The organism is Novipirellula aureliae (assembly GCF_007860185.1).
GTDB classification, from domain to species: Bacteria; Planctomycetota; Planctomycetia; order Pirellulales; family Pirellulaceae; genus Novipirellula_A; species Novipirellula_A aureliae.
In genome coordinates, this window is the sequence record NZ_SJPY01000006.1 from 230,085 (window position 1) to 287,755 (window position 57,671).

The 57,671-nt window shown below is 52.0% G+C and carries 37 protein-coding genes (2 of these 37 cut by a window edge); 21 read left to right on the forward strand and 16 right to left on the reverse strand.

The genetic code is table 11. The annotated features are described in order from the left end of the window. Positions 1 to 208 carry the 3' portion of a BlaI/MecI/CopY family transcriptional regulator gene (locus tag Q31b_RS18635; RefSeq protein WP_146601162.1) on the forward strand. 206 nt of this gene lie to the left of the window's left edge, so 208 of the gene's 414 nt are visible here — the last part of the coding sequence; its start codon lies off the left edge, out of view; its stop codon occupies positions 206 to 208. 443 nt (positions 209 to 651) lie between these two features. Here the strand turns inward: Q31b_RS18635 and Q31b_RS18640 are convergent, their stop codons facing one another. From Q31b_RS18640 to Q31b_RS29505, 13 genes are all read right to left on the reverse strand, one after another. Then, positions 652 to 2,046: a glycoside hydrolase family 28 protein gene (locus Q31b_RS18640; RefSeq protein WP_146601163.1), complete on the reverse strand. Its 1,395-nt coding sequence runs from the start codon at positions 2,044 to 2,046 to the stop codon at positions 652 to 654. A gap of 576 nt (positions 2,047 to 2,622) precedes the next feature. After that, positions 2,623 to 3,990: a sulfatase family protein gene (locus Q31b_RS18645; RefSeq protein WP_146601164.1), complete on the reverse strand. Its 1,368-nt coding sequence runs from the start codon at positions 3,988 to 3,990 to the stop codon at positions 2,623 to 2,625. 45 nt (positions 3,991 to 4,035) lie between these two features. Next, a complete protein-coding gene (locus tag Q31b_RS18650) occupies positions 4,036 to 5,520 on the reverse strand; it encodes an alpha-L-fucosidase (RefSeq protein WP_197171798.1) in 1,485 nt (494 codons plus the stop codon). A gap of 277 nt (positions 5,521 to 5,797) precedes the next feature. Next, complete coding sequence (locus tag Q31b_RS18655) at positions 5,798 to 8,182, reverse strand: right-handed parallel beta-helix repeat-containing protein (protein ID WP_197171800.1); 2,385 nt, start codon at positions 8,180 to 8,182, stop codon at positions 5,798 to 5,800. 96 nt (positions 8,183 to 8,278) lie between these two features. Beyond that, a complete protein-coding gene (locus tag Q31b_RS18660; protein WP_146601167.1) occupies positions 8,279 to 9,703 on the reverse strand; it encodes an alpha-L-fucosidase in 1,425 nt (474 codons plus the stop codon). 29 nt (positions 9,704 to 9,732) lie between these two features. Next, positions 9,733 to 10,947, reverse strand: coding sequence for a putative glycoside hydrolase (locus tag Q31b_RS18665; RefSeq protein ID WP_146601168.1), 1,215 nt, complete (start codon positions 10,945 to 10,947; stop codon positions 9,733 to 9,735). A 4-nt stretch (positions 10,948 to 10,951) separates the two neighbouring features. Beyond that, positions 10,952 to 13,336: a hypothetical protein gene (locus Q31b_RS18670; RefSeq protein WP_146601169.1), complete on the reverse strand. Its 2,385-nt coding sequence runs from the start codon at positions 13,334 to 13,336 to the stop codon at positions 10,952 to 10,954. A gap of 255 nt (positions 13,337 to 13,591) precedes the next feature. Beyond that, positions 13,592 to 17,533 (reverse strand): glycosyl hydrolase family 95 catalytic domain-containing protein, encoded by a 3,942-nt coding sequence (locus Q31b_RS29110; RefSeq protein WP_231617687.1) that lies wholly within the window; start codon positions 17,531 to 17,533, stop codon positions 13,592 to 13,594. A 709-nt stretch (positions 17,534 to 18,242) separates the two neighbouring features. Next, complete coding sequence (locus Q31b_RS18685; RefSeq protein WP_146601170.1) at positions 18,243 to 19,079, reverse strand: hypothetical protein; 837 nt, start codon at positions 19,077 to 19,079, stop codon at positions 18,243 to 18,245. A 289-nt stretch (positions 19,080 to 19,368) separates the two neighbouring features. Further along, positions 19,369 to 19,512: a hypothetical protein gene (locus Q31b_RS28435; protein ID WP_197171803.1), complete on the reverse strand. Its 144-nt coding sequence runs from the start codon at positions 19,510 to 19,512 to the stop codon at positions 19,369 to 19,371. A 50-nt stretch (positions 19,513 to 19,562) separates the two neighbouring features. Continuing rightward, complete coding sequence (locus Q31b_RS28440) at positions 19,563 to 19,736, reverse strand: hypothetical protein (protein ID WP_197171805.1); 174 nt, start codon at positions 19,734 to 19,736, stop codon at positions 19,563 to 19,565. A gap of 142 nt (positions 19,737 to 19,878) precedes the next feature. After that, entirely contained in the window at positions 19,879 to 21,039 is a 1,161-nt protein-coding gene (locus Q31b_RS18690) for a DUF1559 domain-containing protein (RefSeq protein ID WP_315860398.1), read from the reverse strand. Positions 21,040 to 21,057: 18 nt separating this feature from the next. Next, positions 21,058 to 21,132 carry a prepilin-type N-terminal cleavage/methylation domain-containing protein gene (locus Q31b_RS29505; protein ID WP_315860399.1) on the reverse strand — a complete coding sequence of 25 codons (75 nt, stop codon included), beginning with the start codon at positions 21,130 to 21,132 and terminating at the stop codon, positions 21,058 to 21,060. Between the two features lie 783 nt (positions 21,133 to 21,915). On the opposite strand from Q31b_RS29505, the gene Q31b_RS18695 reads away from it, so the two are divergent. Then, positions 21,916 to 23,214 carry a DUF1559 domain-containing protein gene (locus Q31b_RS18695; protein WP_146601171.1) on the forward strand — a complete coding sequence of 433 codons (1,299 nt, stop codon included), beginning with the start codon at positions 21,916 to 21,918 and terminating at the stop codon, positions 23,212 to 23,214. Positions 23,215 to 23,319: 105 nt separating this feature from the next. On the opposite strand, the gene Q31b_RS28445 is transcribed toward Q31b_RS18695, so the two are convergent. Continuing rightward, positions 23,320 to 23,496: a hypothetical protein gene (locus Q31b_RS28445; RefSeq protein ID WP_197171807.1), complete on the reverse strand. Its 177-nt coding sequence runs from the start codon at positions 23,494 to 23,496 to the stop codon at positions 23,320 to 23,322. A 243-nt stretch (positions 23,497 to 23,739) separates the two neighbouring features. Between Q31b_RS28445 and Q31b_RS18700 the strand changes: the two genes are divergently transcribed. Further along, complete coding sequence (locus Q31b_RS18700) at positions 23,740 to 24,948, forward strand: family 43 glycosylhydrolase (protein WP_146601172.1); 1,209 nt, start codon at positions 23,740 to 23,742, stop codon at positions 24,946 to 24,948. Positions 24,949 to 25,193: 245 nt separating this feature from the next. Here Q31b_RS18700 and Q31b_RS28450 read toward each other — a convergent pair whose 3' ends face one another. Both Q31b_RS28450 and Q31b_RS18705 read right to left on the reverse strand, forming a co-directional pair. Next, positions 25,194 to 25,370, reverse strand: coding sequence for a hypothetical protein (locus Q31b_RS28450; RefSeq protein WP_197171811.1), 177 nt, complete (start codon positions 25,368 to 25,370; stop codon positions 25,194 to 25,196). Positions 25,371 to 25,526: 156 nt separating this feature from the next. Further along, a complete protein-coding gene (locus Q31b_RS18705) occupies positions 25,527 to 26,738 on the reverse strand; it encodes a DUF1559 domain-containing protein (protein WP_146601173.1) in 1,212 nt (403 codons plus the stop codon). 202 nt (positions 26,739 to 26,940) lie between these two features. Between Q31b_RS18705 and Q31b_RS18710 the strand changes: the two genes are divergently transcribed. From Q31b_RS18710 to Q31b_RS18795, 18 genes are all read left to right on the forward strand, one after another. Continuing rightward, a complete protein-coding gene (locus tag Q31b_RS18710) occupies positions 26,941 to 28,938 on the forward strand; it encodes a histidine kinase (protein WP_146601174.1) in 1,998 nt (665 codons plus the stop codon). Positions 28,939 to 29,393: 455 nt separating this feature from the next. Further along, on the forward strand, positions 29,394 to 30,743 hold the full coding sequence (locus Q31b_RS18715; RefSeq protein ID WP_231617688.1) for an alpha-L-fucosidase: 1,350 nt from the start codon (positions 29,394 to 29,396) through the stop codon (positions 30,741 to 30,743). Between the two features lie 109 nt (positions 30,744 to 30,852). Beyond that, positions 30,853 to 32,208 carry an alpha-L-fucosidase gene (locus Q31b_RS18720; RefSeq protein WP_231617689.1) on the forward strand — a complete coding sequence of 452 codons (1,356 nt, stop codon included), beginning with the start codon at positions 30,853 to 30,855 and terminating at the stop codon, positions 32,206 to 32,208. A gap of 68 nt (positions 32,209 to 32,276) precedes the next feature. Then, a complete protein-coding gene (locus Q31b_RS18725) occupies positions 32,277 to 33,416 on the forward strand; it encodes a putative glycoside hydrolase (RefSeq protein WP_146601175.1) in 1,140 nt (379 codons plus the stop codon). 260 nt (positions 33,417 to 33,676) lie between these two features. Beyond that, complete coding sequence (locus tag Q31b_RS18730; protein WP_197171814.1) at positions 33,677 to 36,001, forward strand: hypothetical protein; 2,325 nt, start codon at positions 33,677 to 33,679, stop codon at positions 35,999 to 36,001. Then, the gene (locus tag Q31b_RS18735) at positions 35,998 to 39,186 is read left to right on the forward strand and encodes a glycosyl hydrolase family 28 protein (protein WP_146601177.1); all 3,189 of its coding nucleotides are present in this window, start codon (positions 35,998 to 36,000) and stop codon (positions 39,184 to 39,186) included. The genes Q31b_RS18730 and Q31b_RS18735 overlap by 4 nt, the downstream gene beginning before the upstream one ends. Before the next feature lie 8 nt (positions 39,187 to 39,194). After that, positions 39,195 to 41,027: a glycosyl hydrolase family 28 protein gene (locus Q31b_RS18740; protein WP_146601178.1), complete on the forward strand. Its 1,833-nt coding sequence runs from the start codon at positions 39,195 to 39,197 to the stop codon at positions 41,025 to 41,027. Positions 41,028 to 41,326: 299 nt separating this feature from the next. Then, positions 41,327 to 42,784 (forward strand): glycoside hydrolase family 28 protein, encoded by a 1,458-nt coding sequence (locus Q31b_RS18745; RefSeq protein WP_146601179.1) that lies wholly within the window; start codon positions 41,327 to 41,329, stop codon positions 42,782 to 42,784. Between the two features lie 76 nt (positions 42,785 to 42,860). Next, a complete protein-coding gene (locus Q31b_RS18750) occupies positions 42,861 to 43,205 on the forward strand; it encodes a hypothetical protein (protein ID WP_146601180.1) in 345 nt (114 codons plus the stop codon). Positions 43,206 to 43,323: 118 nt separating this feature from the next. Further along, positions 43,324 to 44,712, forward strand: a complete 1,389-nt coding sequence (locus Q31b_RS18755; RefSeq protein ID WP_197171816.1) for a sulfatase family protein — start codon at positions 43,324 to 43,326, stop codon at positions 44,710 to 44,712. A gap of 320 nt (positions 44,713 to 45,032) precedes the next feature. After that, complete coding sequence (locus Q31b_RS18760) at positions 45,033 to 46,448, forward strand: glycoside hydrolase family 28 protein (RefSeq protein ID WP_146601182.1); 1,416 nt, start codon at positions 45,033 to 45,035, stop codon at positions 46,446 to 46,448. A gap of 221 nt (positions 46,449 to 46,669) precedes the next feature. Next, a complete protein-coding gene (locus Q31b_RS18765) occupies positions 46,670 to 46,993 on the forward strand; it encodes a cupin domain-containing protein (protein WP_146601183.1) in 324 nt (107 codons plus the stop codon). Between the two features lie 72 nt (positions 46,994 to 47,065). Further along, entirely contained in the window at positions 47,066 to 48,274 is a 1,209-nt protein-coding gene (locus Q31b_RS18770) for an alpha/beta hydrolase family protein (RefSeq protein WP_146601184.1), read from the forward strand. Between the two features lie 492 nt (positions 48,275 to 48,766). Continuing rightward, entirely contained in the window at positions 48,767 to 50,854 is a 2,088-nt protein-coding gene (locus Q31b_RS18775; protein WP_146601185.1) for a heparinase II/III domain-containing protein, read from the forward strand. A gap of 115 nt (positions 50,855 to 50,969) precedes the next feature. Beyond that, a complete protein-coding gene (locus Q31b_RS18780) occupies positions 50,970 to 51,419 on the forward strand; it encodes a hypothetical protein (protein ID WP_146601186.1) in 450 nt (149 codons plus the stop codon). A 2-nt stretch (positions 51,420 to 51,421) separates the two neighbouring features. Next, a complete protein-coding gene (locus tag Q31b_RS18785) occupies positions 51,422 to 53,743 on the forward strand; it encodes a glycosyl hydrolase family 95 catalytic domain-containing protein (RefSeq protein ID WP_146601187.1) in 2,322 nt (773 codons plus the stop codon). Between the two features lie 262 nt (positions 53,744 to 54,005). After that, positions 54,006 to 57,317: a glycosyl hydrolase family 28 protein gene (locus Q31b_RS18790; protein ID WP_146601188.1), complete on the forward strand. Its 3,312-nt coding sequence runs from the start codon at positions 54,006 to 54,008 to the stop codon at positions 57,315 to 57,317. 35 nt (positions 57,318 to 57,352) lie between these two features. Then, positions 57,353 to 57,671 carry the start of a putative glycoside hydrolase gene (locus tag Q31b_RS18795; protein ID WP_197171818.1) on the forward strand. The gene runs 803 nt beyond the window's last position, so 319 of the gene's 1,122 nt are visible here — the first part of the coding sequence; the start codon lies at positions 57,353 to 57,355; the stop codon falls past the right edge of the window.

Here is a 57,671-nt window from a genome sequence, read left to right on the forward strand (position 1 = left end):
GTATTCCGCAAACCGCCCGCGTGCCGCTTCGCTCGGAGCCAAAGTCGCTCAAAGGGTCGATCGTTTGTTTGCCGGATCGCCCGAAGAAATGGTGACGGCGCTGATGGAGTATCGCGGCTTAACACCGGAGGAGGCGGAGCGAATTCGCGAGATGATTGATACTGCGGATTCAATAACGTCGCGGAGAAGTAAAGGAGCCAAATCATAAATATCGTTACTGCTCTTTGGATACCTTACCAAGCGTCGCTATGGACGCTGAATATTATAAATCCATGCAACACTGTTAGCGTCAGCGTCACTGGGGATCGCGATGGTGTTTCGTCACATTGCAACCATCCCCCGTCCACAACCGAGTCAGCGTCGCATGGAGTGGGCTTAAGGAAAACGGAGTGAGTTTCACAGCGGGTGTTTTTCCTGCTTCCGTCCGGCCTGTCCGGGCGGAGCAACAAGTGGCAGCTACCACGAACGCAAAATCCCACGCTCGCCCCACCCCCACGAATCGCCCCGGGAGATTCTTGGGGGTGGGGCGAATTCCTTTCGGGCGTGCGGTTTGTAGCCACTGCTTGTTTCCTCCGCCGAGAGAAGCTCGACGGAAGGAGGTTACACGTCCCAAAATCCCATTATAAATGTATTAGGTGTTTTCAGATATTTCTAATGCTGTACGAAGTCTTCGACATCGACCAGCACGATGTCTTCACGCGCATCAGGAGAACGCACATCCATACTCACATTTTTGAATTTGATGTTTCTAGCGTGACGCACATAGGCGCCCCAAGCGGGAAGCGTGCCGAAAAAGAACGCTTCCGGATAACGAGCTTCATGCTCGGGCACGACGCGGTTCGCCTGGTCCTCCGTTCCTCCTCCCGGGTAGGAGATCTGAATATTCTCAAGCGTCACCCCTTCAACGAAATGGCCTGGAACTCCTGAGATCATGATCCCACAGCGTTCTGGCTTATCGCTCACGATGGTAGCTCGAATATCACTTATGTGGATATCACGAACCACACCGACTGGCGCCCCTTCCGATTTCACATCCGTCGCATAGACTTGCTCGGTGGGTGCAGTGTATTGGCGACCCCGGCTTCCGAGCCGAATGAATAGAGGACCTTCCACATTATTCATCAAGATATTTGAAATACGGATGCCTTCGAGAACGCCACCATCAACAATCATTAACTTAATGGCCCCCATACGTGTGTCCGAAAAATCGCAGTCGGTAATGGAGATATTTCTAAATCCACCGGCCGAAGACGTACCGCACTTGAATGCGGAAGTGTGACTTGTGATACGACAATTTCGCACCACCATATTTTCGAAAATTCTGCCGGTGGTGCTTTTTGGGCAGATGCCGTCGTCTCCCGAATGGATCTTGCAATCTTCGAACAAAACGTTCTTACACCCATCAAGATCGAATCCGTCATTGTTTGTGTTCACCCGGGAATCGAGGGTTACGTTTTTGAAGATCAGGTTGTCGCAATTCACCATATGAGTACACCACGAGGCCGCATCCCGGAGCGTAATTCCTGTGAAGGTCACATTGCTGCAATCGACGAAACGGATCAGCATCGGACGATCGGCGAGTTTGCCATCAATGTTGACCGGAAAGCTCTCTCGAGTTCCACGACCGTTGATGACACCTTCACCGGTGATCTTCAGATTATTTGCGTCCTTTGCATAAATCAGGCACTCGTCGAAGGCCGGAGCTTCGACCGCTCCCACGATGTCTCTCGCGTAATCAGCAATCGACGCGCTCCCTAGCAATTCGGCTCCCGCCATCAGCCGTAATTCGAAATCGCTTTTCAGCTTTAGGGTTCCAACGATGTATTGTCCGCTGTCAATCTGTAAGACTCCTCCCGCCGGAGTCGCATCGATTGCCGCTTGAAACTCTTTGGTGTTCAGGGTTCGGCCGTCCGCCTGCGCTCCAAAGTTCGAGGCATTTACGATTCGAGTGGATATTTCTTCCGCGGAAGCGGAGCACAACAAATTTGGAACCACGATACTTGCGGACAATAAAACGGCGGAAAACCGTACAGTAAGATCAGTCATGGTGCTGCAGGGTAAAAAGGGGAAGGGTTTAAGTAGGATTCGGTACTTTCGATTTGAACGATGGTGGATTAAACCATCCGTCGAGTTCTCGAGAAATTCATCAGCCGAACAGGCATGCACTCATTCACCCCCTATTGAGACTTTCATTGGCCCCGAGCGTATACCTTGGACCTTTTGTGATAAACTGTACATCCAGATCCAGCGTCGGATTCGCCGGTCCCACGCAGGCCTTGGTCCCTTTATTGATGGTACGGTTACCTCTACCACTGCAAGTAAGACGAGACCAAAGGGCCATTTCAATAAACTCATTATGCTGCGACCTTTCTTATTTGTTGGTGTAAGATTTATGTTGACTCGTCGCATCCGTCTAGACGACACCTAAGCCATTCATTTTGACCGTCACTTCGTGCTTTTGGGTCTCACTTTTGGGTCTCAATAACCCGAGGGGAAATTGTGTCGTTTTTTTGTCCCGTGACTGTGACGGGCAGGTCATTACCCTTGGCCTGACGATAGGTGGCTTTCCCGGAGTGGTGGTTTTCGCTGCGATGCTTACGGTGGGACTCAATCCAATTGGAGTTATTGGGGTAATTGGCTCTTCCACGCATCCCACATCGCCAGTAGGGCTTTCACCTTTTCAGGATTCTTGTCGGCTAAATCGTTGCTTTCAAAACGGTCTTGCGTAATGTTATAGAGTTCCACGCGGTCGCGATTCCTATTGGCCAGTAATTTCCAGTCGCCATCGCGAACGGCGGCACTGACCCAACCGTTTGGCTTGCGGTCGTTCGCAAAACGCCATTCCCAGAACAAGGGCTTGGTGCGTTTAAGAGGTGTGTTGCTAAAGATCGAGGCAATACTCTCACCGTCGGGCTGATAATCTTTCGGCAATTCCTGGCCTGCCAATTCGCAGAAGGTCGGCAGCAGATCGACGGTCGACATCACACTTTGGCTATCGGTCTTGCCAGCGGTGACCTTACCGGGCCAGCGTACGATAAAGGGCACGTTCACGCCGCCTTGAAAGATGTCGACCTTGCGCCCCTTTAGACCGGCCGTCGAACCAGCCGTCTTGGATGGGCCGTAGCCCGCGGGCCCATTATCGCTACTGAAGATCACCAGGGTGTTCTCATCCAAGCCCATCTCCTTGATGGCATCCATCAGACGGCCGATGTGATCGTCCGAATCCGTTAAGACAGCGTAGTAGGTTTCCTTATCCGGATCCATGCCTTTGTAGGGGTCACGCTGTTGCTCATTTGGCCAAAGGGGTGTATGGGGATCCTTGAGCCAGAGATTGACAAACATGGGGGCACTGTCTTTATGCCGTTTCAAGAAATCAATGGTGGCATCAACGGCAATTCGGCTGGAACTCTCACACCAAAGTTTGTCACTGTCCATATAGCGGGTGGTAGGCCAGAGCTGGTCGCCATTCCAGGTCGGACCATTGCCGTTCCAAACCCGAGCCTCATCATAGCCGTAGGCTGTAGGCTCGGGGGCCGAGAGATCGCCGTTGGGCAGTCCGCCACCGCCGAGATGCCACTTCCCGAAGTGGCCTGTTTTGTAGCCAGCTTTCTGCATCATACGCGGTAAATAAACGTCCAGGTTTTCGTCCAACCAGTTGGGCATGCCTCTTCTGGCATTCACACTATTGCCGGCAAAATGCCCGTGCACCCGATGGCGAGCTGGAAAATGTCCGGTGATCACCGATGTCCGGCTGGGTGAGCAGACACCACTGGTAACATGAAACTGTGTATAGAGTGTGCCCTCGGCGGCGAGCTTATTGATGTTTGGCGTCGCCACCTCGGTATTGCCATAGCAACCCAAATCGCCGTAGCCCCAGTCGTCGCCAAAAACGAAGATAATATTGGGTTGCGCTGCGGAAGCCGTCTGATGATAGACAGAGTGACAGCTAAAGAATGAACATAACAACAATACAAAGGTCAGATGACGCATGATTTCGCTTCGTTAAATTTCTAGTGAATTCAAATGATTGAGTGGTTACTTTCCTCGGATCGCTTCTTTGAGAGCGCGAAGCTGCTTGGTGGCTGCTGGAGAAATGGTTCCATCCTGATAAATACTTACATTCATTGAAACCACAATATCCTTTTCGTCGCATGTCTTGACGTACTCGATCAGTTCCTCGTCTGTAAACTTTAGCGGTCCAATATCGGTGTTCGGCTTGTCGTGAACCCATGTGTCATCGATAATGATCCAGACATGTGGCTGATAGTTCTCATCCAGGGTTTCGAAAGGGTAAACCGGGATGTCAACAACCTCGCCAGACCAATACTCTTGGAAATCGGTAGGCTTGCGTTGGATCCATCCATTCCAAGTAATGATACGCTCCGGGTTTCCAGCTTTGGCAGCCTTGAACAGAGTTTCAAAGTGGTGGGAGACATTGTAGGGAACCATGTCGAACCAGTAACCGGCAATTTTATCGCCATAGCGCAGACCAATTTCCGTGAAGATATCGGCAAAGATTTTATAGTTTTCAGTCTTGTCATCGTTGTTCCAACCCGGGACCGCCGCAAAGGGTCTCGTCCTGCAACCGGTGTAGTACATGATGAACTTGATACCGCGTTCATTTAGCGCATCTGCCAAGTCGCCAATGAGGTCACGTTCGGTCGTGTTTCCTGGCAGCACCTTCTCAATCGCTTGGATGGGCGCGGGGAAAAAGTGAGGGTCGTGACTGGAGGTGAAGATGACGTAGCCGGCTCCGGCGTCCTCTACCATCTCGGCGAACGCGTTAACATCGAAATCCTTTACCGCGTCGGGGTAGGACTTTGCGGGCCCGCTCTTTGGCTGGGTTTTTGCCGTCCAATGGAACGTTAAACCATACTTGGCATCAACAAACCAGTCGGTGCTGGCACGCATTTCATCCGCCCTCTTCTTGGCGTCCGCAATAATTTTCTCTGCAGCAGGAGGAGTCAGTTCCAACGTATACAAACACATCACCTCGCCCGACTCCGGCTTCTTGGTGGCACGAAGCTCAATGGTGCTAAGTCCCTTGGGTAAGTGCAGCGTCCCTTCGAGCTCAACTTCGACAAAACTGGAAATGACTGCATTCCTCGCTGGATAGTGCCAGCTTTTTGTCTGGACCACGGTACCGGTGATCTTGCTATCGCCCGCAACAATCTCGTACTGCGAACCATCCTTACCGATGCAAGAGTAATGAATGGCCACCTTGTAATCAGCTTCTTCTAGAACGTTTACCTCCCATGCGAAGGAATCATCGAGGCTGTTCCAATTCTGAACCCAGTAATAGGGTTTTTCTCCCTGAGTTTGCCCATTGTTTGAAAACTTGAGATTTCCGTGCAGTTCAGCTTCACGCGCCCAGAGGACGGTAACATCCATCGGTTTGACCTCAAAAGGGCCCCGTTGAACTTCCGTATTTCTCCGCTGAGCTTCCGCGTTCCCAACGACAAACGATGCCGACAATAGCAACACGATACACACGACAAGTCTACTTTGTTTGTTTTTCATGAGTCCTACTTTGAGCTTGTTCATTTCTATTTCGAAAACACAGGTCCACGAAAAAAACCCTTCGTCACGTGGTCAATCATTCGAGACCGTTTGGAAACGGCTTAGCCCGGATGATTCACCGGAATTAAAGCATCCGTCCTAACTTGTTTCGTAACCATCCGTTCGGACAAACCTGCTGAAAACACACCGTACGACAGCCTAGAAAGGACATCGTACTTTTTCGATGAATCAACCGGGCTAGGGCACGATCCAGCGGCCACCACTGTGATAAACCCGGTCAAGGCTTTACAGGTATGGGAGGGCATTTTGGGAACACAACTTTGCCGCGTCGGGTCTGAATCGTTAACGGCTGATCGGCTGGCGTCTCTTGGATAAGCTTGATTAAATCAACAACGTTTTTTACCCTTTGGCCATTGCATCCATTAATCAAATCACCTTCCCGCAAACCTTCATCACCGAGGAGTCCCTCCCATCCGGGTGTATAGAGCACCATCACGCCACCGATTTCAGAAGAGATTCCCCAGGCGGAATACTCAGCCCCTTCGATGTTGCGAATTTTTCCTCCGTGCCAATCGTAAACAATCGAAGCAGGATCACTCGAAACATTTCGCAGTGCCGGGATCATTGGGGTCCGGGCGATACCTCGTAGCTTCGCATCACGGACCCCAAAATGATCCATCGGGAAATTCCGGAAGCCAATCGCCAGTGCAGGTGAACCTTCCGCAACCTGGAAATTACCGGCAGCAGGATCGATAAATTGCGCATCACCCACCACGGAGTGCCCATCAATCCCATGCTGTTGGAAAGCGTCGCGATCGGCCTCATTGGAGGTGAATAAATTATAGTCCAACTCGCGGCCCCATTTCCCTTCTGGCATCCTCGCCGGGCGATAAGGAGTCATCACGATATTGCGAATGAAGCAGTCACCGCTGTTCGGATACCAAACGTGCGGATGCAGGGCATTGTTGATGATGACATTATTCCAACCGTAGCGACGGAAGCCTTGACGGAATTTCAAACCACCATTCAACATCAGATTGTTGTAGATGTGATAATTACTGGATCCATCATCAAGATCAATGTCCCAGCCGTGGTCACAACGCCAGCGGTTGTTGCGAATAATCGTAGGTTCCATATTATCGAGCAGGGCTATTTCTGCGAGATCACTTTCGGCAGATCCCCCACCCCGACTCATCAGCCGATCGCGGCCCCAGGAATTGAAGCTACCGTGGTCGCCCGTTTCTAGAACGGTATTGAACACATCACAACCTTCGATCAGATGACCGCCCCAGCGGCCGTTGCCAACGTCAATACCCGCACGCGGCACATCATAAATCGAGCAGTCTCGGACGGTGATCCGACGCGCCATGGAAATCTCCACACCGGCCACCTGTTTTTCAACGAGTCCCAGTTCCTTGATCAAGCAGTTTTCAACCGTACATTCCGACGGATACTCCTCCGTCAGCGGGCCTGGCAACAAGTCCATTCTAGCATTGCCACCTGCTCCGCGATTACCGTCTTGCCGCCTGCCGCGGTCTGGTTCACGAACCGCGGCGGTACTTCCGACAAAACAAACGGCGCTGGCCCCGCAGTCTTCAATCCGGCAGGTTTGGACCCTGATACGCCGATTATAGTTGTTCACGAAAACCGCGTTCCCACCTAACTGTTCAAGGATGCAGTGATCCAGCATGCAATCCTCGGCGCCCTCGAAATAGACCGCCCCGCCCCGGTAGATACGCCAATCGCTGCCTAACATCCGCTCTCGAGTGTCCATGAACGTGCGTTTGGCGTGCCGGAAAGTGAACCCACTCAAACGAATAAAACACACGGGCGTTTCCTGGGTCCCCCGTAGTTCAACTAAACTCCTAAGATTAGCGATTTCAACGGTCGCTTGATTCAAGTCCACTCCGGCTGGTGGATAGAAGAAAATTTTGCCTGCCTTACTGTCATGATACCATTCGCCGGGGACATCCAATTCCTCTCGGATGTTTTCCACGAAGCGATACTTCGGATGCATCGCACTCCCACCGGTTTGCCAACCGCCTTCGTATGTCAGTGAACCGTCTGTCTTCTTTCCCATAATGAGGTAATGGTAGCTACCCCAGCGATTCCCATGGATCGCATGCATGATACCTCCAACGGGATCGGCCCAATTGGCGGCACGCTCTGGGCTGAACGCATCCGCCGCGTAGCCATTAAAGACCGCGATCTCTGGATCGTGATTGGGATAGCGAGCCATGTGCTGGAGGCTACCATCAAGAAACAGTTGATCGATCTCAAGGCCCGCTGGCGTCGCAGCCTGAAAAATGCCATCGCGATAAGGCTGCCATTGAAGGTCGAGCTTCGAACCACCACTCAGCACCGCACCGCCTTCATTCTCGGCGCGATACACAACCGGGTATCTTACAGTCCCAGAATCGATAGGGGAAAATTGCCAAGTCTCCGTCAGGTAATAAACCCCATCGGCCACACGAACCAAAACCGATTCTTCACCCGCAAATTCCCTCGCCTTCTCTTGCGCCGCAGTGAGCGAAGCGACTGGCTGCGATTTTGTTCCCGGATTGGTATCGCTACCGATCGGGCTGACATATATTTCCGCTGCCTGCAAAACTCCCAGCGCCGAAAATAGAATCGCTACGAAACGAGTGGCCCATTGATTCATTGCATTGATCCTAACGCATTTCCAAAGTGATCGTGTTATCTTGGTGTAAACGTGCACCCGCGTGATGCGAGTGGTCATTGCACGTGCTCCGAAACCTTATTCGGTCTCCAGCACGACAATCGAATCGATCTCATCTCGTTGCTCTACCGGGACATCGATTTCAATCCCCGCATTGGTTTTCTTGACGGTTACTTGATCTACATTCAATCCCTTACTATTGGCAATTCTTAGGTCCGGTGCAGATAAAACCAACGGAGAACCATCTGCGGGCCAATTCAGGATGTGGACGTAGATTTTGTTATCCAATTGGGTTGTTCCACCCCACTTTCCGTTGGGGACAGGCCCGCCACGGGTGCCATAAAGACTCTCACCATTTTGATGGAGCCACTGTCCCATACTTTCCAGAATCGCCACTTGGTCGGCGGGGAACTCACCGGAGGGAAGTGGCCCTACATTCAGCAACAAGTTGCCATCACCGGTTACGGACTGAACCAGCGTATGAATGACCTCCTCAAAAGAGATGGTCCTCCCGCTGGGTCGATAGGACCAACCGCCGCCATCTCGGCATTTTGTCATCGTCATGCACGACTCCCATGCACGATCCGTCTGGAACTTGCCGACCTTTTGTTCCGGCGTATCATAATCACCCGATACCATTTCTTTGAGCTCAAGATCATCGGGCTCATACTTCTCCCCCCTTTGCCTTTTAATAAACTTAGCACCCCGATCGTTGACCAATAGATCGGGGCCTTGCAGGGAGTACATCATGCTAAACATCTCGGGGATCGTATAATCACCCCAGTTACCGGCTACATGATCGAACCACATGATGTCGACTTTCCCGTAGTCGGTCAGCAACTCGCGGACCTGACCTTCATAGAAGGCGTTATACTTTTTGTTGTCTCCCACCAAATAATCAGGGTGCGACCAATCTCTTGTCGAGTAATACCAACCAAGTCGTATACCGTATTTATGTGCAGCCTCGGATAGCTCTTTGCAGATGTCGCGTTGAAAGGACGTATTGGCAATGTTGTAGTCCCGAAGTTTCGTATGCCAATTGGAAAATCCATCATGATGTTTGGCGGTAAAGACCACATATTTAAATCCGGCTTGCTTTGCTAGTTTCATCCACTGATCCGCATCAAACTTAACGGGATTAAACTTTGTATGGAGATTGTCATACTCCTCGGTAGGCATGTTTTGATGCCCGGGGTGATCGAAGGGATGATCCATTCTGGCCCAGCTAATTTCTACACCCGCGACGCTCGCTGGTCCCCAGTGGATAAACAATCCCAGCTTGGCATCACGCCACCACTGTAGCCGTTCTTCTCTTGACGCATTCAGCTGCGCGGGGGAAATCTCAGGAGGGCTGGCGATACCGCTTTCCGACGGCTCCGATTGCGTCACTGAAAGGGCGGACGGCTTATTCGCATCTTCTTGTGCATTCGCTTGTGGAAAACTCATCAGAGTTAGCCCAAGCAGGACGGCGCAGGTCCAAATGTTCGTCAAACAATTATTCATTTTCGGTTCTCTTTATCGGGTCACTGTTGTTATTTCCAGGTGATCTTAGCTTGTCCACTTTCAGTATTCACCCATACGCTTGCGTGCTCAAACTCACGAGTGAACTCCCAACCATCGGGCGTTGTTCGCTGATAGGCACCCTGAGGTGAGCCGAGCGGTTTATGTAGTTCAGGGAAGTCATGTAAAGATCCCGATGACAAGGTCCATCCCCAGCCATATTGGAAGTAGGAATAGGGCTGAGCACCAATCAAGAAACAGGCGAGATAGTATTCTGCTCGTTCTTTGGCCAGTTCGGAATAATCGCGTCGTGATCCTTGAGGACCTTGGTTTTGGTTCCGACTGCGGTCGGATTCGACACCGATCCGAAAAATCGACATCTTCCCAGCCTGGGCGATACGCAACATATCGTCCCAATCTTGAAGCAGCGCCTCTTTGCTCAGGAGTTTTTCACTATAGTGCTCAAACATACTGGCATCGATCACCGGAAAAACATGCTTGGCAATCTCCTGGTTAGCGTTGTTGCCGAGTAGGATTTTGCCTGGTCCCATTTTCTGTTTCAGCAAGGCCATCATCTCACCCATCGCTTTCTGTACGTCATCCTTCTGGTCTTCTCGAAGCCAGGCAAAACCGTGCATTTGATCAATGAAAGCCCCGTCGCAGCCAGATTCGGCAACACCCTTTGCAACGGTGTTGGCCCACCACTGACGCAGTTCAGGGTTGAGCACATCAAAAAAGAAGACATTGTTTCGATGTGCCAGCTCGCCTGTTTTGGGATCGACGATCAGAAACCTCTTGAGCTCAGGATGCTTGTCGATCTCTCTCCGGGTAAAGGCTTGATTGTAAGAAGTGAAGGGCCAGGCATAGGCAGAGTTAAAGTAGAACAACACCTTCATCTCGGGCTTGACCTTCTTAAAGGCCGCGGCCTCATGCTTGGCCCCTAGTTCGGCGGCGCCGAGTTCTTGGCGCCCGTGCGATTTTTCGATGCAGATAAAATCCGTTCTCGCAGCGATGAACTCAACTTCGTTAGCACGAAGGACGCGCTGCCCATCCCCAAACATGTAATACATTGGCGCGGTGTCCCAACTGAACTTTGGATAAAAGTCCTTGGCCGCGAATTGACTGCCATCACTATTACGGTAGATGTCCGCAGCAAGACCTACGTCTCGTTGGGAAACGGCAACGCAAATCAGCAGCAAACAGAATTTAGCCCATCCTGATCGCGTGGTCCTCTGTTGAGTATTCATTGTCCTATGATTCCTGTACTAAAACCCATTGTGACTCTTCCAATTCATCCAACGGCAAATTGAAAGTTACTTTGTAGCTATCTGTGGCAGCATTGTAGTCCGTCTGCCAAAAGTCATGGCCATGAATCGATTGATCGAATCTGATTCGTTTGCCATCGACCACTTGATACAATTGGTTTCCCAACTGGGACTTCAAGCCTTCAAATCGAACCGGAACGGCACCGACGCCTCCTTCGATACCTACCGTAACCTCCGGTTGTTGGGCCTGAATAACCACCGGATAGTTGCCCAGCAATGTCCCGCCGGAAACCGTCACGGTCAGTTCGTTACTTTTGGCCTCTCGGTAAGTGGTTTTCCAGGAATTTTGGTTGTCGGTAAGGTGTTTGCGGAATGATTCATTGGGACCGTAATAGTCATCGGCCACGCGTGGCAGGGTGATCAGCTCCAAGTCTAATTCAATACGATCCCCTTTGCTGAATTTGCGAATGCCGTCGGGCGGCAGCAACTCAATATCCAAATTGGCTGGATTAACAGACTGGACCGGGGCGCGAAGAGACGGCTGAGTATAGGTCTTTCCACCAATCACAGCCTGGTATTGACGAATAATCAAAGCGCGATAACCGTTGGGTTTGCTCTGACCGCTGGCCGCCTCTGAGGCCCCAACGAAGGCAACCCAATGAGGTGCTGGGCCTGACAACTCGATCGGCTCCAAGAATAGCTCGCCCCGCCTAACGGGGTCGGGCACATCGAGTTCGGTGAGCAGCCCGTCACCGTTGCCGTAGGCAAGACGCGGTGTTTGATACGCTCGCGTGCGTCCCAACTTATAGAGCGACACATCTTTGGCTGCGACATCGCGAGTAAAGGTGTAACTCAGTTTTTGGAATGTTCGGGCATAGTCATCGGTACGAAGGGTTTGAACCTGAGCCGAAAAATCTATCTCTCGGTTCGCGCCGTAGTAGCCATCATATTTGACATCCGTTAGACAGGGACCGTGCGCCAGGTAAGCGGTCTTGAGGTCCGTCCAAAGATATTTCTTCTGATGGGCGTCTTCGATGTTGAGCCAATCTCCACCCCAACCGGCATTGGTCCAACCCCATTTCCTCCCCCTCAGTCCGCTGCGGGTCATCAACATGCGAATATCGGTAATCGCTACATCGACCAGACTCATGTCCATGTCGAAACAGATGGTCTCGCCCCAGCAACCAATGGCCAATTGATCCCAGCGACCATTGCCAGTCTTTCGATTCGCATAGCCCAGCAGGCTTAGCTGGGCGTGGCTTGCGGATGGCAGCGTTCCATAAAATCCATAGGCGATACGTAGTCGATAGGTGCGAGACTCGTCCGTCGGCAACAAAGTATAAGGCATGAAGTAAGCCCCCATCGCCGCGTTGTGCCAGTTCTTACTCAACTGCACGGGAATCCCCGTTGGCCGGCCCTGTTCGTCGCAGAGCATCGGACAGAGTCCGGTCACGTTCGCAGGCGGGCGCATATCCAGCAAAAATGGCAACTTGGAGTCAGGGCTAGATCCGTTGACGGTGATCTTAAACTCATCGTAGTCTCGGATATCGGTATAACCGTTTTGCCAACTGCGTCTCAAATTCTTTACCGACGCGACATAGCAGTTTTTCTTGGGATCAAACGCGACTGGAAATTTTTTGCCATCGGGCGTCTCTACGGTAACTTCTTGGGCCGGGTCAACCCTGCCGTTGGGAGCAAGCGGGCAGGTCATCGTGAGGCTCTTTTGCTGGCCTTGGCTCCAGCCATCTTCAAGCACGAGACTCTCCTGCCAATCCCCCGCCTCGCTCTTGAGCCCCAACCGCAGGGAGGCGCTTTCATACGACTGGTTCAACGACACGGTTGCGGTCAACGTCAGGCTTCCCGGCCAAGCCACCAGATCCAAAACGGCATCACATACCAGTGTTTCATTCTTGGTATTCTTAAAAACGAGCCCTTCAAAATCGTAGTGCTGGACATAGCGTCCCGATTCCCACAAGCGAGCCGCATAAAGATGCGTAGGCCCTTTGCCCAGTCCCGCTTGACAGGCCTTGGCTTGGTAACGTTGCCCATCGAGCTCGAGTTCGATTACCAAGTCTGCCTTGGGCAACGTCTTTAGCTTTTCGGCCTTGTGGTCGAGCGCCTGTTCATAGTCTGCCGGACTATCTAGCAATCCCAGTTTGACCTCATTAAAATCGGCGACGTCGAGCGTAAAGCCATAAACGTTGGTCTCAATGCCGAAGACGTCTGCACTCGGATCCGTCGTATTTTTCCGCCAGCCATTGGGCCAGCAACTATAGGTGTAATCGCCACCGGCCGCTTGAAGTTCCGCCGCCTGCAATGCACCCAGGGTACACAACAAAATCGCTACGTAATGGGTTGTCTGCTTCATCATTGAATTTGTAATCGATAGTCTTGATGTGAATATAAAACGAAGGCATCCACGTGTTGTGAGCACCTTACAGGTTCATTGGTTTGAGTTTTCATAGCTAGTGCGCTATCCACATTGAAACGTGGGATAGGCATCCTGCCTGCCAATCTGTAATTGTCGCAAATCGCAGTAATTGTCGCAAATCGCAGGCTGGAAGCCCACGCCACGAATAGAACGAACCCAAATCAAATGCGTTTGAAGCATGAGTGGACCGGACCACTACGGTCCAAAATGCAGTTGGACTCGATCGAGGATCGGCTTGGACGCATTTGCGGTCGTATCGGTTAGACGCAATTCAAATTGGAAACCGTATCCTGCGGGAAGGGTGGTCAAATCCATTGCTGCCGGGGTCTTGGCCACCTGCTTGGCGAAGCCTGCGATGTAGTCATAGCTCTCCTTGACCGGTTTCCAGTCCGCCCACTGGTCGATTGCCCCATCATTGTTCGTATCCACGCCAACACGCAGCTCGACGCGTTCTACCCACGGGCCGGGACTTACAAAATCGTTTTCTGGTTGGGTCGCTAACCAGAAACGTCCCTCGGCAAAGCAGACGTCGGGATCGGGATGCCCCTGCCCGAGGCTCCCGCAAAACTTGAACTGCTGATCGAGGCTGGATGAAGTAAAACGAGCCACACTCATGTTGCTTCCGTTGCTGCCATGGGATCCGGCTGGATCATAGTCGCCAAACAGATAGTACTGTCCACCGATACAGATTGCTGCCCAGTCGCCAAAAGCATCTTGTTCCGGTTCATGAACCTCGTACTCGCCGATGCCCGACTTGAACCGTTCCGGATTTTCCTTTGTCCAGTGCGGGTGATTGTAAGTTTTGATCACGCCGGTCGGACGGGTGCGCTGGTCGACTGCCGGAGCCAGTATTTTGAAATCACCCTTCCCATCCTTGCTAACGGCATGACCGGCGAGCGGCGAATCGAACGAATGACTGTTAGCATGAATGGGACTCCAGTCCTCGTAGATCACGTGAAAGTTTCCATCGAGATCGCGTATGAAGCCGCAATCCGAGCCGTGCGTCGGATCCTCAAATGCCATTCCCATCTTTTCACCGACCTCGCCATCGATCAGATTATCATCGATGATCAGGTGGGGATCCTGGTCGTTGGGAAAGTCATAGTAGAAGTAGGCCTTGCCACCGGCGTACTCCGCAGTGGTCATCCACCCTGACTCATTGTCGGTGATCGGGCCGTGATGTACCCAATTGACCATGTCCCGACTCTCCCAAGCATGGTAGCCACCCAGGCTTCGTTTCTTTCCACCGGGCGCACGGAACTGGTTTGGCATTGCCGTGGTCTCCAGCGGCATGTCGAAGCCGTCCAATTGAACGAACTCCGGCGTGAACACCCCTTTGGAAGTATCCCAAGCCTCTTTTTCAACGGCGGTGTTATGCCGGGCAAACATCCAATAGTTTTTGGGACCAAGACTGAGAAACACAGGAGAATCGAAGGTGCAGCCCGGTCCGATGTCCCCAGCCGGTTCCCAGTTTTCCCAAACGGGTGATTGTTGGACGACAATCGACTTCACATTCTGCTTGGTATCGAAACGCTTTAGAATACTTTGGAACGTCGCGGTTTCCTTCGTCGGCGATACCATGCCTCCCTCGATTTCCAGGTTGGTTTGAGCACCGCTGTTCTGATCCCACTCGGCTTGAGTGTCAATCGACCATACAGCTTCCGGCAATTCGCTTGGGGTTGTGCTTGATTTTGAAACCGAAACGGGTGTTCGGGGCTCAGGATAATAGTGTTGGTGCCCAGGTAGGCGAGTGGTCTTTGCGTTCAATCCGAACAAATTGCGATCCGCCTCCGCGACGGGGATCGGCTGGATTGCAAAATCAACCTGCCCCAAAGCATCCGGAACAAACGTCACCGTCTGCCCCTCTTTAAGCGGAACTTGATAGCTGCCGTCTTCACCGATGGTTAGTTCTACGGCAGCACCGTCGATGGTGATTTTGGGGTTCGCGATATCCGTCCATACCGCACAGGGGGAACCGACCAAGCTTTTCACCGTCACAAACTGAGTCACCCCCGCCTGCTTCTTGGCACTGACCAGAAAGGCCCCTTGCCCACGCAAATCCTTGAAGGCGACATTGCCCCACAACTTCGGTGCTGCAGGAAAGACACGCAGTCCCCCACCCCAACTTTGCAGCAACATATCGTGAACACAGGTGGCGAAAGAGAGCGGACTTTCTATCACTGGATTCCCCTCGGCATACATCGTCGTCGGCGATACACGGTCATGCTTGATCAAGAAATCGAGATAATGATACGCCTGATCCGAGTCGCCCAACCATGCATACATCGATGCCGCCCCAGTCGCGGTATAGCCTGTCACAGCCATGGCGGACGACTCGTTTTGTCGCTTAAAGGTCACATCCAACCAGTGATCCAAACTGGTCCGCAAGAGTTCTTTGCCTTCCTCGCTGTCTGGAGTCAAAACCGCCAAAGGATAAAACGGCAGGAGATGTGAATAGTGACGATGCGGCTTGTTAAAAGGAATCTCCTTGCCAACCCGCAGCCCGTCGTCATCGATCTGGAAGTCGACCAGATTGTCAACAATGCTCTGCCACTGATCAGCCTGCGGATCGTCTAGATCGTGCTCTTGGTTGATGTCGAGCAGGGTTTGGAAGCACCACTTCATCAACCCGATAGTGAAGTTGATATCCTGGCCGCGACCACCTGGGTATTCCGGTGACCAACTGTTCTTGATATGTATCTTTCCGTCGTCGGATGATACCGGATGGTCCTTCAAGTAATTCAGGTAACTGTTTCCGACGCCACGCAACTTAGAGAACAAGCCATCGCGCATCCGGTCGCGGTCACCTGCGAATTCACAGTGCAACCAGTAGTCGTGAAGAATCCAGCAGAGCATGTCAGGAACGGTCGCGCCCTGGCTAGCCACCAGATCTTGCGGGAACAACGTAGCCAACCCGGCACTGTCCTTCCAACGCTCGGGCACATTTTTGAAGAGCTGCGACTCATGCTTGTCGAACCAATTGCACAGAGAGGAGCCAACCTCCAACCGGTTGGCTGTCAGGTGTGTCCAATACTGCAACTCCACGTTCAGGTCACCCCAAACCATCGGCCAGAAAGTACTGTGATACCACGGCCCCATCAAATCCATTACCGGACCGTTTCCACGGGTGGCCGACGCGAACTTATACATCTGGATCCAATAGAACGCTTCCTTTTCAGGATCATCGATGGTCAGAAAACTCAGCGGATAATACTCATTCCACCATTTACGGTGCGTGGAGAAGAAGGTGTCGTCGTCAAGCAACTCATTGGCTGTTTGCAAATTGCTCGCTACCTGCTCCATACTGTTGTGCTTCGGAAAACTGTGATGGACGCTGGCCAGCAGAACCTGTTTTCCGGAAGCCTTTCCACTGACCTCCCATCCGGTCGTTGTTTCACCCCGGTTGTCAAACAGAGGCTGAAAACAAAAATGCATGCCGTCTTTTTCGCTAAAAGTCGGCTCCGGCGGCAATTCATACGGAGCCGCACGCATCTTGCTCCAACTTCCGCCCTTCGGTCCGCCGCCACGTTCTAAAGTCGCCCGGACCGGGGCCTTCGGAACGTCCGGATGCCAGGACACCTGAATGAACTCGTGATCGGCATCCGTTTCGAAATAGATCACGTCATGCAGACTGTGAGAAAAGCCACGAATGGCATAGGCCCCCTTGGTCGTCTTGACCGTGCCGGTCAACTCAGCGTTCCACAGATCAAGCTGTAGATCGACCGCCGTAACGTCCCCTTCGGAAGTCAGCTTGAAGTGACCAAGCGGTAGGCGACTTCGATAGATCCACAACAGTTCGTCTCCATTGTACGGCTCGCGGTGATCGTAGTAATCGTGACGTCCGGCATAAATTGAAATCACGTTCTTCGCTTCGCCGCGGGCCTGGTAGAATAGAAAACCGACGTTGCCGTTTCCTGTGTAGGGAGCCACTTCCCAACGATTGGGGATCCGGTCCCAAACCATATCGTGCTGAGCAAGGAAAGCTTGATAATCGATCCCCGCTTCCGAACGAGCGACCTCCTCCGCTGCGATCACGCCTTCCATCCAACATGGCACAACAGCAACCGCCGCTGCAATGAAAAGCATTTGCAACTTCTTTGTACCACTCTCCGTATTCTTCTTCTTCATTTTCTTCATTAAATCATTCTTCGTTAAATCGCTACGGACTTGCGACCGAGGACCGTTCCCCATCTGCGTGAACGCCTAGTGACAGCTGGCAAAAAGTATGTCACAGGAGATTGCTTCAAAAACAATGCATCAGCATTGAAGCGAAATTTGGTAGGCTTGGCGGGAACGTTACCCCGAATGTTCATCCACGGCCGAGGGAGAGGCGACCTCCAGACTTCCGTCAACGAACCTCTGAATTCCGTCTTTGTATCGATCGATGACTTTCATGGCAAAACGTCAACCGGTGGTTGCGCCGCCTCACGAACCAATTACCGGAAACCATCGAACCGTTACATAGTCTATGTGATCATCCAAAATAATGCAGCAGCACCAGCGTCAAAGCGGATCTCTTTCTTGGAATAGTCAACATTTGCATGACGAAGAGATGAGAGAATCACCACGAGCAAACAGGCGATTTCGTTTTCGGAAAGAGCTCTGTCAAGGATTAGAAATTCGTCAACCGTTCCACTAAGTCGACGCATCGGGAAGGCAAGCCCCCCCTTTTGCCCACGGCCCAAATCGGGCACCAACGATCAATTCGGCTCTCCTTGCCCTAAGCGTCAAATTGGCGGCTTCCCGAATTTTTTATGCGTCTCGAATCGATCATGGTGATCGTTAAAGCCATCGACCGCAACCTTTCTCTGAAATGTTTTCGTTGGAGACAGAGGCCGCTGGCTTTTCAATGATTGTTCGCCTCGATGAAATCAATCACAGGAGTCGGATCTTTTAGGCCGTGCGGGTGGTGTCCCTTTTCCTCGAAAATAATCCGGATGCTACCGCCCAATTTTTCGTAGCGTTCCTTCATGATCGCACCGTTCTCCTCATACGGCACGGTCGTGTCTATCGTGCCACACCCCATCAGGATCGGCACCCCAGCTTTGGCCAATGGTTCGAGCCAATCAATCGGACTCACTTTCGCGGCGAGCGCCTCTTCGTCAGAGGCAAAACCGTACGTTTCCTTCAGCAGCTTCCACGAACCGGCACTACCGGAGCCCTTCGAACCACTGTTGGGAACCCGTTTTCCAGCTGGCCAGCTCTTCACGTTACAGACTCCGTTGTCCACATAGATGCTGTCCACCTTTTCCGGATTGGCGGAGGCCCAGCGGAATAGTGCCAACGTTTCTCGGCTCATCGATCCCATCGAGAGCGTTTTCGAAAATCCATATTCTTGCGTCAGCAAGTTATACGCAGCATCAATCGCGGCGTTCCCACGAGGATGGCCGGAGACATCGCCGGGCGCAATGACGACATGCCAGCCCTGTTCAAGCAGCTTGAGATCGCCGGCGGTGAATTGCTCGACCGCTCCACCGTTCTTACCCCAGAAGATGCTCCTCCAAAGCCAGGGCTTGCCTGCAGCGGCCTGCTTCGGACAAACCACAAAGATCGTTCCCTGCGGGGTCGAAACGGCATACCGTTCAAAACCGCGAAAATCAGTCTTTTCGCCTGAGAATGTGAAGTCTGCAGCCTGGACAGTTCCGCCCAGCAACAGCAGTAGAGAGAATAAAATGGTTTTCAAAGCGTTCTCCTCGTTCGATTCTATCCGGCGTCGATTGCGGAATTCGAGAACATCCCACTTCCACGTTCCACCGAAATTCATTGTTTGGTCTTTCCCCTTTCCATCTTGTTTCAGTCTGTCTTTGGAAACAAGCCGTAGTTCAAGAATGGCGTCTCTTGCGGAAACGGAGTTTCGCCACCGACCACCAGCGATTGACGAGAGGCTTGATAACCATCGACGATCGTCGACTCTGGATCGGGGTTGTATTCTGCTTCGACCTAACCACGAATAAAGCAACAACCTAAAAACTTCACAACCGCCGCAGGGACCGGATCGATGGCGGCATCGCGTGAAACGCCGCGGCAAACAGCACGCCCTTTTCGACGGCTTCAATTTTTTCCGACAGATTCTGTTTGCCCTTTTTTTCGCCGCTTGTTCGTGCACGTTGTAGCATGCGCAAAGCAATCCCCCAGATAACCCGAGCTAAAAGGTGCGTCGTTTCACCTAGTTAGCCTCAGCAGCTTCTTGGGCTGCATCGAGATTGGCTTGCTGCGCAGCGGTTTGGGGCACCGCAACCTCCTGCACCGACTCTGTTTGCGTGGGAGGCGCGGGGGTATCACTGCACCCGACCAATACAAAGGACAGCAACAGTGCACATACAGCTGTGAAATTTTTCATCAGGGATCCCTAGGCTTTCAAAGTTTGAAGAATTGAGCGACCGAAACCGGCGCAGTAATCGGATGTTGGAGTTTCAAGAATTTAAAAAATGCGGGCCGCACCGCAAGGACTCGTGCTGCGACCCGCAAGGCGAATCGAGAAATTAGAATTCCTCGCTAATGACTTCACGTGCCGCACGGGTGCCCAACGATCCCCAGAGACCGTATGGACTTGCTGCCCCAGGACCGTTGTTGGTAGCCACTCCGCCATTTGCGGACACAGGAGTATTGGCACCATTGCCAGCTTCAATTGAATCAGTGATGAACTTGACGGCGCCATCACCCATCAACACGTGGCAGCCTCCTTGGTGGCGACTACTCGGAGGTAGCACTCCGGATCGCTGCCTCTCAAACGTTTGAACGTCTCCCACTTCGAATGTAGCCAAAAGACAGGTGGGGCTATTGGGAGGTAGCATCGTATTCATGACCGTAAACACGGGTTGCCCACCTGCCCAGCGATGGCCTCGACCTTCGTTCGCATCTAGAAGGCTAGCGACCATAAAAAACTGTGGTCTTGTAGGATCAATATCGGCGTGATTGCTACAGAGGCTCGGCGAACCTGTCGGAGCAGTACCGTACGTATCACCGAGCATCGCCAAATCAGTCCTGGGCATCGTTCTGACATCGAGATCCCCGAGATCTGTCGCAATTTCACCTGCAATAATCGTATTGGATAAACCGTCGACAATATCGCGGAATCCCATTTTTTCCCGTGGTACGAACGCCCCACGCTGTGCAGCCTGGAGTTGCTGACTGCGGGCCGTGGTCGAATTGAAGGAATTGTCATATTGCCCAGCACTACCCCGGAAGGGGCTATCACCGAGACACGCTGCATAGTTCACTCGGGCATAAGCGGGCAGCCCTGATCCAGGATCGCTCGGGCATCGCAGGGTAGGAATCTCGGTCTGCCAAGGACCATAATTGCCACCATTGTTGGGCGAAGGCCCCATTGCACTGTACGGCACACCACCGCCTCGACCAGTTGTTCCGTCGATCCCCATGCTGGGGTTGCTGATTTGCTCCCACAACGCTTGCCCTTCGATGAACGGCGTCAAGCCAACGAAGATACTGAGCCGTCCACCCGAGTGTTCGAGTCGGCTATGCGTGCCATCATTCGACCCTGCATCGCCCCAAGTCCCCGTCATATGCGTTGGCAATTGATTGAAAGCAGAGTGGTAGTTATGAATGCCCAAACCAATCTGCTTGAAATTATTACTGCAGCTCATTCGCCGCGCTGCTTCGCGGGCTGCTTGAACGGCCGGCAAAAGGAGTCCGACCAGGACTCAGATGATGGCAATCACCACCAGAAGCTCAACCAGCGTAAAGCCGGCCCGGCCTTGTAAATTTCGTCTCATCATTTAAACACTTTCATTAAAACATGTGAAATCTAGGTAATCGCAAGAAGCAAGCAAGCGGCGGATTCAACGTCGCCCATTTCTCTTCTGCATTTCAGGCAAGTTTAGACCTGGCCGTCAAAGCCTTCTATCATGCGTTTATATGATGCGCAGCGTTTATTTCCGAAACACAATGACGGCATGAATGGCTCCACGACACCCTTAAGTGTCCTACACTTGCTTTTCTGGACCGATACCGCCAACAGCAGCGACGGAACCGGAATGTGATGCCAGACGATGCGCATCCACCAACGAAAAGTGCTCAGCGAAAAGTGCTCAGCCGCTCGTCAATTGCTTGGCACTCGCTTGGCCAATCTGCAATCGATTTGAGCTCTGACTCACTTGGAGGGCAAAGGTAAATCGAGACCGATGAATGTGCATTGAAAATTTGCACCTGCCCTATCCTCAGGCACACGCCACAGAGAAAAAGACAGGTATTCATTTGAAAGCGAGTCATCCTTTTCACACAATGAAAGCTTAAGGGGACATAGAGGAACGTTCATTTTTCCTCAAGGTTCCTGGCTCAGCAGTTGCGTGTAGGGCGAGACAGGCATGCACACGGGTGGCCCATGTGATGTCCCATACGATGCCCCACATACGCACAGTCGCTGATACGTTACTGCTCCGCCCTCTTGCCGGATAACGTAGTCGCCGCGTTTCAAACGCTATCGACAGCCCATTTTGCGGTGTTACAATGTGTGGTGGTATCTTTCCAAAACCTATTTCTCTATTACAGAGGTATTTTTGATGAGTCCGAGAAGAAGTTTGCGGCTAGGCTTTACGCTAGTCGAGTTGCTGGTTGTAATCGCAATTATTGGAGTCCTGGTGGGACTTCTATTGCCAGCGGTCCAAGCGGCCCGCGAGGCCGCCCGACGAATGAGTTGCAGCAATAATGTAAAACAGATTGGTTTAGCAATTCACAATTACCACTCCTCGTATAACCAACTACCCATTTACGGTGGCGGTACAACCAGCCCCGATGGTGCCGGATACACGTACGCCGATGGTCTTGGTAACACGACCACCGGAGGCGGGTACAACAGGCTCCGACTCAGCTTTCTTGTTGGATTAACACCGTTCTTCGAGCAGCAAGCGATGTGGGAGCAGATCTCCAATCCTTTCAACCAAAACACCGTTACGATCGACGACCCAACGACGTCGATGACGAGTCCCTGGAGTCCGATGGGGCCTAACCCTGGTTATCAAAATGGGTACCCACCATTTGCTACGGAAATGGCAACCCTTCGCTGCCCGAGTGATCCGGGAACGGGCTTGCCAGCACAAGGTCGTACTAACTACACCGGATGTTTAGGGGACGGATATTTTGGCTTCGAACGTTCCAATCCTAAGACCAACGGCCAGGAAAGCTCACCGCACGCAGAAAGACAAAGAGGGACGCAGCGCGGCGTATTTGTTCATCGCCAATCCCTAGGCTTTCGAGATATTCTTGATGGCCTATCCAATACGATCATGTGTGGAGAAATTGCCACCGACCTTGGTGACATGGATACTCGTACGGATTTGCTCAGAGTTCCGGGCGGGTCAACTGGTGGGCCTGGCACTGGATCCGCAGTTCTCGATCCAACAGTATGCAGCAACAGCCCTCAGATCGATCCCCAACGACCACAGTTTTGGAGCCCAACGACACCCAGAGACAATAGTGTTGGTGGGCTGATCACTTCGGCAACGGATCGACGCGGTTTCCGCTGGGCAGACTGCGGTCCCATGTTTACAGGATTTTTTACGGTCCTGCCTCCGAATTCGACATCTTGCAATATGTCCGAAATCACCATTGAAGCAGGCCCGATGTCGACTAGCAGTCGTCATCAAGGCGGGACTCATGTGTTGATGGGAGACGGTGCGGTGAAGTTCATCACCGATTCCATCGATGCTGGCAACTCAAACGCAACCACCCCTTACTATGCAGTCCACGGAAACAACGGATCCTACATCAGTGAAAATGGTGTTGGTCAGGGAAGCCCTTACGGATTATGGGGTGCACTTGGCACGCGAGCTTCCAAAGAAGTGATCGACGAACAGTTTTAATTCAACAGAACGCTCTCGATTTCTACGATCAACCCTGGAACGTTGTGAAAGGTTCCAGGGTTTTTTCGTTACCGTTTCGGGCATGACCCGAAGCAAGCGATTGATCTAGCTTGGCGGACGATTTTCGGCTGCAGCAGCTGCTTCTTCGGATGCGGCTTGAATGTCCTCTGCGGTGCCCTCGGGCTTGACCATCGTCGCCCCTTCATCGCCGCATCCAGTCAAAGTCATTGGGATCATTCCAATCGCAATCAATGCAATCGCGTTCAAAATTCTTAATTTCATCTGATTTCTCACTTGTGTTTCTTTGTTTGATCGTCGGAATACATCCGAACCAATCGTAACGGACCCTTGGCGCCAACGAACGCCTCTAGGAGAACGAAATGATAGCAGCTACATGCGAGCATCGCTACTTGGCTATCAAGATTCAACCGATCGGGGGCTTTGCGGAGATGATAGCGACGGCGGTGGTTGCCGCTTTCGATTACTTGTAAAATGTCTCCCGCCGCCTGATGAATTTGGACGCCCATGCAACCGTCGTCCAACATGAGCAAAACCACTTCTACAATGATGCGAGATAGGATGGTCGACGAGAACGAGACACTCCGCTTAAGTCTCAAATGGTCTAGAGATCTGTGTATCGCTCATGCAGCACCGGAAGGTGGTTTGCTTACGGGAATGTCCTATTCGTTAATCGCAATCCTGGCTCTCGTTGTTATTGGATTGCCAGTCACGGCAACTGCCGAGGAATCGAAGAGCACGAAGGAAACTCCTGCTCAGAAGGACTGGACGAACTTTGTTCCCGTCGATCCGACGCCGGCCAAGGATGGTGTTGTCGACTTGAAAGCGACCACTGCGTTTCTGAGTGAACCGGACATCATGCGCAGGGACCCCAGTGATGTGATCCGTTGTGGTGACACCTACTACGTCTGGTATACGAAGGTTCTCAAAGGTCAGCCCGGGTATCCAGGCGGATGGAGCGGATCCGTTTGGTATGCAACGAGTCATGATGGCCATCAATGGGAAGAACAAGGGCCTGCATTGCATGCGGGTGGTCAAGAGGAATGGGATGGAGCCGGTGTCTACACACCCAACATCCTGCCTTACCAAGGCAAATACTACTTGGCCTATACGGCAATGGCGGCTCCTTTTGACCGAAAGCTGAGTCGAGCCTCCATCGGCATTGCGGTCTCGGATTCGCCTGACGGTCCCTGGAAGAAACTTCAGAGCAACCCGGTGATCAAGCCTTCGGACTCAACCAATGATCCCGATAGTTTCCTCTGTGACGATGCCGTCTTCGTGGTGCACGACGGTAAAATATGGCTCTACTACAAGGGGTTTGCTGGCCAAGACCTCGAGGATGGAACCCGCATTCGAGTGCGCAAGACCACGTTTCTGCTGACGGCGACAGCCGACACGCCGGAAGGCCCCTACACGAAGGTTCCCAAGATTCTTCACCGCGGGCACGAGGCGCTTGTGTGGAAAGATTCCAATTTCATTGGCTCCATGTGTGTCGGTATCGGCTGGGGACCCAGCAGAATGTTTTCTTCTGCCGACGGCGTCCACTTCCAATCCATTTACAAGCTGAACCCCCAGCTTGCAGCAGGTATCTACCGTCATGATTTTGAAGAAGACTCAACAGGAGCCAGACCGAGCTGGGGTGTTTCCATGGAAGAGAATAAAGGCCAAGGGCTTTCTAGATTCGAAATAATCTGGCCACAGGACAATGCAAAATAAACGCCTGCCGGCAATCACCCAAAGGTGGCGTCGGAGGAACAACATTCACCGCACCCATCGACATGGCCTCGTCAGAAGAATCGGTGGCTGATTTTCGGAAATTCTATCGTTGGATCGTAGGTTTTTCAGGCATGCAGGGCAAAAGGAAACGGGTCGGTCGTTTGCCTTCGCCCAACGCAATGAAGCCGATGTGATTGGCACCACAGCGGCTTCAATGGTTAAGGAACATGGAACATTACAGAGCGTCAACCACCGGTATCTTCCGGCGGCTCCACTTCGTTCTCCGTGTTTAGCTCGGGGTGTTCTTCCATATAAGAAACAAGTTCGTCCTGTGTCGCGATCTGGCCTCCGGTGTCCTTACCACAACCAGCGAGCGGGAGCAACAAAACCATAGACAAAAATGTCAGTTGACAACGATTCATGATTAGTCCTGAAAAATGTTTGTGCGAGTAAATCTTTTGTTGAAGGAGCGCAGGGACAGGAATCGCTAATGATCCCTGCCCCGAGCACCCTCGATTGCTGCCGTTGGAATCGCGGAGCCGTCACGGAACCGCAAGACCAACGGACGTCGATACGCCCTAGAATTCCGTATCGATCGTTTCTTTGCTGGCACGTGTTCCTAGTGCCCCCCACAAGCCGAACGGACTCGGTGAGCCAGGCGCAAGGTTGTATTGGGAGTCGGGGCCAACCGACGCGCTGTTCTGGTTTCCAGCGTCAATCGACTCGGTAATAAACTTGACCGCGCCATCCGCCATCAGCACGTGAACACCGCCTTGATGCCGGCTGCTTGCAGGGACATGCGCAAGTCGATTGTGGAATTCAACGCAAACCACGCTGTTAGGAGGAACATTGGTCTGCACCGCTGAATACAATTGGGGTGCATAGGCCCAACGATACCCTCGGCGTCTCTCCGCATTATCATTGGCAGGCCAAACAGCGTTCGCTTCATCGTAGAACTGGGGACGCTGTGGATCCCGATACTGTTCACAGTAAGTCAGATTGCCTTCCCGGGCCATCCTGCTGATGGGCTTCTGCATTTGAGAAGGTCTTGTTCGCACATCGTTATCGCCCATATCCGTGGCCATTTCCCCCATCGCAATCGAGTTGGACAATCCGTCCATAATGTCACGAAATTGCATGTATTCACGCATCGAGAATACCCCGCGCTGTCCGGCACGCGCATTCTCGATCTCGTCATCGTCAAACGCGGTACCCGCGGTGTTGTACTTGCCTCGCCTGCCACCGATGTAGCTGTCCCCCATGCAAGCACCGTAGTTCGTTCGCCCATGCGCGGGGAGCCCGACACCCGGATCGCTGGGGCAACGGAACGTCGGAATCTCGGTTATCCAAGGGGCATAAGGCCGGTTGGCGTGACTGCTGAGTTCTTTGCCCGCGGAAGGCCCCATCGGTGGGAAATACAATGACGATGTGGGCGTCGACCTTACGGGGTTGGAGATGATTTCCCAAAGAGCCTGTTGCTCAATAAACGGGGTCAACCCAACGAGCATACTCAGGTGCAGCTCATTGTGACCTGTCGTAATGCCAATGCCGTTCGTATCGGCGACTGTACCGCCACCCTGGGCTGGCATCATGTCGAACGCGGAATGATAATTGTGAATCCCAAGCCCGATCTGCTTGAAATTGTTACTACAGCTCATCCGTCGAGCGGCTTCGCGGGCGGCTTGAACTGCGGGAAGCAATAATCCCACTAGCACCCCAATGATTGCGATCACGACGAGTAGCTCCACTAACGTAAAGCCGCCGCGGCGATACCCATTTCGATTTTTCATAAAAATCCTTTGATTAAACATGTGATAAAGTAAGAATCTTGGAGGAGGGAGACGAGCAGGGAACGCGACGTCGCCCCATCCCCACCCTCCTGCAGTGTGGTCGAGTGTAGACCCGACAGTGGAATCCCTCTATCGTATATTTGTACGATGTGTAGCATTTATATTTAAGCACAATGACGCTTTAATCAAGCACAAACAAGCCATGAACGGACCAAATGCCACCCTAAACGCTCTAGCCTTCCTGTTCTGGCTACTCCCATTCGAACCAGGGGTGGCCGACTCCCCTCCTCGAGACTTTAGCGACTTTACGCCATCACAACTCAAGCGTCGGCTTGTGGAGATCGACGAGGCCGTTGTGAAGTTGCCAACACTCAGCCTCTCGGGTGGCGTGGGTCCAATCGGATTTCGCTCGATGTCGTTTGAGAACGCCAAGACCCGAATATGGGCTCAAATCGATCTCGAAGAAGAGCATTCCATCGACCAAATCGTGTTGGTACCGACGATTTGGCGCGATGCCAAAACGGGTTTTGTTGCCGACGGATTCCCCCGTGAATTTGAAGTGATCGTCGGAACCGATCGTGATTCTAGCGGCGTCGTTGTCGCCCGAATCGATGACAAATCCTCCCTACTTCCACGCATCGCCCCGGTCATCATCGATCTGCCCCATCGGACGAAAGCCTCTTGGGTGCGGGTTGTCGCTCTTACATTGTCGCGGCGAATATGGGATGGCAATTTCAATCTCCAGCTCTCGGAGATACTCGTCTTCAGCGGCGAAGAGAACGTCGCGTTGCACAAACAGGTATCGGTATCGGACGATGCGCACAAGGGATCGAAGTCATTGCAAAAAGATTTCCTGGTTGACGGATCACTTCCCTACCTAATGGATGCGGCAAAGGGGAAGAAAAGTATCGCGTTTGTCAGTTACGTTGAAGTCGGCAAACAGCTCGAACTGACCATCGACTTAGGCAAGGTCCTACCAGTCGACCGCATCCACCTGCACGGTCCCGATCTCAGCGATACCGTCCCCCAATCTGTATCATCCGACTACGGAATCCCAAGGCATATTCAAATTCTCGGGGCCAGCCAAGAAGACTTCTCTGACGCGGTGACGCTATGTGAAATGAATCTTGAATCCGTTTACGACATCGCGCCCATCATCATGAAACGATTTCCTGTCGTCGATTGCCGGTACGTTCGGATCGTCGGAAGTGACTCGGCGCGCAACGCAATCGACCAAAATTCAGAATCCCCAAATGGATACGCTGAGATTGAAGTGTTTTCTGAAGGAGTCAACGTTGCGTTCGAGAAACCGGTCACCATCACCCCCCCCCAAACGACGCAGCGCCGGCATCTGTCCGCGCTGACCGATGGCTTCAATTTCTATGGTGAAATCCTACCTATTCGCGGTTGGCTTGAGGGTCTTGCGGAGCGGCACGATTTGGAAACTCAGCGCCCGTTTATCGCTCGCGAGCTCAATCAACGCTACGAACAACAGGCTGCGAACTTAGAACGCATGACTTGGCTGGCAGTGATCTTGGCCGTGGGAATCGGGTTCACCGTGCTATTGAGTCGGATGGTTCAAATGCGGCAACTCAACGAAATCAAAAGGCGGTTTGCTGCCGATCTTCATGACGAACTTGGCGCCAACCTGCATACCATCGGATTGCTCAGCGATCTTGCGGACGATGTAAAGGAGTCCCCTGAAGACCTATCAACGTTCCTGCAAAGGATTCGCGGCCTCACCGAAAGGACAGGCGTGGCAATGCGTCATTGCACCGACATGCAGAATTCCAGTGAACTGTATGCCGGGTTCCAGACTGACATGTACCGGACTGCGGAGCGAATTGCCGTCAACTTGGAGCACGACCTCCTGGTCACGGGCGAACCCCACTTGAATCGACTGAAACCGCAAACGCGATTCGACCTGTTCCTGTTCTACAAAGAATGCCTGGTCAACATTTGCCGGCACTCAGGGGCGACTCAGCTGGTAACGCGTCTTGCAGGATCCGAAAAGGAGGTCAATCTGACAGTTAGCGATAACGGAATCGGACTCTCCGGCAGCACTGCCAAAGGCGTCCCACCATCGCTTCGGCGCCGAGCAAAATTGCTGGGCGCGAAGATTTCGGTCGATTGTCCTACCGAGGGCGGCACCTGTATCCAGCTCTCGTTACGATCACGTCGCTGGGGATTTCGACGATGATGTCCCCAACTCGGTACGACGCAACCTCGTCCCAAACGAGCGATTCTACCCAACAGATTGGATTGCCTCACCCCCCTAAAGAATGTACAGACGACCATCATCCATTCCACCGATTTCCAAAAGTCAATCTTCAGGCATAATGGACGGCGTGCTGCCGCTGTTGGTTGTTAAGCGTCAACACTACCCCGACCTTGCCGGAAACGATAAATTCGTTTCCCGTCCTCCCGCCAAGTGCGAGATGCTAATCTCACTTTCCTTCGGGTCGCGCCGGTGAGCGTTCTGGAAAATTGGCTTTCGAAACGAGCTTGCACGTGCGGCCATTACCAACGAGTCGTCGGTTTTATGCAAGTCACCCTAGCGATCCTCACCAGACGGGTGGACTTCGGAAATCCAGCGACCGCAGATAAATCAATGATAGAAATTTCAAAATTTGTCCAACTTGAAGTGAGCACCCGATGAAGACAACTTGTAGATGGATGACGATAGGATGCCTCTTGCTGTTGGTGTCGATGCCTGCCGCCCGTGGGCAATGGGAAGCGAGCAAGGAAGGGTTGGTCAACGCCGCGGAGCGCGAAGAGGAGTTTATGGACTGGGGCCTCGGTATGTTTATCCATTGGTCATTGGATTCACAACTGGGATCGGTCATCAGTCACTCCATGGTAGGAGCGAATGAAAAATACCTAGATCGCTTCATCAACGACCTGCCGAAAACCTTCAATCCAAAGCGATACGATCCGGACGAGTGGATGGATATCGCCCAACTGGCCGGTGTCAAATACATGGTCTTAACCACCAAACACCACAGTGGTTTTTGTCTTTGGGACTCCAAGACGACCGACTTTGACATCATGAACACGCCGTACAAGAAGGACATTGTGCGTGAGTATGTCGATGCCTGTCGCAAGCGAGGTCTGAAGGTTGGCTTCTATTTTTCGCCCGAGGATTTCTATTTTCTGCACCAGCAAGGGCATGTGGTTCGCAGGAGTGGCGACCATTCCAGGATTTCCAAGAACCAGGAACTGCTCGATTACGACAAGCAGCAAATGAAGGAACTACTGACAAACTACGGACCCATTGATGTTGTTTTTCTAGATGCGTTCGACAATGCACAAATCCGAGATTACGTCCATGAGTTGCAGCCCAATTGCCTTGTAACGCGAGGCGAGATGGCGACGCCGGAACAAAAAATCCCGGATGCTCCTATCCCTGGACCCTGGGAATCCTGCTTCACACTCGGGACACAGTGGCAATTCAAACCTACCAATGAAGAATACAAGAGCGGTGGAAAACTGATTGAGATGTTGATTGAGACCCGAGCTAAGGGAGGCAATTTATTGATCAATGTCGGCCCCGAGCCCTCTGGAATCATTCCGTTTGAGCAGGAACGTGTGTTCCGTGAATTGGCTCTTTGGATGTTCATCAACGACGAGGCGATCCACAACGTGCGTCCCTGCAAAGTCGTGGGCGAAGACAACGTCTGGTACACCCAATCCAAGGATGGAAAATGCGTCTACGTATTCATGACGGAATTCACTGGCAAGGATCGTTGGAAGCACGGCGAACGCAAGAACATCGTTTTAAAGAATTGGAAAGCAACGGACCAATCCAAAGTATCGGTTCTGGGGCAAAACGACAAAGTGTTGGAATACAACCCCAAAGCGGATCCGACGTCACGAGTCAAACAGACCGACGCCGGAATCGAACTCTCCATCATGCGAGCCCAACGTATCTACAACAACAAGGCTTGGCCCAACACCGTGGTCCTTAAGCTTGAGAATGTTGAATTTGTAGGAAACACAGATTAGTCCATCTAAAAATGGGTTCAATCAATCGCGACAATCTTTCGACCAAATGACGGGGATTCAAATGACCAGGATTCAAATGACGGGGATTCAAATGACCGGAACTGCAAAAATGATGAGAACACTCACAGCGTTAAGCTTCGCCTTTTTAGCTCTATGCACTTTGGCACCCTGCCAAGCGCAGAGGTTCAGTAAGCCTCGATTAGAAGGCGACCTGAGGAACGACCCAGCATTGGAAGATGAGTTCATGGATTGGGGGCTAGGCATATTTGTGCATTGGTCGTTCGATTCCCAGCTTGGATCCGTTATCAGCCATTCGATGGACTATGCCTCGCGTGACTACCTGGATCGCTACGTCAACGAGTTGCCGAAAACGTTCAATCCGACGCAGTACGATCCGGACAAATGGATGGAAATTGCCAAACTGGCGGGAGCCAAGTACATGGTCTTCACCACCAAGCACCACAGCGGATTCTGCATGTGGGATACGAAGACCACTGATTTCAACATCATGAACACACCGTATGGCAAAGACATCGTCGGAGAGTACGTGGAAGCCTGCCGACGCCATGGTTTGAAGGTCGGATACTACTATTCACCCGAGGATTTCGCGTTCCATTATGAGCGTGATGTGCCAGCACGTGGCGGGGTGGAGGCAGGTAAGTATCACGATGAATTGGTTGCCTATACCAAGAAGCACTTGGACGAACTTTTCTCCAACTATGGAGAGATCGACGTGATCTTTTTGGATGGTGGACACAAAGGCGAACTTGCGCAATACGTCCATGAGATTGCGCCACGCTGTTTGGTGACTCGCGGCGAGATGGTAACTCCCGAGCAAAGACTGCCGCCGGACCCGATTCTTGGTCCTTGGGAAACCTGCTTTACGCTGGGCAATCAATGGCAATACAAGCCCACCAATGAGGACTATAAGTCTGGCACGCGACTGATCAACATGTTGATTGAAACCCGCGCTAAAGGTGGCAACCTCCTGATCAACATGGGCCCCATGCCATCGGGGATTGTCCCGCTCGAGCAAGAGGAACGTTTCCGAGAATTGGCGCTTTGGATGTTTGTCAACAACGAGGCCATCTATGACATTCGCCCATGTGTCGTGGCAGGCGACAAGGATGTGTACTACACCCAATCCAAGGATGGAAAATATGTCTACGCCTTCTTGACCGGATTGACAGATGACGATCCAAATGGCGGCACCCAATGGGGCAGATCGGCAAGAAAGGACGTCCTGCTCAAACAACTGAAGTCGACCCCCGATACCCAAATTAGCGTTCTCGGCCAGGAGCATCGAATGGAGAAATTCACGTCGAGGCATGATATCGGAACGCGGTTTAAACAGACCGATGCCGGACTAGAGGTCTCGGCCGTGCGAGCTCAGCGCCTTTACAACAACCGTCGTTGGCCCAACGCCGTCGTCCTGCGACTCGAGAATGTCGAATTTGTTGACTGAGAAAAACATTCGCGAATGTTTGAACGAACCCGATCCCAAGAAAGAATCACCTCACCAATCGAAATACAATGAAAGCTCTTTTCATTAAGAAGTTAGCTACGATTTCTATCGTGCTTGCATGGTCGATACCCGCCCTGCACGCTGCCGATGGCTATCCACCATTCAGTTGGGATACAGTGCCAACCTACGCTCACATGGCGAATCGTTCTGATGATTTCACATCCGAGCAATTGGATTTCCTAGCGGAACATTTCGATTTCATCACCATTGAGAAAGGGCAAGCGACGCGCAAGCACGGAAGCATGGATAAAGGCTTCGCAATCGCAGCGAAAGGGATTAAGCAGCGCAACCCCAACGCGAAGGTGCTGTTCTATTTGAACTCCACGATCAAAATTGGTGGTTATGAAGCTAACGAACGTTTTCCGATTGACGGAGAGTTGAAGAGCACCGAAGGGGAGAGACTGACCATATTTGGAAGTATTCCCTTCTTTGATTTGACTCAACCGGAGGTGCGTACGTGGTGGGAGGATACGGCCCATGCGGCGGTTCGTGATTTAGGTGCGGACGGGATCTTTATCGACGCGATCAACAAGATGAACAACGCCAATCGACGTCGGGTGCTGACTCCCCAAAAAATCGATGCGTTGAATACGGGCATACTTTCGATGCTGAAGCAGACACGTGAAAAAATCGGATCATCGAAGCTGATGATTCAAAACGGAGTGCCACAAAAAGCAGACGATCCCGCCGCAGCACTGCTCGCGGTGAACGATGGCGCCATGGACGAACATTTTGTTAGCTCAACCAAGGTCAACAAAGAACAGTTGGCTGCGGACATGGAGGCGTTCCAAAAGCAGGCCAAGGCCGGAAAAGTGATGGTCTGCAAAACGTGGCCTGGCTTCGATTGGCGAGATAAAGAGTTAATGGGACAACCACGCGCAGAACGATCGCAACTCGCACGCGAGCGAATCACGTTCGCCTTGGCATGCTTTCTAGTCGTTGCTGAGCCGTACTCCTATTTTTGTTACACCTGGGGCTATCAAGGCGATGACACCGGAACATTCGAATGGTATCCGGAATTAGACAAGCCACTTGGGCCACCCAAGGGCGATGCCCAACGGATAGGCTGGCAGTACACGCGTGAATTTGCTCACGCCGCAGTCTTTGTCGATATTGAAACCGGGGAAGCCCGAATTGATTGGAAGTAAGCAAACGTGGGGATGGTAGTGATCGAGATCACTGAAACGCGATATCAGGAGTTACCGCTGATGACCACTTTAAGCGAGCCTTTTCCAAAGGCATTTTCCTTCCCGATGTGGAGATTCAACGAGATCTGTGACACGCTTCAACCAGGTCGATAGAGTTATCGAGAAAGCGATGACGGCAAGCACAAGACGCCGGACCAGGTCATGGAAAAATTGCAAGCGGCCAGCGAAAAGAAAATTGCCAATCATTTTGGAAAAGAATAATGAAGAATATGTATAGAAGAATCCTAGTTGCTTGCTTGTTGTGGATACCCCTTCCTGTGTGGATGCTTTCCGCGTCAGAGCTCACCTTTGATTCGGCGGGCAAGCCGAGTTCGTTAGTGCTGGGCGATGAGAAAATGTTGGAATTCGATTCGGTGGCTGGGTTTTACCTGTCGCAGGGACGAGAGAGGACGGGGACGCGGCTCAGCACACTCTCTCAATCTGGCAACGAAATCACCGTATCAGAGTCCGGCGGGAGTCCAAGCTTTACCTTTAGCGTCAAGTCCTACAAAAACCATGTAGCCATCCATCTGCTGGACTTCGCTGGGATTGGATCGGGTCAGGGTTACCGTTTAAGTCTAAGACTCTCTACGGAGGATAGTGACGCTGTCGAGGCTTATACGCTCAACGACTTGATGACAGCTGGTGCAAGACGTCAGACGGTTGAGCTGACTTGGCCCTACCTTTGGGCAAGGCCTCGTGGTGATGGGTCCCGCGGCAGCGTGGTTCTTTACAACAATAATCTGTCCGGAAAAGAACTCGATGCGGTGCTTGCTGAAATTTGGTCCGCTCAGGCTGCAGCGGGACATATGGTTTATCCCAAAGTGGATTCGTGGACCGAAGCCGACGTGTTGGCCTGGGTTGACCGGTGGGTGAATGAGTTTCGTAGGTTGTCCGTGATCAGTGTTCATCCCGAGGAGTCTGAACAAGAGCTATACGAAATGACGAATAAGTACGTCATTCCCAGCGGTGCCAATCGGGTTTATATGTTCCAAAAGAGCTGGCGTGAGTCGGGTATGACGACGCCAAGGGAAAACATTTTCCCAAGGGGTAAGGCGGATATGATCGCTTACCAGGAATACCTTGCGAAGCATGGGATCCAGCTCCATCTGAAAAGCCTCTCTCCGCAGATCAAAGCAGAGAAGTATCTTTCGTCAACCTATGTCGATCCTCGCATCATGAGCTGGGTCTCCGGTACACTCGCCGAAGCGATTGACACCGAAGCCACCACCATACGTTTCCGTCCCGATCCAGCCTCTATCATCGAAATGCGGGACGAGGACTTTATGCGCATCGGGAATGAGGTGGTGAGTGTCGAGAATATGACAAACACGGATGACGACGTATGGATATTACAAGGTTGTCAGCGCGGCCAGGAAGGAACGACTGCAAAGTCCCACAATGTCGGCACCGATATGGCCGGATTGGTGCAAAGCAATCACTCGTTTAATTTCGAAGAAGACTTTGGGATGCCCAACAGTTTGGCGGAAGAGATTTGCGGACAATACGGTGATTTTCTCAACGACGTAAAGACTTCGCACTTGCACTTCGATGGGACTGGCCGAATGAACGAACCGCCGTGGTATGTCCGTGAGTTTACTGACGATGTCTACAGCCGGGTGGAGCGTCCAACCACCGGCAGTATTGTCGGACGTGGGGCGTTGCCCGCGCATTTCGAAACGAAATTCAGCGGAGCCCAGGAAATCTACGGGATGTGGGCTTATCACCACATGCGGATTGGCATTCGCCTCTATGAAAAGGGCAGGAAGCATACCGAGATGGCGCCCAGCATGCTGGATTTCCACTTTGATATTTCCGACGGGATCATGAATCACACCCGTCGAATTGAAATGCTCGGTGGACAGAGCGGCAAGATGCTTTCCAAGCGGGAAATCGATACGTACGGTTTATCCGAGTATGGTTTCAAACTTTTCCGCTACTGGCAGGAAGTCGGCCCGGTGTTTACCGACGGTGATGCCGCCTACGTCAAAAAGTATTTAATCAAGAACGGCAACCACTACAAAGGTCCAGACGTTCTTGTGCTCAGCAAAAAAGACGACGGAGATTACATTTTCACGCCGCATCGTGTGATGGGCAGGACATCGGGTGAAGATGAGCCATTTAAGATCGATCAGGAATGGGGCGCCGTGCCTCGTTGGCAGCACCTTCGCGTCGGGACAACGATGGAGTTATCTAATCCTTACGTGGCTCAGCAGCCCCAAGTGATGCTGTGGGTCGAAGAAGACTCCGTGCCCCTCCAGAATCCGCTCTTCACCGTGAACGGTTCGGGAACCCTGTCGATTGAAGGCACGATCCAGCCTTTGGAGTACATGCAGTTTGCGGGCGGCAATTCCGTAAACGTCTTTGACAAAAACTGGAACCTGCTCCGCACCTTGCCCGCAACGACCACGAACTTTATTGCCAACCATGGCACATTGACGGTGACGACCGCCGCGGTTCGCGGCAGGGCTCAACCGAATCTCTGGGTCCAATACATCACTCTTGGGCCAGAGTACGTGCTCGAGTCCAACGAATATTTACCTTGAAACGTCCTTTCGATGCCATCAACCATGAGGAAAAAAGTACGATGATGAAACCAGGTCTTCTCTCGCTGGTGTTGTTATCCCTACCCGTTTGCTGTTGGGCAACGGGCACCTTTTCAACGGCATATTTTGAAGCCGAAAACTTTACCGGTCAAACCGGCGACAGCAAGGCAAGCAGCGAACACTTCCCGTACATCGGAACGGGTTATTTGGAAATGGGCGGTCAGAACGCCACGGCTACCTGGAACAACATCACGGTTCCGACAGCCGGAAGATACACACTCATCTTCAAATACGCCAATAACACCGAGGAAGATCTCGCTTGTGATTTGAAGGTGAATGGCGCTTTGATCAGAAGCATTCCCTTTCGTCCATTCCTCCAAAACTGGGAAAACATCAGATCCGAATTAGCAACCGGATACAACAAAGAGGATTATGGTTGGTCCAAGTATTGGAATGCGCGGGTGATGGTCGACTTGAAAGCCGGGGCTAATACGCTAGAGCTGATTGCGACATCCGACAAAGGCGGGCCTCACATCGATAACATCGCCGTGAGCACGGCAATCAGTGAGCCACCTGCTCCCGTCGTCAACGTTAAAGATCATGGTGCCGTCGGAGACGGCAGCACGGATAATACCGAAGCCATCGCGAAAGCCATCGCCGCGTGCCCGCCCGGAGGCTCCGTGGTCTTCGATGAGGGGGTGTACATGACTGGGTCCATTACCCTTAAGGGAAACATGACCCTTTGGATTTCTGAAAACGCCATCGTACGAAATTTTGCGGGCAATGAAAAAATCAAAACCTACTCGGAAGGTTCTTTTCAAGGCGGATACATCACCAGGTATTTCATGTTCGGAAACCAGGTAGATAATTTGACGATTACCGGTGGGGGGACCATCGATCTCAATACGACCGAAAGACTTCCTGGTAGATCGAGTACCCGTCGTCCTTCAACATTGGGATTTGTCAATTCGAATAACGTTACGGTTACCAACATTGATATGATCCACAATGATTTCTGGGCTTTCGTCCCTCAGAGATCGGATAACATCACGATTGATGGCCTGAATATCTTCAATGTGAACAAGGATGGCATCGCCACGATTGATTGTCACGACATCACGATAACCAACTGTGTTATCTCCAGTGGTGATGACGCCATGGTTCCCAAAAGTTACGACGCTTCCAAGGGAATCGACAACATGGTGGTAAAGAATATTACGGTCAATCACACCAGATGGAAGGGGTTCAAATATGGCGGCTCTACAAAGGGTGATTTTACCAACTCATCTTTCGAGGACATGGCCATCGTTCATTCTCACAGCGGCATCGCCTTGTATGCAATGTCGGGCATTGATGTAACAAACATCAAGTTCAATCGCATCAAAATGAATTGGGTGCAAACCCCCTTCTTTGTTGTCCGCGATGCCGCGGCATCAACCACCACACCTGGGATGCAAGACATTCATTTCTCAAACATTGAAGTCCGGAATGTCTATGGGTCAGAAGGCAGTTCCATTCAGGGTACAGAGAAAAATGGAACGGTTTATCCGATCAAAGATATCTACTTCACCAATGTGGACGTGAAGAATTTTAAAGGAGGAGTGAAAGAAGTGCCCGGAACCCCTCGGGAATTTCCAGGTGGCTATCCCGAGACAACTGTTTTTGGAACCTTTCCTGCCTGGGGCTATTATATCCGGCACGCGGAAAACGTGGTGTTCACCAATGTGACCCATGATGTTTCCCCTGAAGATGCTCGCGAAGCAATTGTGCTTGAAGATGTCACCGGGTTTAAGACGGTGAGCACGAAGAACGACAATGACGTGACAGCTGCTGAAATGGATATCTGGGGGAAAGGTGAAGTTCCATCGATTACCGATCCAAATGATGTCCCGCAGACTCTTGAAGATATCTGGAGCGGATACGAAAAGAGTTATGACGCACACAACCCTTTAGAAATAAAAATTCATAAGACCTGGAAAACGAACGATGGTATCGTTGTCAACTGGGTGCAGATGACGGTAGGGACGTTCTTGGGGGAAAAGGCGGTTATCTGTGGGTACTGGGCCTATCCCGAAGGGGCTAAGAGCCTTCCCGCTCTACTTGCACTAAGCGGGGGCAAGCAGACGGCAGCCGAGAGAACCGTGTTGGAATGGGCCCGGCGTGGCTATGCCTGTTTCCATCCAAACAATGACCAGACTCGTACTCTAAGCGGAGATGGTGAAAAGCTTCCCAATACCAACTGGGGTGCCATTGTTCATAATGGCGCCCTCGGCCCCTACGGCTCGCTCACACCTGCGGGCAATACGATCGACGCCGTATTAAGCCCTCGCAATAGCTGGTATTTCCCTCGCCAGATCGCTGCTCGCCGCATCATTACCTTCATGCAGGAACAGCCACAGGTTAATCCCGACAAGATTGGGGTAACCGGCCATTCAACGGGCGGGGCTTTAGCAACCCAGGTAAGTATCGATCCTCGAATCTCGGCCGCCGTCCCTTCAATGGGAGGTGCAGGAGGGCTTTATCTCGAACATCCTGTCTTGAAAGGAACCATGCGAAATCAGGGGGGGCTGAGCGGAGACGATCTGGAGATATTGAAGAACACGATTGACGGTTTCGCCTATTGGAAAAAGATGCATGCTCCCGTCTTGTTGATTGGTGCATCGAATGATTTCAATGCCCCGGATTGGAATAGTATCGAATCGCTCAAGTTGACCGATGTCGAAAAACACTACATCACCTGGCCGAACCTCAGCCACAAGACTAGGCCGGAAGTCGCGATGGCTGGATATCTATGGTTCGAGGATCACCTCAAAGGTGCTTTTGATTTCCCGGCAAGACCCAAGTCAGAATTATTGGTAAAGCAACCCGATGGCATTCCAGTATTTCGAGTAACCGCCGCACCCACAACATTGAAAATCAAACGAGTGGAAGTTTGTTTCACCAATGACCGCGACGTGAAAAATCGGGTTTGGACCACCGCATCACCCGTGCAGAGCCAGGATGGAACCTGGTCGATCGAGACGCCAGTCTCCAACCTTGAAGAACCCCTGTTTGCCTTTGCCAATGTCATTTACGACCTCGGCAGTCCCTACGATGGTAGGTCGGGCGTGGCCGTGACCAGTAACTACGTCTATGCCTGGCCTGAAGAACTCAAAGCCGCCAACGTGAAGTCAAACAGTAAGTAAGGAATGCAATGTTCGATGTAAAAAGAAGCTATTTAACAATGATGAAGCAAATCCCGTTTTTGATAGCCGCCATGATTGGCATGCCATCGACGTCTTCCGCTAATGCATTTTCGACAGCCTATTTTGAAGCTGAAAACTTCACGAGCCAGACCGGCGGCAATAAGGCAAGCACCGAGTATTTTCCCTACATCGGTGAGGGATACCTGGAGATGGGAGGACAAGGGGCCACCGTCACCTGGAATAACATCACGGTTCCCGAAGCGGGCAAGTACACCCTGCTTTTCAAGTACGCAAACAATACCGAACAGGATCGCCCGTGTGACTTAAAGGTGAATGGGGTTCAGATAAAAAACTTGGCCTTCGGTCCTTTCACAAAAAACTGGGAAACACATCGACGTGGTGTTTCGAGCGATTACAACGAAGAGAATTACGGGTGGGCCAAGTACTGGATGACCCGAGTGATCGTGGATCTCCAGGCTGGGACCAATACCGTCGAACTTACAGCCACCGGTGTCCAAGGAGGCCCTCACATTGACAACATCGGCGTGAGCACGGCGATTGCAGAGCCGCCCGCACCCATTGTAAATGTGTCCGATCATGGAGCCATAGGAGACGGGCAGACCGATAACAGCCAGGCCATTGCCGATGCTATTGAAGCATGTCCCACCGGCGGTTCTGTTGTGTTTGAACCAGGTATCTACATGACAGGATCCGTTACTCTGAAAGCAAATATTACGATATGGATTTCAGAAGGGGCCACGATTCGTGCTTTTCAGGACAATTCGAAATTCAAGAATTTTTCCGGCGGATTTTTCAGTAAATATTTTGTGTTCGGAAATGAGGTCGACAACCTGACCATCACCGGCGGAGGGGCGATCGATGGCAACTCTGTGGGGACACTGTGGAATAGCGTACGCGAAAGAAATAGACCCACTTTGTTTGGCTTCGCAAACTCAAAAAATGTCACAGTAACAAATATAGACATTCTCAACAGCGGTTTTTGGACCTTTGTTCCTGAAACAACAGATGGCCTGATGATCGATGGTATTAATCTTCTAAGCATCCACGGATACAACAAGGATGGCATTGATCCAATCGATGTGCAGAACGCTTACATCACCAACAGTACGGTCACCTGCACGGATGATGCGATTTGCCCTAAAAGTTATGATCGAAACGTTGGCATCGACAATCTTGTGGTTAAAAACATAACGGTAAACAGTACCCAATGGAAAGGGTTTAAATTCGGTTCGGCTACCCATGGCGATTTCACGAATTCTCTTTTTGAAGACCTCGCGTTTGTCTATTGCCATAGCGGTTTGGCTCTTTTGTCGGTGGATGGATCGAACGTGAAGAACTTAAGGTTCAACCGCATCAAAATGAGCAATGTGCAGACACCCATTTATTTTCTCAACGGAACCGGTTTAAGGACCGGCAGAGTCGGTTCGACGGTGGAAGATATTCACGTCAGTAATATTGAGGTGCGTGATGTCTACGGGGAACAGGGCAGCTCCATTCAGGGAGCCGATGTCGACGGTACCGTGTACCCCATTAAAAACATATACCTCTCCAATGTGGATGTACAAGCTTTTAAAGGTGGCGTAAATAGCGTACCGAACAACCCTCAGGAAATGCCTCGACGCTCTTATCCTGAAGTCACCGTGTTTGGCACCTATCCAGCCTGGGGCTATTACATTCGACACGCTGAAAATGTGGTCTTTCATAATGTAACCCATAGCGTTTCTCCAGAAGATGCTCGCGAAGCGATCGTGCTTGTGGATGTAACGGGATTTGAAAACAAGGGGCAGACTCATCCTCTTCCCGTCGAGACCCAACCCTAAACAAGGAATACCTTTCACTCGATACCGTAACGACCTCCCGTTTAAAACGACTTTTAATAACCTGTCAACATTCAATCTTAGAGCCGTTGATCTTGTTGAAGACCCTTCCGTATGGAGATCTTTAACGGGTTGTCGATTTAATCGTTTAACGCTTAGCCGAAGGCGTCAGCTTTTCCATAGGCGATCGCCTATGGCTTGGCGTTAAACAATCAGTCGAGTCAAACCGATTAAATCGACAGCCCGTTAACAAGATCCACTACCTCCAACCCTAATTCGTATCCCCAACAGAAAACAAGACGATGAAACAGAGAATCATTTTTAACTTGCTGCTATTTGTAGTCGCAAGCATCTCTTCGATGGCGTATGCGGAGACGATCCAACCGAAGGTGTTTAACATCAAAACCTACGGTGCTATCGGTGATGGCGTAGCGATGGAAACGGAAGCGGTGCAAAAGACCATCGATGCCTGCCATGATGCAGGCGGCGGAGTGGTTTGGGTGCCGGCAGGCGATTTTCAAATTGGAACGATCATCCTTAGGAGTAATGTGACCCTCTCGCTTGATTACGGGGCTAGCTTACTCGGCAGCACCAAGCTAGCGGACTACCCGACGGACAAGCTCAGCCGAGCGAGAGAGGGTGGCCCCCATTGTCTGATCTACGCGGAAAACGCGAAGAACATCACGATTGAAGGACTCGGCGTGATCGATGGCAGAGGAACTCACGAGAACTTCCCCAGGAAGGGTGGAACGAACTCTGGCGTCCGCCCGCGTCTGATGCGATTGGAGAGCTGTGAGGATCTCACGTTTTCTGGCGTCACCTACAAGCGGCCTGCCTTCTGGGGACTGCATTTGATCGACTGCAAGAACATTCACTTTGATGCCGTTACGCTGCGTTTTCGCAACAACAACTTCAACAATGATGGACTGGATCTCGACGGTTGCGAGAACGTGCTCATCGAGAACTGTGATCTCAGCGCCGGGGACGACGCGATCTGCTTGAAAAGCTCCTTGAACCCTTGCAGGAACATTGTCGTGCGTGGATGCAGGGCGGATAGTAATACAGCTGCGGTCAAATTTGGCTCGTCCTCCCGTGGCGGGTTCATCGATATCAGCATCACGAACTGCCATTTTCATGATTGCCCAATGGGCGCCATCAAATTGCAATCGGTGGATGGCGGGCGCTTGGAGAATATCACGATCTCCAGAATCGTCATGAAAGACGTGGGCAACCCGATCTTTTTGCGTTTGGGAAATCGCAACAGTTCGTTTGGTGTGAGGTCCGAACGAGGCCAGAGGGCAGACGATGCGTCCGAGAACGTATTTACCGGGACATTGAAGAATGTGCGGATTAGCGATCTGGTCGCAGAGGTGACCGTTGAAGACCGCGAGAAAGCGATGGAGGCTGTCTACCGGAGCATCAAGATGGAAACGGCTCCCTATGTGACCGACAAGGAAAAAGGCAGAGCGGGGCCGATCATGATCACCGGTATTCCCGGCCACTCTATCGAGAATGTGGTTCTGGAAAACGTCAAGATATCCTATCCCGGTCACGGCACCGAGGAAGACGCGAAACGGGTGGTTGCTGAGGACGAAGACCGGTATCCGGAACAGTTCTTCTTTGGCGTGCTGCCGGCTTGGGGAGCGTACATTCGCCATGCGAAGAATGTTGAGTTCAAGAATGTTGAATTGACCCTTCGCGGCGACGACGCACGTCAGAAGATTGTATTGGATGACGTTCAGGATTTTGTGAATCACTGAGGGTAAAGGGAAGAAAATGCGGAAACATTTAATCTGTCTGACGCAGGTGTTCGTTGGCCTAGGGAGTCACGTCCTCATGGGCGCCGACAACGGTGAACCCTGGCAGGGCCTTGAAGGAGCCAAGCTGGCGATGGATGTTCGCTCTCAAAACACTCAGACTTTGCATGTCGGGCTGAACCGCGATGAACACGTCGCCGAGGTGAAACCTGCGGGTGGCGGTCAATGGCAGACGGTTGTGCGATCGGTTGCAGAGTTTCGTGATCGCTCTGGCAAAACCCTAGCCGATTGGAATGGGCTCATGGAACTCAAACGGGCACCCAAACATCAGGCTGATCCGAGACCTGAATTCAGCAACCTACGCTGGCCCGTAGATGAAAAGGAAATCGTTGTTGATGATCTTGAAGGTTTGATAAAACAATAACTCGTGACTGCCTCGTCGGCCAGTCTAGTAAGAACGACTCGAACCGCAATGAAATGCATCTGTTGTTATCAACAGCTTTCATGACAGAATTTGCGGTTCCAATTAAGGAATGAATACGATGCATCGAACGACCCTATTGTTCAGTGGCGTTGTCTTATCGCTATGGATATCGACTTCTGTAGTAAAGGCACAAGAGAGTCAACCCAACATTCTCTTTATCTTTGCAGATGACTGGGGGTGGGGTGACTTAAGTTGTCACGGACATCCCTACGTCAAAACGCCGAACATTGATCGGTTGGCAAAGGAAGGTACCGATTTCCATCGCTTTACCGTGGCTTGCGGGGTTTGCTCGCCGAGCCGGGCAGCGGTGATGACGGGCCATTTTCCTGGACGGCACAATATTGATGGCCATTTTGCTGCGGTGTCTTCCAATCAGCGCCGCAACATGCCTGACTGGTTGTCTGTGGACGCACCGTATCTGGCACGTTTTCTGAAGCAAGGTGGTTATGCGACGGCTCACTACGGCAAATGGCACCTTTCCAATAACATGATTCCCGATTCGCCCTCCCCGGGAGAGTACGGCTACGACGACTACGGGGCCTTCAATTGTTCCGGCGAGCAGATGCCCTGGTATAAAGACTCCGAGCGTGCCATTGCGTTTATTGAGAAAAGCCAAAAGGATAAAAAGCCGTTCTTTGTTAACGTATGGTTACATGAACCGCATACACCGCATCACACGTTGCCGAAGTATCGCTGGCGTTTTCCGGACCTGGACGAACCGGACAATATCTACGCAGCGATTTTGTCGCATGCCGATGATCGCGTTGGCGAAATACTCAATGCCTTGGACCGGCTAGAACTGACCGACAACACGCTGGTCATTTTTAGTTCTGACAACGGGCCGGCTGGCTCTTCCGATGAACTCTCGTTGGGTTATGATTCCGCCACAGGCGCAGGCTACGGCAGGGGCGCTTCCCAAGGAACGACCGGCGGTCGTAAAGGCTACAAGGCCTCGCTTTTCGAAGGCGGAATCGGCGTACCGTTTATCGCCCGTTGGCCAGGCAAAGTTCCAGGGGGCAAGGTGGACGATGTGTCACTCATGTCGGCGGTGGATTTGCTACCGACCTTTTGCGAAATCGCTGGCGTGGAACTACCGAGTGATTACCAGCCCGACGGCGTTAGTCAGGTGGCTACGCTCAAGGGGGAAAAATATCCTAGCCGAACCAAACCGCTGTTCTGGAAATATCCTTCACGTTGGCCAGCAGCGAAAAGTAAACCTGACCACTGGGTTTCCTACGCCGTTGTGGATCAAACCTGGAAGCTAGTGACCAATGGCGACCTCAGTTATGTGGAGCTCTATGATATTGCCAATGATCCCTACGAGGCCAACGACCTCAAGGATCAACAGCCAGAAACGGCGAAGCGGTTGCTCAGCATGATTGAGAGCTGGCAAGATACTTTGCCGGCCAAACCGGAGGGTGACGTCTTTTCCGCAGAACGAAATTAGCCAAACCGTGGCACAGGCTTCCAGCCTGTGAACACCAGACCCCAGGCATCCAGCCTGTAAAGAACCAACCACAGGCTTCCAGCCTGTGAAGACCAGCCCCCAGGCCTCCAGCCTGCAAAGAACCAACCACAGGCTTCCAGCCTGTGAAGACCAGACCCCAGGCTTCCAGCCTGCAAAGAAGAGGCCACAGGCTTCCAGCCTGTGAAGAAGAGGGCACAAGCATCTAGCTTGGGAAGAAGAGACCACAGGCTGGAAGCCTGTGCCACTGTCTCCTGAACACACACCACAAAACCAAACCGAGTAGAAAGGGTTTCCATCAAATGACAAAGAGAATAATCAGCAGCTTGCTTCCTGTATTGATCATCGCAGGGGTGGCTTCCACGGGCGTCGCCGAGATTGTGACGCCAAAGGTTTTTAACATCAAAAACTATGGCGCGATTGGCGATGGTGTCACGCTGGAGACCGAGGCAATCCAAAAGACCATCGATGCTTGCGAGGCGGCTGGTGGAGGTACGGTTTTGTTCCCAGCGGGGGACTTCGTATCTGGCACGATTCAACTGAAGAGCAACATGACGCTGTCGCTTGACTACGGCGCAAGTTTACTCGGCAGCCAGGACCAAAAAGATTATCCCATCGATCAACTGCGTCCCGCACGCGAGGGAAATTCTGAGTGCCTTCTCTACGCCGAGGATGCAAACAATATCAAGCTTGAAGGCTTGGGCGTGATCGATGGACGTGGAGCAAGAAAAGTTTTTCCGCCACGCAGTGGCCCCGGTGGCAAAGACAACCGCCCGCGGTTACTCCGTTTCGAGAATTGCCAGAATTTAACGATGTCCGGTTTGACCTATAAAAATCCAGCGTTCTGGGGGATCCACTTGGTTGACTGCAAAGATGTGCACATCACAGCAGTCACGCTGCAAATGCGGGACAATAATTCAAACAACGACGGCTTCGATATCGACGGTTGTGAAAATGTACTTTTGGAAAACAGTGAGATTCATTCGCATGATGACGCGATCTGCTTAAAGAGCACGAAGAACCCCTGCCGCAATATCGTCGTCCGAAACTGCAACGTGAGCAGCACCACCGCAGCGTTAAAATTCGGAACCTCATCCAGCGGCGGGTTCATCGACATCGATGTCTCAAACTGTCACTTTTTCGATTGCCCCATGGGCGCCATCAAACTGCAGATTGTGGATGGCGGTCGCATGGAAAACGTCAATATCTCACGTATCGTGATGGACAATGTTGGTTCACCGATCTTCATCCGACTGGCAAACCGTGGAAGAATCTATACCGAGAATACCTACACGGGTACGGCTCAACTCAAAAAAAATGAGTCCGAAGGTGCTGGGGTAGGCTCGATCAAAGGGATCACGATCCGCAACGTGGTGGCGAATGTGACAATAGCGCCAGACGCGAGACCGAGTAGGGTAATCGCCCAAGCCGGTCCGATCATGATCGCCGGTATTCCTGGACACAACGTGGAAGACGTGCTGTTGGAAAACATTCAAATTTCCTATCCCGGCGGAGTGACAGAAAAGTCAAATCGCGAGGTTCCCGAGGATATCACTCGCTATCCGGAGCAGTATTTCTTCGGTGTTCTACCCGCTTGGGGAGCCTACATTCGACATGCGAAAAATGTTGAGTTTAAGAATGTCGAGATGGTCCTGCGGAAAGAAGACGCGCGTTCGGAGACCGTAATCGACGATGTTGAGGGTTTCGTGAATCACTAATGAATGAAGGTCATGCTGGCCAAATCCCAAGACCAAGAATCGATATTTCTTAAATAGATAAAGAAGGAAAAATGAAGGTAGGATACGCACCAGATCCGATTCGTTTCTCTCGAATGACCACGCAGGAACACGCCCAGAGGACACCCGCAGCTTTCAATGGACGCTGAGTGTCTCGACAATAGTTACAAATCTTTAATCCCAAAACAATGAATAGGTAAATCATGATTTCTCTCAATAGCGAAGTACAAGAAAAAGTATTAGACGAATACGTCACACGCAAAGTGTTGCTTCATCAAGATTCGATGATGCTGGTTGAGTTTACATTTAAGAAAGGTGGCATTGGCCAACCTCATAGCCATGAAGAACATGAGCAGGTCGGCTATATCGCCGAGGGTGTATTCGAGGTCACCGTGGGTGATCAGACCAAAACACTCTCCCGTGGTGATAGTTACTACGCAGCAAAGAATGAGGTTCACGGTGTGGTTGCCTTAGAGGATGGAATCATCATCGACGCCTTTACGCCAATCCGCAAGGATTTTCTGTAAGCGATTGGTTGCAGAGAAGAGAGCAAGATCCGCTTGAAGAGAAATATCAGTTAACCGTAGAGGTATTGTTTGATGAAGATAAAGCAACGAGTGACGACCTTATTGATGTTCGCTGCCTTTTGCACGAACGCCCATGCGGAGCAGATGGGACCGTGGAATTTGGATGACTTGTATAAGACACCGCAATGGGAGAAAACGGACAAGGCCGCCAAGGAAGGTATGACGGGGATACTGTATTCGTCGATTCCGTACAACGGTAATCCGGTGCAGGTCTTTGCTTACTACAGCGCCCCCAAGGGAGCCGTTCCCGAAGGTGGCTGGCCGGCAGTGGTGTGCATCCACGGCGGCGGCGGGACAGCGTTCGATGCCTGGGTGAAACGATGGAACGACCATGGTTACGCAGCGATCAGTATGGACCTGGAGGGACATCTCCCGATTAGCAAAACCGGGGGCGACAGAAGATCGCGACTTTCAACCGACCATCCCGGGCCAAGTCGGGTTGGCGTCTTCGGGGACTATGCCAAGCCGATCGAACAGCAGTGGTATTATCATGCCGTCGCGCAGGTCGTGATCGCCAACTCGCTCCTACGATCGTTTCCGGAGGTTAACGCTGAGAAGATTGGCGTTACCGGCATCAGTTGGGGTGGAACGTTGACCAGCACCACGATGGGTGTTGACAACCGATTTAAGTTTGCCATTCCAGTCTATGGATGCGGATTCTTGCCCGATTCGGACGGCCATCAGGGCGAATCGATCAAGCCCGGTCAGCAGACCGACGTCGTGAATACGAACTTCGATGGCTCGGCCTATTTCAAAAACGTCTCCATCCCGACGCTCTGGGTCAACGGAACCAACGACAATCACTTCACCATGCCGATCACGCAGCAGTCGTCGCAGACGGTCCAGGGCCCAGCGATTTTGCGGTTTCAGCTTGAAATGAGCCACGGTCATGGTTCGGGATGGAATCCCGAGGAGATCTATACGTTTGCCGACAGCGTCGTCAATGAAGGCACGCCGCTAGTGCAGTTTGACAAACCCAAAGTTGTTGGCGATCAAGTTTCCGTTACCTGCACAGCATCCACAAAGATTGCTAAGGCTGATCTTCTATACACAACGGACTCGACGAGCGTTTGGCCAGACCGCAAATGGCGTAAGACGCCGGCGACGATTCAGGGAACAACGATAGAAGCAGCTATTCCAGAGAATGCGGTTGCTGTCTTTTTTTCCGCCACCGACGAGCGAAAACGGATGACGACTTCCGAATTTGTGATGACTCAATAGGGGGACAGCGTGACGTTGACTTGGACCACCGGTACTGGCCGACCGGCGTTAGCCGTGGTTTTCGCAGGTAGAACCGTGGCTAACGGGCTGTCGATTTAATCGGTTTGACTCGACTGATTGTTTAACGCCAAGCCATAGGCGATCGATTACGGAAAAGCTGACGCCTTCGGCTAAGCGTTAAACGATAAAACCGACAGCCCGCTAACGCCAAAACGGCTAATGCGTTCGGAGGTACCGGGAATCACAACAAAACCACGATAGAGGCGTTGGTCAGATAGAACGCACATCGGAAGATTCAAAGGTAAAACCTTTTCGCAGCAAACGGCGAACCCGCAAATCGTAGTGGATCTTGTTAAAGATCCCGTCCTGTAAGGGATCTTTAACAAGATCCACTACCCGAATCACTGTAAGGGATCTTTGACAAGATCCACTACCCAAATCACGGTTTGGGATCTTTAATTGAATTTAGTGCAACTTATCAAGAGGTGTTTTATGTTCCAGCGATTGAATGCATTGGCTGCTGTTGCTGCGATGATGTGTGTTGTCACGTCGTGTCCGGCTGTCACGCCGGACGAGATGAGTCGGGCGATTCCTGAGAAGCTGGATCACCCCTATCTCTATTTTTCCGCGGAAGACATACCTGATTTACAAGCGCGGACCAGGGACGATGAGGTGTGCAAATCCATCTACACCCGGCTTCTGGCGAAAGGCCAAAAGCTTCTGACAACGGAAGTCGAGACAACGGCTCCCCGAGAGGACAAGAACCCCCGCTACACCGGCGACTGGAGCTACCATAAGTATATTGATCGCAACTGGGATAGTGCGCTAACCCTAGCGTTTCTCTATCAGATGACGGGAGAGGCGAAGTACGCCGAAAAGTCTTTCGAGTTTGCCGATGTCGTGTGTGATGTTACGCATTGGGAGGATCGTGCCCACCAGTTCCCGATCATCTACAGCCGTGTCATGCCTTGGAATGTCCCCGACGACCAGGTGGTGTTCAACTACGATCTCTACACGGCCCATACCGCTCACGCGATGAGCTTGGTCTACGATTGGATCTATGATTGGATGAATGTGCGACAACGAGACCGGATCCGTGGCGCTCTTCTCGAAAAGGCGATCTTACGGGTTCGAGGGAACTGGGACTATCATTGGTGGGCTCATGCCTATCGATGTAACTGGGTGGCCCACTGCTCGAGTGGAGCCGGATTGGCCTCCATGGCGTTGCTGACCGAGGATCCGCAACTGATCGATGTGGTGGCCGAGTCCTACAACCGAGTCTGGAGATGCTTTGACGAGATCGGCATCGATGGTGGTTGGCAGGAGGGAACGGGATACTCGCGAGACATTTATGAATGGGCGGTGAAGTATGGAATGCCGCTCAAGCGGATGACCAGCGGCGAGTACACGCTACTGAACCATCCTAAGATCAATGAACACCCGGTGAGCTTTCTGCTGTGGACGCTGCTGCCGCCGAATCAGAAAGTAGATTTTGGTGATACCGGAAGCCAGGTCATTCGTAAAAGCGCCGTGTTTAATGTGCTTGCGGAGGAAACGGGTTCTGCGGAGGCCGCCTGGTATGCAAAGAACATTTGCGCCAGCGATCGGAACAGTCTCTGGGATATCATCTTTCCGGTTACCACGGTGGAACCGGCACTACCCGAGATGAAGTCACGCCACTTCCGGACGATCGATTACGTGGTGATGCGTTCGAGCTTTACCGATACGGAAACGGTGACACTGTACTGTAAGGCCGGACGGCATACCGATCCGCATCACGGACACCTGGACTGCGGTGACTGGGGTGTCAACTACCGAGGTGAAATTTACATTAGAGGAATTGGCAACATTCCCTACGATGAAAAATGTTTCGATGATGTCCGATGGACCTATCCGCAAGCGGGCAGCCAAGGCCAGAATGTCATCTTCGTTAACGGCGAAAAGCAGATCCCCGGCAAATGGCGTGGCAAACCAATGGATGAAAGCATTGGCGGCGATGTGCTGGAGTATCGATATGGGGATGAGCGGGAATACATGTTGATGGATGGCACCAATGCCTATCCAAAGCAAGAACTCAAGAAATGGCGTCGACACTTTATTCTCGACAAGCCAGAGGTGACGGTCGTGCTCGATGAGATCGAGAGCGTCGCGGATGCAAAAATCGAAAGCCGCATTCATCCGATCGGCGACGTCGAAATTCCCGACGACCATTCCTATCTTCTTCTTAAAGGTCGACGCGGCAACATGGCGGTGATCACAGTAGCAAGCACCCCAATCCAGTACGCCCCCGATCGTCACTCCTTTCGAGCGGAGCAGAAAAATGCCAGGTTACGTCTTATCCCTTATGTTGATACGGAGCTCAACGCATCGGGAACCGAAACCACGATCTCGACGATTGTGCTGCCGGTGGAGGATGCAAACGAAGCACGCGCCGTGGCCGAATCGGTGAAACGATCCGTTGACGATGAGGGTGGACTGACGCTTTCATTCGCCGCCAAGGGCCAGACACACACGTATCACTATCAGCACAGCGATGACGGCTTGGTGCTGGCCCAGCAAGAAGGACTCCAGGACAACTGATGTTCTAAACAAGTACTCTGATGCGTTGAGCTGCGCAGTGGACAGAAAACAATATTTTTTCGCTGTGCAGGATTCTGGCCGGCTTCAGATTTTCATACGAAAGTTTAGTTGAGCAATGATGGTGAAACGACACGGATTCCTGTTCGGCCTGCTGGCCGTTTCAATAACGGTTTATGCGGATGTGGGTGAGATCGCCTTTGCTCCACGGATTTCTCCTAGGAATTTTCGCGCACCGTTCACAGTTGCGGAAGGATGGGGGACTTTCAGCCAGTCCATCCGTGACAAACAAATGCAGGCCAAACTCGAGCCGAAATGGGGGAGCCTTGTCGTCGGGCAAACAACGCTAGATCCTGGCAAAGTGGATATGCGAAAGGTGGTGGTTACCTGCGATGGAAAGCCATTGGCTGCGGCAGTCGATATGATTGAAAACAACGCGGTGGTTCGGCTCGAAGCTCCGGTGCAACTGCAAGAAAATCAAGAGCTGCGTTTGGTATTGGTTCCATACGAAGAGGAAACATCGAACGTAAAGACAGAACAATTTCCATCCTCAAGAAACAAACAGTAACGATGAGAATACTAATTGGTTTCGCATTCATTTTGACTTCCGCTATTTTCCAAAGCGCGGAAGCTGTAGAAATGGATGTGAACTGGGAACGCTTTTTAGCTCGTCATGACCTGGTCTGGACGGAGCTTCCAACCGCTTGGCATGACGGCCCGTTTCTCGGCAACGGCATGCTTGGCTCAATGATTCATCAGATGGATGATCATACGCTGCGAATTAGTCTCGGTCGCGCGGATATGGAAGAGCATCAGCCGCAAGGAACGGCCTTCATTAAAAACTCCCGCTTGCCGAACGGATATTTTACGCTGAAAACCGTCGGTAAAATGACGGGGTTTGCAGGCCGACTGGATCTTTATCATGCGGAAACCCGAGTGCAGGTAAAAACGGAGCTGGGAACCATTGACATTCGTGGGCTGGTTCACAGCAATGAGATGGTGATCTTCTATGATCTTGAGCCGTCTGATGGTGAGAAGGCATTCCAGCTGGATTTTGTTCCTCTCAAAGCCATCTCGCCGGCGCGTCTGCAGGCGGAGCTTGCCATCAAGGAACAGGGCAATCGAGCGCCGAGCAGCCGACTTGGGTGGGCGCAATCACCGTATAAATACAACCCCGACCCAACGCTAACCAAGCTGGACGGATTTTCCGTTTCCAAACAACCGCTGACCTGCGGCGGGGAGAACGGAACGGCATGGATCGTTAAAGAGCGGTCGAAGGGTCGCAAAGAGCTGTTCATTTCCATTGAACACAGCTACCCAGAGGCTACGGCTACGGCCGATGCGGTCGCCCATCTGAAGGCCATTGAAAATGAGCCGCTTGATCAGTTTGTTGCCAGGCATCGGAAATGGTGGCACGAGTATTATCCGCAGAGTTTCATCAGCATTGATGATACTCGCATGGAAAGCTTTTACTGGATCCAGGTTTACAAGTTTGGCTCTGGCGCGCGCAAAGGGCGGGCGTTCATGGATACCATGGGTCCCTGGATGGTAGAAAATACGGCTTGGGCAAATGGCTGGTTCAATCTGAATACACAGCTGTCCTACTGGTTCCTCTCAACCGCCAATCGGCTGGAAGTGGCGGAGAGCCTCTTTAGCAAACTCGATGAAAAGCTTCCCCAGCTGATCAAAAATATGCCGCCAGAGTGCGAAGGCAAGTGCGCTGGAATTAGTGCGATTACGCCGCAGACCTTTATCAGCCCAGTTGGCCGAGTTGGCGGCGGATATACCGGTGAGCTGCTGTGGACCTGCCATGATTACTGGCTCATGCTCCAACGCACCATGGATGCTCAGCGCAGCACCGAAAAGTTCTTCCCCTTGCTGAAGGCGACCGTCAATACCTATCTCTATTTGATGAAAGAGGGGAACGATGGAAAGATTCATCTGCCCAACACGAAAAATCCCGAATATGGCAACGGTGAGGACTGCAATTTCAATCTGGCACTATTCCGTTGGGGCTGTAAAACGCTCGTATACATCGATGAGCGATATGGCATCAATGATCCGCTGTTACCAACGTGGAAGGATGTCCTTGAACGTCTAGTGGATTATCCAGTCGATGAAACCGGATTTATGATCGCCAAGGGTTATCCCTTCGCGAAATCCCATCGCCATTACTCGCACCTGATGATGATCTATCCGTTGATCGAGGTAAGCTGGGATCAGCCCGAGAATCGTGAGCTGATCAAAAAATCGGTAGACCACTGGATCAATTATCCTGGCACTGGCAATGCGGGCTATTCGTTCAGCGGTGCGGCAGCGATGTATGCATTGATGGAGAACGGCGAAGAAGCGGCGCGGTATCTGGATATATTTATGCGAATGCAGGAGCTGTTCCCGCAGAGCCCAGGGAAGATCTGGTGTACGACCATGTACACGGAAACCGGGCGCATTCAGCCGGTCACGGAAACGCCGCTTTCGCTCTGCGATTCGATGCAGCTGATGCTGTTGCAAAGCAGAGGAGATAAAACCCTGGTGTTCCCGGCGGTTCCCGCGTCATGGAAGAACGTCAGCTTTGCCGGACTCTTGGCAGCCGGCGGCTTTGAGGTCAGCGCGAAGCGTGCGAACGGCAAAACCGCGTTTGTCTGTATCAAGAGTAAGGCAGGTGAGCCGTGTCTGCTGCAGACCGATATCCAACTCAAGCGTGTTGAAGGCATTCCCGAATCAGCCGTTCAACAGGTGGAAGAGGGCCTGTTCAAAATTGACATGAAGAAAGGAGATCAGGTGACCTTCTTTGCGGACGGAGAGGTGAGCGCATCCGTCAGCCCGGTCAAGGCCGAGCCGGAAGACAGCAATACTTTTGGCTTGAACGAGCGATATAACCGAGAAGGCTGATTGAAGGTTCGGTAGATGTTCACGAGAAATACTATCGATGTTGTGAGAAAGGTAACCCTTCAGGATCGCGATCAATCGGAAGATTTCTCAGATGGAGAGCGTGCGAAGATGCGAGTCAGAAGATCGTTGTTGCGGATGCTGTCGAAGGATTTGTGAATCACTAGCGGACTGCGAGAGGACTAGCAGCAATTTTTTCCGGCCAAGCTCGTAGGTGATGTGTTTTCGAATCGACGTAATTAAGTCAAGTTGAAATTGAGCGTTAATGATGAAAGTCAAGATAGCAATGGTGAAGCCATTTGTTGCCGTGATGGCTGGGTTGTTCGTAGGGGCAGCCTCTTTATCAGGGGCACAGACGGATACGGTGGAGACGATGTCGCCGCCCGAGATCTGGGAGGGCTATGATCCTCGCGCGGAGCCGCTTGATGAGGAGGTCCTGAAGACCTGGGAGCAAGACGGGGTTCGCTATAAAGAGGTTTATTTTAACGGCGAGCAGTTTGACGGCGAGTATGTGCGGATTTACGGGATGTATGCGGCCCCCATCGGCGGCAAAAACCTGCCCGCTTTGGTTCACCTCCACGGAGGTGGGCAGACGGTTAATGAAAGCTGGCTCAAAACGCTGACCAGTCGCGGGTATGCAGTGATGACATTTAACTGGGGCGGTGAGTGGCCAAACCGGCAACGCTATACGTTATGGAATGGGGTCGAGAATGGTGACCATAAGAACCGAACACGACGCGAGGTGACCCTCCCCACCCCACGGAGCGACTCCTACTATCTGTGGACGCAGGCTTCGATGCGGGCGGTGACCTATCTGGAGCGACAGCCGGAGGTGAATCCGGACAAGATCGGGGCCTACGGCATCTCCATGGGCGGCTCGATGATGTGGAATATTGCCTTTGACTCGCGCATTGAGGCGGGTTGCGCGATCTATGGCACCGGGTGGAATACTTATACCTATGAAGATACAAGATATTCGGTCGGGATGCCGGAACATCAGCCCAGTGCAAATGATCTGCGCTGGCGTGCGTCGCTGGCTCCGGAGGCGTCGGCTCCCTATGTGAAGTTTCCCATGTTGTTTTTGAGCTCCACCAACGACCGTCACGGCTATATGGATCGTGCGGAGCAAACATTGGATTTGATTCCGGCAGGCGTGCCCAGGGCGTGGGCACTGACGCCGCGTTTACGCCATCATATCGGTTTGGATTTTGTCCATGACCTGCCTGCCTGGTTTGATGTGCACCTAAAGGGTGAGGGCGTCTGGCCGGACAATCCGGAAACGGCCATGACATTGGGGCAAAATGCGGTTCCTCAGTTTACGGTGAATCCGGCGAATAAGCAGGATGTGGTGAAGGTAGAGGTGTTCTACGGACTTGAAACGCCCTTCGCCGTTAATCGGCACTGGCGTAATGCAACGGTGCGTGAGTCCGGAGGCCGGTATATCGCAACGACCCCCGTGATGAACGCGGCCGAATATCTGTTTGCATTTGCGAATATCTTTTATAAATCGGGCGTCGTCATTTCGAGTCCGCTGGAAGCCGTGATCCCATCAACCATGGGTGCGGCGGCAACGATTAAGGAGCCCTCCCGTGTTTTCTACGACGGTCAGGAGGGGGTAGGAAGCTGGACGCGAAACTCGACCGGCACCGATCCAATTCCCGGACGAATCGATAAGCGGCTCATGGCGGCGGTGGGGCCAGAAGGCAAGCCTGGATTTTCTGCCGATCGCGTGAACCCTTTTACCTACGCGCCCAGTGATCCTGAGTTTCGCGCCCCCAAAGGGGCTTCGCTGCAGTTCGATATCAAAACAGAGACCGGCGAGGAATTTGCCGTGAAGTTGCACAAGAACTATTGGGTGGCTGACTTTCAGACCTATTCTTGCAAGGTTGACTTGGATGCGGATCGTGGATGGCAGACGGTGACCTTGCCGTCGTCCCGCTTTCAGAATGACAAAGGCGGCGCGTCGCTTGGTGACACGATCAATGAGGTGGGGGGACTGGAACTGTCACCGCAGAACAGAAAGTGGCAGGACACGAAGGTGATCTTTCGCAACTTCCGTTGGGTCGGGGGCGAGTACGTGCCTCATGTGCATGCGTATCGAAAGAAGGATGCCGAGTTAGTCGCAGGCGTAACCTCCAGCGATGACGCGGATCATTTACAGGATCATGAAGCCGTGAAATCAAACGATGGCAACGCGTCACACTCTGTAGACGCGTTGCGGAAGGAGGATGATGAATTCAGCAACTTGCGGAGGGTTAAAGAGGAGAGCGTTTTTAACATTAAAACCTACGGTGCCATTGGTGATGGGGTTGCCGTGAGTACGGAATCGGTTCAGAAGGCCATTGATGCCTGTCATGCTGCAGGAGGGGGAGTGGTTTGGGTTCCTACAGGCGAATACGTGATCGGCACGATCAGATTGAAAAGCAACATCACTCTCACCCTCGATCATGGAGCGAGCTTGCTGGGCAGTCAGGATTTTGCGGACTACGCCACCGATCTTACGAAACCCAGAGAAGGATGGGCTCAGTGTCTTATCTATGCCGAAGATGCTACTCACATAACGATAGAGGGGCTTGGGGTCATAGACGGCCGGGGAACGCGAGAAGCGTTTCCCTGGGGGAAAGGACCAAGTCCTCGACTGATGCGGATGGAAAACTGTGATCATCTTAAGTTTTCCGGTGTTACCTATCGAAGATCAGCGTTTTGGGGACTTCACTTAGTCGACTGTCGAAATGTTCATTTTGATGCGGTCACGATCTTCTCCAGAGAGAACAATCGCGGTAATGATGGCATCGATATGGATGGCTGCGAAAACGTATTGGTTGAAAATTGTGACATCAATTCTGGGGATGATGCCATTTGCCTAAAGAGTTCACTCAACCCTTGTAGAAACATTGTCGTCAGAAACTGTAAGGTATCGAGTGGTACCGCTCCTCTGAAATTTGGCGCCTCTTCATATGGTGGGTTCATCGATGTCCGTGTCACCAACTGTTACTTTTACGACAGTCCCTCGGGGGCCATTAAACTCGAATTGGTCGATGGCGGACGCCTAGAGAATGTAGCCATCTCCCGAATCGTTATGGAGGATGTGGGCAATCCAATTTTCATTCGCTTGGGCAGTCGAGGCCGCACGTACGACAAATCTCCTAAAGGTGACGAACGCGTTAGGGCAGAGGTGGGGTCGGTGAAGAATATCCGCATCAGCGACGTGGTGGCGGAAGTGACCATGGAAAACAAGACGAAAGCGATCTCCGACCTGACCGACAGAGAGAAGAGCAAGGCCGGTCCCATCATGATCACAGGCATTCCTGGCCACATGATTGAGGACGTTGTCCTCGAGAATATTAAAATCTCCTATCCGGGTTATGGTAGCGAAGAAGAAGCGAAGCGAGTTGTACCAGAGGATGAAGATCGCTATCCGGAGCAATTTTTCTTTGGAGTGCTACCGGCTTGGGGTGCCTATATCCGTCATGCCAAAAATGTCGAGTTCAACAACGTCGAGTTAACGCTCCGCGGCGAGGACGCGCGCCAGAAAATCGTATTGGATGATGTAATTTCATTCAATGAAATCAACTGAAAGTTTTCCCCTGCTATTTCATGAAAGGTTTACTAATGAATCGGCTCCACTTTAAAAATCAATCAGAGTTCATAACCCCAACGCACAAAGGCAAACGGCTTTTGCAGGTCGCGGTGGTTTTGGCAATCCTGATCCCCGGAACTCTCCACGCGGAACCTGCGGGGCCGGGCGACTGGTCCAAAGTGCGTCTTTTCGGCCACGCTTTCCGGAATGGCGACTATACGCCGGAACAATACGCGTTCATCCGGGACAATTTCCATATTTTCACGATTGAAAAGCGGCATGCAAAGGATATTTACGGCGCAACGAGTACTGAAAAAGCTGCCGCGGAAACCGCAAAGAAACTCGTGCAGA

Excerpts from the sequence above, each read along its gene's own strand:
- Q31b_RS18640 (WP_146601163.1), bottom strand. The coding sequence starts at position 2,046 with ATGACTGATCTTACTGTACGGTTTTCCGCCGTTTTATTGTCCGCAAGT.
- Q31b_RS18645 (WP_146601164.1), bottom strand. The coding sequence starts at position 3,990 with ATGCGTCATCTGACCTTTGTATTGTTGTTATGTTCATTCTTTAGCTGT.
- Q31b_RS18650 (WP_197171798.1), bottom strand. The coding sequence starts at position 5,520 with ATGAAAAACAAACAAAGTAGACTTGTCGTGTGTATCGTGTTGCTATTG.
- Q31b_RS18655 (WP_197171800.1), bottom strand. The coding sequence starts at position 8,182 with ATGAATCAATGGGCCACTCGTTTCGTAGCGATTCTATTTTCGGCGCTG.
- Q31b_RS18660 (WP_146601167.1), bottom strand. The coding sequence starts at position 9,703 with ATGAATAATTGTTTGACGAACATTTGGACCTGCGCCGTCCTGCTTGGG.
- Q31b_RS18665 (WP_146601168.1), bottom strand. The coding sequence starts at position 10,947 with ATGAATACTCAACAGAGGACCACGCGATCAGGATGGGCTAAATTCTGT.
- Q31b_RS18670 (WP_146601169.1), bottom strand. The coding sequence starts at position 13,336 with ATGATGAAGCAGACAACCCATTACGTAGCGATTTTGTTGTGTACCCTG.
- Q31b_RS29110 (WP_231617687.1), bottom strand. The coding sequence starts at position 17,533 with ATGAAGAAAATGAAGAAGAAGAATACGGAGAGTGGTACAAAGAAGTTG.
- Q31b_RS28435 (WP_197171803.1), bottom strand. The coding sequence starts at position 19,512 with ATGCTACAACGTGCACGAACAAGCGGCGAAAAAAAGGGCAAACAGAAT.
- Q31b_RS28440 (WP_197171805.1), bottom strand. The coding sequence starts at position 19,736 with ATGAAAAATTTCACAGCTGTATGTGCACTGTTGCTGTCCTTTGTATTG.
- Q31b_RS18695 (WP_146601171.1), top strand. The coding sequence starts at position 21,916 with ATGAGTCCGAGAAGAAGTTTGCGGCTAGGCTTTACGCTAGTCGAGTTG.
- Q31b_RS28445 (WP_197171807.1), bottom strand. The coding sequence starts at position 23,496 with ATGAAATTAAGAATTTTGAACGCGATTGCATTGATTGCGATTGGAATG.
- Q31b_RS18700 (WP_146601172.1), top strand. The coding sequence starts at position 23,740 with ATGCAACCGTCGTCCAACATGAGCAAAACCACTTCTACAATGATGCGA.
- Q31b_RS28450 (WP_197171811.1), bottom strand. The coding sequence starts at position 25,370 with ATGAATCGTTGTCAACTGACATTTTTGTCTATGGTTTTGTTGCTCCCG.
- Q31b_RS18705 (WP_146601173.1), bottom strand. The coding sequence starts at position 26,738 with ATGAAAAATCGAAATGGGTATCGCCGCGGCGGCTTTACGTTAGTGGAG.
- Q31b_RS18710 (WP_146601174.1), top strand. The coding sequence starts at position 26,941 with ATGAACGGACCAAATGCCACCCTAAACGCTCTAGCCTTCCTGTTCTGG.
- Q31b_RS18715 (WP_231617688.1), top strand. The coding sequence starts at position 29,394 with ATGAAGACAACTTGTAGATGGATGACGATAGGATGCCTCTTGCTGTTG.
- Q31b_RS18720 (WP_231617689.1), top strand. The coding sequence starts at position 30,853 with ATGATGAGAACACTCACAGCGTTAAGCTTCGCCTTTTTAGCTCTATGC.
- Q31b_RS18725 (WP_146601175.1), top strand. The coding sequence starts at position 32,277 with ATGAAAGCTCTTTTCATTAAGAAGTTAGCTACGATTTCTATCGTGCTT.
- Q31b_RS18730 (WP_197171814.1), top strand. The coding sequence starts at position 33,677 with ATGAAGAATATGTATAGAAGAATCCTAGTTGCTTGCTTGTTGTGGATA.
- Q31b_RS18740 (WP_146601178.1), top strand. The coding sequence starts at position 39,195 with ATGTTCGATGTAAAAAGAAGCTATTTAACAATGATGAAGCAAATCCCG.
- Q31b_RS18745 (WP_146601179.1), top strand. The coding sequence starts at position 41,327 with ATGAAACAGAGAATCATTTTTAACTTGCTGCTATTTGTAGTCGCAAGC.
- Q31b_RS18750 (WP_146601180.1), top strand. The coding sequence starts at position 42,861 with ATGGGCGCCGACAACGGTGAACCCTGGCAGGGCCTTGAAGGAGCCAAG.
- Q31b_RS18755 (WP_197171816.1), top strand. The coding sequence starts at position 43,324 with ATGCATCGAACGACCCTATTGTTCAGTGGCGTTGTCTTATCGCTATGG.
- Q31b_RS18760 (WP_146601182.1), top strand. The coding sequence starts at position 45,033 with ATGACAAAGAGAATAATCAGCAGCTTGCTTCCTGTATTGATCATCGCA.
- Q31b_RS18765 (WP_146601183.1), top strand. The coding sequence starts at position 46,670 with ATGATTTCTCTCAATAGCGAAGTACAAGAAAAAGTATTAGACGAATAC.
- Q31b_RS18770 (WP_146601184.1), top strand. The coding sequence starts at position 47,066 with ATGAAGATAAAGCAACGAGTGACGACCTTATTGATGTTCGCTGCCTTT.
- Q31b_RS18775 (WP_146601185.1), top strand. The coding sequence starts at position 48,767 with ATGTTCCAGCGATTGAATGCATTGGCTGCTGTTGCTGCGATGATGTGT.
- Q31b_RS18780 (WP_146601186.1), top strand. The coding sequence starts at position 50,970 with ATGATGGTGAAACGACACGGATTCCTGTTCGGCCTGCTGGCCGTTTCA.
- Q31b_RS18785 (WP_146601187.1), top strand. The coding sequence starts at position 51,422 with ATGAGAATACTAATTGGTTTCGCATTCATTTTGACTTCCGCTATTTTC.
- Q31b_RS18790 (WP_146601188.1), top strand. The coding sequence starts at position 54,006 with ATGATGAAAGTCAAGATAGCAATGGTGAAGCCATTTGTTGCCGTGATG.